We start from the raw sequence: 54556 nt of genomic DNA, 5'->3' as shown, positions 1-54556 counted from the left end.
CTTCAACCTGCTGACGCTGTTCTTGAGCGCGATCACCGTGATCGGCGGCCGGGTCTGGCTGCACAATTCGGAGACGCTGGTGTTTGCGGTCGGCGATGCCAACGGAGCGGAGGCCAAGTTCGCCGCCCGCCTCGCCACCGTGCTGAAGAACAATTCGTCGCGGCTGCGGCTGAAGATCGCGCCGAACCCCGACAACGCCAAGGCGCTGGCGCAGTTCGATCGCCGCGCCGCGACGCTTGCGATCCTGCGCACCGATGCGAGGGTGCCGCCGCGCGCCCGCGCCATCGCGATCCTCGAGCATGACGTGGTGCTGGTGCTGAGCCCCGGTGGCAAGAAAATCAAGTCGCTGACCGAACTGAAGAGGAAGAAGATCGCGGTCGTCGGCGACGGCGAGAACAGCGTCAATTTCGTCCGCAGCGCGCTGGAGATTTCCGACAGCCCGGATGCGGCGCAGCGGGTACAGCAGGCGTCGCCCAACACACCGCTCGACAGGCTGTTCGCCTCAGGCTTCGGCGCCGTGGTCGCGATCGAGCATGCCTCGAAGATCATCAAGGACAAGACCTACGAGGAATATGCCAAGCGCTCCGGCGGCTTCACCTTGAACGCGATCGACGAGGCCAAGGCGCTGGCGCGCAAATATCCGGCGATCTCGGAGGAGACGGTCTCGACCGGCATGCTGTCGTCCTCGCCGGCGATCCCCGACGACGACGTCGACACCATCGGGCTGGAATGGCTGCTGGTCGCGCAATCCTCGATGTCGACGACGACGGCGGCCGAGCTCGCGCGCCTCGTCTACGAGAACAAGTCCGAGCTCGCACTCGACGATGGATTCGCCTCCAGGATCGAGCCGGCGGCGACCGACAAGGACGCCTTCATCGTCGCCCATCAGGGCGCGGCCGAATACATCAATGACGACACCAAGTCGTTCATGGATCGCTACAGCGACGTGATGTATCTCGGCGCCGCCGCGCTCAGCATCATCGGCTCGATCTTCGCTGCGATTTACACCAAGATCAGCCGCGTCGCGCCGGAGAAGGCCAGCGAACTGGCGAGCCGGATCCTCGACATCGGCGAGCGTGTCGAGCACACCACCTGCGCCGAACATCTCGACGAATTGCAGGACGAGCTCGAGGCGATCCTGCACGGCGCGGTAATCGGTCTGCGCGACGGCACCGTTTCCAGCGACGGCCTCGACACCTTCAAGCTCGGCTACGAACTAGTCCGCGACGAGATCGCCCTGCGCCGCGACCATCTCAAGCGCCACCCGCCGGCAGTCGATGACAACCTTGTGGTAGTGAAGACCGCGAACGGGTGAGAGGCGGTTGCTTCGCATCCACGACTGTCGTCCTGACGAAAGCGTCACCTACACCACTGTCGTCCTGGCTTTCCGCCAGGACGACATCGTGTTTTTGAACGACCTGTCAGACATCGAGCCGCATTCCCGCGACATGCCACGCGTGCGTCCCGTCAACCCGCCGCAGCGTCCGGTGGCGTCGTAACGGCATCCAGCTGCCGTCCCTCGTGATCCATATGCAAATAGTTCGGATTGAACAGCCCTGCCCGCTTCAGGCGGTCGAGATTGGGGACCGCCAGGGTCTTGCCCTTGAGCACGATCAGGCCGTCGGCGCGCAGCTCCTGCAGGGTCCGGTTGACGTGGACCTTGGAAAGCCCGGTGGCGTCGGCGAGATCGCCCTGGGTCAGCGGGAAATCGCAGCTGTCGCCCTGGATCAGGCCGGCGAGACGCAGCCGGAGCCAGATCTCGCAGAGCAGATGGGCCATCCGCTCCAGCGCCGTGCGTTGGCCGAGGCTCATGGTCCATTCGCGCTGGATCGCCGCATTGACCAGGGTTTCCCACCAGAACGCGGTGACGATGCGCGGATGTTCGGCTGCGACCCTGTCGAAGAATTCGCGCGAGAGGTCGGCGACCGACACCGCGGTGATGGTGCCGATGGAGTGATCCATCTCGCGCAGGATGAAGACGTTCACGTCGCAGATATCGCCGGGCAGAAAGAACGACACCACTTGGCGCCGGCCGTCCTCGAGCTGCTTGTAGCGGTAGGCCCAGCCAGACAGGATCAGGTGAACGTCCCTCGGCTTCTCGCCTTCCCGGACGATGTCGACGCGCGGACCAAAATGCCGGATGCGCTCGGTCGACGCGCGATTGAGAATGGCGTGATCAACCGGCGAAAGCCGTACGAACTGCTCCAATTTCCGGACTAGCGACGCCAACGACATAGGTCTCCCCGCATACTTAATCGGGTCCCCGCCGGGCTGATTTCAATAACGTATGTTACATTGCACAGCTATTGCCATATGTTCACTAGTGTACAGACGCCAGAAGACGTAACGGCTACGACCTCAGGCGCCATGCAACTCAGCTACGAAGACAACCGCGATACCCTCCGGGGTTCGCCGCCGCTCAGACGAACGGCACCCCGTAGTAATCATTCACGGCGCGGGTGGTGCCGATATCGGCCCAATCCCAGTCACGCTCGCTGCCGTATTTCGGTGCGCTGCGCAGTTGGCTCTCGGTCACGCCCGTGACGTAACCGCCGAGCCTCGTGTCATATTTGAGCGATTGCCAGGGCAGCGGATAATGGTCATTGCCAAGACCGAGGATGCCGCCGAATCCGAGCACGGCGTAGGATACCCGTCCGCTCTTCTTGTCGATCATCACGCGCTCGATCGAGCCGATCTTGCGCTCGTCCGATCCATAAACCGCGGTGCCCTCGACCTTGTCACTGCCGATCAGGTTTCCGAGTTCATTTTCGTCCATCGCCATGTCAATTCTCCATTGATCTCCCAGGGCCAACGAAGGAGCGGGATCGTCGTTCCTGCCGCATTGCGCGCGGTGGTGCACAGCGAAACGTTGGTCAACCTGTCGGGGGATCGCCGCGATCGCCCGATGTCATGCCTGAGCCTGGCGTCCTGTCGGGGTCGGTCAGCTTCGGATCACGCGTCGCTTCGCGCGCCGGTGGCTTTCGGGTGTCCGTCTTGTGGGCGGTCCGCGCGCGCTCCTTGTCGGCCGGCTGTTCCTGACCCTTGTCGTCCTTCACGATGCCCTGGTTGGAATGTGCCATTGTCCATCTCCTCAAAAGACATGCGGGCCCCGGCGATGAAATTCACCGAGGCCCGTCACCGTGGTGGTCCACCGCCTTTCGGGGAGCAAGGCAGCAAACACGTGAGTGTTACGCATGACGCCGACGATCGTTCCTGCGCTACTGACGACGATTTCGTTCGACTGATGTCATGGGTTAACGACGGCATTCGGGGAACATGCCTAGAATTTGCTGGTTCCAGCGCGGAGGCGGCATGATCAAGAAGAAACGTAACAGGTCGCGGCCTTCCGGGTCCTTCGAGGACCGCCTGCAAAAATTCGCCGAGGATTCGCGCATTGCAGCACGCAAGCTGCCGCCGGGACGGGAACGCGAAACGCTGATGAAGAAAGCTAGACAGACCGAGACCGTGATAGAAGTCAGCGAGTGGCTGATGCCCAACAAATAGCCGAGAGCCCCCAAAAAGGTGGGCCGCGACGGGAGAGAGCTGCGATGATCGAGGAACGCTTTGATTCACATACGCTCGCGGCCATGAACTTTGCGCTCGACCATGTCTGCGCCGGCGCCCTTCATGGCGAGGAACATGACACCCGCAGGCGAGTTGCCCGATACATCATCAAATGCGCCAAGAGCGGCAGGACGACGCTCGCCGAGCTCACCGAAGCCGGACAGCAAGCGTTGGCCAAGGTCAGCGCCGCGGCGGGATAATCCGCGCAACCTGCCTTGCTCTCGGCCTTCAGCAAAGGCAGATACCTATGCGCATTGCAATCAGCATCGGCCTGCTCGCACTTCTGGTCGCCGTCGGCGCCTACGCTTATGAGGGCTTGGTCATGCCGGACGCCCCGGTCCCGGCCCACGGCATTGTCACGTTCACGATCGGAATTGTGCTCTTGGCTACGGTCTGCGCCGGCCTGATGGGCCTGCTGTTCTATTCCAGCCGCCGCGGCTACGACGAGCCGCCGCACATCAAACGGTAGGCTTCGCGGAAAGCCACCGTCGCAGGCGTGCCCCGTCACCCTGAGGAGCGCGTCTCCGCGCGTCTCGAAGGGTCGACGGCCACCAGTCGGCCGCGCATCTTTCGAGGCTCGCAAGTGCTCGCAGCTCAGGATGACGGTGACGGATTTGCCGGCACGCGCGCGCGGATTTCTGCGATCTTGCGTTTCAGCGATGCCTGGCGCGGATCAGGCATGATGGCGGCGCGGGCCTCGGTGATGGCGGCGGCAAGATCGGGAAGCGCGAGCATGCCGTCGAAGGTCGGCTTGACCAGTCCATCGATGATCACGTGCCAGTCCGCGATGCCCTGGCGATAGGGATCGCCGTAGCCCTGGATCATGGTCGCGGTCTGCACCACCGCCGGGGCCGCGCTCGGCTGCTTGGTCAGGCTGCGGTCGATCATGTGCAGCCAACGCTCGACCCAGACACGCTCCTTGGCGTAACGCCCCGAGAACAGCCGCCAGCGCTTCAGGCCGGCCTCGATCCTGAGCCGACGAACGCTGAAGCGGGTGTTGGCGCTGAAGCGGATCGAGACCCGGCGGCGGCGCCAGCCGAACTGGTCGAGCACGGCAAGCACCGGATCGGCGACCATCTCCGGCAGGGCGTCGATCAACTCGTCGAGGCGGAGCTTCTTGACGTCGTCGGCCGAGCGCGCCGCAAGGCCGCCCGCCGCATCGACTTCGTCGAGCCTGAGCTGGGCGATGCGGATCGCGTCCTCATAGGCCATGCGCTGCGCCATCAGCCGCGCGATCTCGGCAAGCAGGGCGTCGTCGACGCCGCGGCGGCCGACGAAGCGCTTGAGCCGGTCGATATAGAGCTGCGCGTAGCTCGTGCTCTGATAGGCGATCAAGAGATGGATGGCGTCGGTGACCGCCGGCCTGAGATGGTCCGGGCAAGCTTCCGGCAGCACCGGCGGACCCTCGTCCTCGTCGCCGATGATATCGGCAAACAGGTAACGAAGCGAAGCCAGCAGACTGTCGTCATCCGGCACTGCGGCGCCTCCAGAACTCGTCGCGGGACTCATGCAGGTTTGGGCTCCGCGACCTGTGGTGGGGTGGCGTGCTGCGCGAGCCGCTGCTCGAGCGTCGCGATATTCTCGAACAGGCGGGCGCTGAACAGACGCAGGAGGTAGAAGCCGAACGCCGGGTTCTGAACGTAGAGCTGCTCGACCTGGTCATAGGTCACCGACAGCACCATGCCGGTTTCGACGCACTCCAGCGTCTGGGTGCGCGTGTTCGACGGCGACAGCATGCCGAACTCGCCGACCAGGGCGCCGACCGGCAGCTCGATGCCGGATTCGACCAGGCGGAAGCGGCCGCTGACGATGTAGAACATGCTGTCGGCCTTCTCGTCCTTGTAGAACAGGACTTCGCCCGCGGCGCATTTGCGCTCCGTCGTGAACGGCCTCAGCCAATCCATCGACAGATCGCTGTTCACCGATTTCTTCACGCTGCGGACCAGTTGCAGCATCTGGTGCAGCCGATAGGTGTTCACCGGCAGCAGCACGGCATGCAGGATCAGCGTCGCGTAATTATGGGTCGGGACGGCGGTCGCGATCAGGATGAAGTTGGTCAGGATGGCGAAGACGCGCAACGGGATCATGGTCCGCATCGACAGCGTGGCGACCACGAAGATCGATGCGAAGAAACTGCCGGCGGCGCCGGCGTGCTCCGCGAGATGTGAGGTATCCATCGGAAACCAACCAATTTCTCAAGAAGTGAACAAGATCGCCTTATTAGTCGCTTCATTCCGGCCGAGGTCGCATCGGTGACCAGCATCCCTGATATACGGTGAAAAAGCGACGATTTGTCTGATTTCTCACATTCGCGGACGCAAAAACGGGCCAACATGGTTAGGCCATTCGTCCAGCATGTCGGACTTCCGAGCGACCATCCCGCCGCAGCCCGCGCGTTGACGGCCTCAACCGGGGAAGGCACGTTGTGGCACAGGCTCTGCCGTTCGCAGGGCCTCGATTCCAGCAGTTCAGCGACAGGCAAGCACCGTTCCGATGTCCAAGCCGCTCGTCCTTCCGGCCTTGACGCGCTTCGTTTCCGCCACCGCTGGCCGCAACATGACCACGGCGGCCTATGTCGCGGTCAGTGTCGGTGTCGCCATGATGACGCTGCTGACGGTCGCGCCGGCCTATGACGCGGTCCCGCACTGGGTCGATGCGCTGCTATGGGCCTGCCTTGGCTATTTCGTGTTCGAATGGCTGGTGCGGCTGCGCCACATGCGGCGGCAGGGCAAGTTCTGGTTCTACGCGCTGTCCAGCGCCGGCATCGTCGATGCGATCGGCGCGCTGGCGGTGCCGCTGGCGCTGCTCGCCGGCATCGAGCCGAAGACCGCATGGCTGCTCGGCGTGCTCTGGGTGCTCAAGGTGGTGCCGGGCATTCCCGGCCTGCGCCAGCTCCGGCGCGTGCTCGTCGTCGAATCCGGCCCGCTGCTCAGCGTGCTGGTGATCTTCCTGATGGTGGTGTTGCTGGCCTCGGTCGCCGAATACTTCCTGGAGCGGGACGTCCAGCCGCAGACCTTCGGCAGCGTGCCGGCGGCGCTTTGGTGGGCGGTGGTGACGCTGACCACGACAGGCTATGGCGACGTGGTGCCGATCACCCCGCTCGGCCGCATCGTCGCCGCCATGGTGATGATCTCGGGCCTTGGCGTGTTCGGGCTGTGGACCGGTATTCTGGCGACCGGCTTTGCCGCGGAAACCCGCCGCGACAATTTCCTGAGAACCTGGGAGACCGTCAGCAAGGTGCCGTTCTTCGCGCATCTCGGCCCGGCCGCGATCGCCGACGTCACCCAGGTGCTGCGGACCATGGACCTGCCGCCGCGCACCACGATCATCCGCAAGGACACCAATGGCGACTGCATGTATTTCGTCGCCGCCGGCGAGGTCGAGGTCGAGCTGCCCGGACGCAAGGTAAAGCTCGGCGAAGGCGCGTTCTTCGGCGAGATGGCGCTGCTCGGCAACGCCAAGCGGGGCGCCAGCGTCTCGACCAGCAAGGTGACCCGGCTGTTGGTGCTTGACCTCGTCGATTTCCGCCTGTTGATGGCAAGGCATCCCGACCTCGCCGAGACCATCGACGCCGAGGCGAAGCGGCGCGAACGTGAGAACCAATGATGGAGACCAAGATGGCTGACGCGGCCGACACCGCCAGCGGACCCGTGCTCGAAATCGCCGGCGCCCGCGCAACGATCCGCCTCAACCGGCCGAAGCATCTCAACCGCCTGCAGGCCGAGGATCTCGGCGAGCTCGTCAGGCTGTTCGACCGGATCGAGGCCGATCCTGCGATCCGCGTGCTGGTGCTGACCGGAACCGGACGCGCGTTCTCCGCCGGCTACGACCTCAACTCGGTGGCCGAGCGCGCGGTGAGTGCCGATGAACAGCAGAGCGCGGGCTCGGCATTCGAGGTCGTGGTCAACCGGCTCGAGGATCTCTGCGTGCCGACGATCTGCCGGCTCAATGGTGGCGTCTATGGCGGCTCGACCGACCTGGCGCTCGCTTGCGACTTCCGCATCGGCGTCGATACCGCGGAGATGTTCATGCCGGCGGCGCGGCTCGGGCTGCATTATTACAGAAGCGGCATCCAGCGCTACGTCACGCGGCTCGGCGTCGACAACGCCAAGATGCTGTTCCTGACCGCGCAGAAGATCACGGCGCCGGAGATGCTGCGGATCGGTTACCTCACCGCGATGGTGTCGCTCGACCTGCTCGACGAGGAGGTCGACAAGCTTGCCTCGATCCTGGCCGGCAACGCGCCGAAGGCGATGGCCGGCATGAAGCGCGCCATCAACGAATTCGCCCGCGGCGCGCTCGATGAGGCCGCCGCCGACCAGCGCCACCGCGACAGCATGCGCGGCGACGAGATCAGGGAAGGCATCAAGGCCTTCGCCGAGAAGCGCGCGCCGCGGTTTTAACGATCACGGCATGCGCCTTCACCCTCCCTGGAGGAGCACCCCCGGGGAGGCGCGTTGCCAAAATATCGAAAACAACCGCATGCAAAGTAGCCGGCGGCGGCCAGCGTTCGACCAGGCCACTTGACACGTCGGGCAACTCACGGATATTTTCCAATATTCCGAAATCTTGCCGCCGCACGCTCGCCCCCCGGGGCATAAGCGACGTTTCCACGCCGTCACGCCCGCTTGCTCCGCATCGCGCGCGTCTGCGCGATCTCCGGGTCGCGGGCGAGCGCCTGGTAGCGCTTGCTGTCGACGGCGTAGAGCGCGATGCGGCCTTCGGCGTCGGCGTGGACGCCCCAGCCAAAGCGTTTTCCGAGCGGCGAGGCGCGCATGCAGGCCTGTCCGCGCGAGAAGAACGTCTCGCGGGCAAGGCTGCGTTCCTTCTTCCCGGCCTTGGCATCGAGCGCGCGGCCGGCTGACGACGTCGCAAACACCACGTCGTCGGACGTGTATTTGTAGGGCGCGCCCGCAAGCATCCGGAATTGCAGCACGGCGACCGTCGGCCGGCCGCCGCGCGGCTGCGGCTCCTCGCCGCTCCGCGCAGGGCAGTCCTCCGCGACGCGGATCAGGGTGTTGAAGCAGTTGGTGCTGTGCAGCGCTTTCGCCATCGGCACGATCCCTATCACACTCCGGCGGCTGCCGCATGCTGCGCCGCCATCTCGTCGTCGGCCTTCGAGATCCGGACGAAAGCCGGGCGTGCGGTGATGCGCTCGGCATAGCGGACGAACACGTCCCTCTTGGGCACGATGCCGAACATCATGGTCCAGGAGAGCGCGATGCCCCAGAGGATGTCCGCCGCCGTGATCTGTTCACCGAAGAGATAGGGCCCCGTCGCGAGCTGCGCCTCGAGCGCACCCAGCATGGTGTCGTAATCGGCATAGGGCGACTGAGTGACCGGCGCCGGTTCGCGCTTCATGAAATGGTCGATCACGGCCGGCTCGAACGAGGAGCCGTAGTAGGCGATCCAGCGCAGATACGGGCCGCGGCGCGGGTCGTCCAGCGCGGGGGTGAGGCCGGCCTGCGGGAACAGATCGGCGAGATAGATGAAGATCGCGACCTGTTCGGTCACCAGCCCGCCGCGATGGCGGATCGCCGGCACCTTGCCGAGCGGATTGATGGCGAGATAGGCGTCCTTGCGCTGCTCGGCCGCCTTCAAATTGAGGACGTGCAGATCGTAGGGTGCGCCGAGTTCCTCCAGCAGCACGCGGGTGCCGGTGGCGCGGCTCTGCGGCGAGTAATACAGCGTGAGGCGGTCGGTGGTGGCAGCGGTGGTCATGAGCAGGTCTCCTTGCGCCGTCAGGGCGCATGGCCTTCTTATGTTCGCCTATACCTGACATCCTGTGTCAGGTATGATTACGCGATGCGCGCGAGCCGGCTGTTTTCCATCCTCACCACCCTGCAGGCGCGAGGGCAAGTCACCGCGCCCGAGCTGGCCAAGGCCTGCGAGGTCTCGGTGCGTACGATCGATCGCGACATCGATGCGCTGGCTGCTGCCGGCGTTCCCGTCTACGCCGACCGCGGCGCCGAGGGCGGCTACCGCCTGCTCGACGGCTACCGGGTGCGGCTGAACGGGCTGTCGCAGGGCGAGGCCGAGGCGCTGTTCATGGCCGGCCTGCCCGGCCCTGCCGCCGCGCTCGGCCTCGATGCCGCGATGGCGGCGGCGCAGACCAAGCTGATGGCGGCGCTGCCGGAGAATCTGCGCCCCAACGCGCGGGGCATGCAGCAGCGCTTCCATCTCGACGCGCCGGGTTGGTTCGGCGAGACCGAGGAGCCGAAGCACCTGCGCGCGATTGCAGCCTCGGTGCTGCGCGAGACCCTGATCGATATCCGCTACCAGAGCTGGAAGGCCGAGAAGCGGCGGCGCGTGGCGCCGCTCGGCCTCGTGCTGAAGGGCGGCAGCTGGTATCTCGCCGGCCTCGTCGACGGCAATGTGCGCACCTACCGCGTCGCGCGGGTGCTGGATTGCACCGCGCTGGAGACGCCGTTCACGCGGCCGGCGGAGTTCGAGCTCGCCACTTATTGGCGCGCCTCGATCGAGCGGCTCGAGGCCGAGCTGCATCCGAACGAGGCCACGGTGCGGCTGTCGCCGCTCGGGCTGCAGCTGTTTGATGCGCTGGCGCATCCTTACGTGAAGGCGCGGATGCGGCTTGCTGACAGCGTCGAGCCCGATGGCTGGCGCGTCGCCACCATGCCGGTCGGCAAAACAGTGTGGCATGCGGCGAGCGAGCTATTGCGGCTCGGCGCCGAGGCCGAAGTGATCGCGCCGCAAGAGCTGCGCGCGAAGATGGCCGAGCTGGCGGGCGCGATGGCCGCGCGCTATGCGGACACCCCGGCGCGCCGCGCGGCCCGCCGCTAATAGCGGCTGTCGGAGCTGATCACGAAGCGGTCGAGGAAATTGATCGGCAGGATTTCAAACTTGTTCAGCGTCAGGGTAATCCCGGTCACGAAGTCGATGCCCTTGATCGTGCCTTCGAGATCGATCCGCCGGCCGCGGCGCAGGCCGCGTGTTTCCGGATGTTGCTCGATGTCGATATAGGCATAGATCGGGTTGTCGAGCCGCGAATGGCGGTGCCAACCGCGTTGCAGAAAGCTGAATTGCAGCACGGAGCCCGCGCCCCAGTCGATCGCGTCGAAGAATCGGGTCTTCCAGGCAACAGGCTGTCCGAGGTAATGCGCAGCGATGAACGCGTCGCGCTCAAGCGCAGGCAGACGGTGCAGTTGCCAGCTGATCTCCGCCGGCGTCAGGGAGGCGTTATTCGCCATTGTTGTTCTTGTGGTTCTTTATCGCGTCTTCTTGTCCTCGGCGAGAACGTGACGTCCCGCCTTGAGGAAACTATACATCTACAAATGTGACAGTATCCGCCACAGTTGCGCGCGACGTGCGGTAGCTGTTCACCTTGTGCGCATGATCCGCATAGCCGAACGAGATACCGCAGACAACCCGGCGATCGTCGGCCAGGTTGAAATGACGGCGGATCAGGCCGGAATGGCGCGCGATCGCCGCCTGCGGAATGGTGCCGAGCCCGAGCGCCTGCGCGGCCAGCATGAAGTTCGAGACATAGCCGCCGCAATCGATCGCGCCATAGATGCCGAGCGGCTCGTTGGTGTGGATCACGGCAATGTGCGGCGCGCCGAAGAAATTGTAATTCTCCAGCGCCTGTTTTGCGTAGGCCGCCCTGTCGCCGCGCGCGATGCCGAGCGTGTTGTAGAGCTGGAAGCCGCTTTCGCGACGGCGCTCCAGATAGACCCCGACATATTCGCGCGGCGGCGTGAAGTCGTAGTCCTCGCCGAGGCCGCGCGACGCCTCGGCATAGATCGCCTTGCGAAACCGCTCCTTGGCCTCACCGGACACGATCAGGACCTGCCAGGGCTGACTGTTGCACCAGGACGCGGTGCGCTGCGCGGTGGTGAGAATGTGCTCGATGACGTCGCGCGGCACCTCGCGCGGCTGGAACGCGCGTACCGAGTAGCGCTCGTTGAGCAGCTCCTCGAGCGCGCCGATGCGATCTTCGGACGCATAACGCGGCTTGGTGGTGGCATCCATGCTCAGCGGCCCTTGGTCGGGATCTTGTTGTAGGGCACGTCCTTGTCGACGCGGATATCGCCCGGCAGGCCAAGCACGCGCTCGGCAATGATGTTGCGCAGGATCTCGTCGGTGCCGCCGGCGATGCGCATCGAGGGTGACGACAAGAGCATCTGCTGGAACTGGCCGTTGGCCTGCTCCTCGTCGGTGCCGGTGAGGCTGCCTGCGGCGCCCTCGAGGTCCATCGCATAGGTCGCGATGTCCTGCAGCATCAGGCCGGAGACGAGCTTGCCGATGGAATTTTCCGGACCGGGCCGCTCGCCCTTCGACAGCGCCGAGATGGCGCGGTAGCTGGTGTATTTCAGCCCGCTCGCCTTCACCGCCCAGCTCGCAAGCTTCGAGCGCACCGCCGGATCGTCGATCGCAAGACCATCTTCCAGCATCAGGTTAGAGCAGAACTCGAACATCTCGGGCACGCCGGTGGCAAGCCGCGCGCCGATCGACATGCGCTCGTTCATCAGCGTGGTCAGCGACACGCTCCAGCCCTCGCCGACCGCACCCAGCCGCTGGCTGTCCGGAATCACGACGTCGGTGAAATAGACCTCGTTGAACTCCTGCATGCCGTTGGCCTGCTTGATCGGCCTGACCTCGACGCCGGGGCTCTTCATGTCGAGGAAGAACATCGTGAGGCCCTTGTGCTTCGGCACATTCGGATCGGTGCGCGCGATCAACAGGCCGTAGTCGGAATAATGCGCGCCTGAGGTCCAGATCTTCTGGCCGTTGATGACCCAGTTGTCGCCCTTCTTCTCGGCGCGGGTGCGAAGCCCTGCGACGTCCGAGCCTGCCGACGGCTCGGAGAACAGCTGGCACCAGATCTCCTCGCCGGAGGCGAGCTTCGGCAGATAGCGGCGCTTGGCTTCCTCAGAGCCCCAGGCCATCACGGTCGGTCCGCACATGCCCTCGCCGATCTGGAACGGCTGGGTCAGCTTGCCGTAGACGCCCTCCTCCTGCTGCCAGATCACGCGCTCGATCGGGGTGGCGCCGCGGCCGCCATATTCCTTCGGCCAGTGCAGGCAGGCCCAGCCGCCCTCCGCCTTCTTCTTCTGCCACGCCTTGCCGACCTCGACCATGTCGTGCTTGGCAAGCCGGATGCGGCCGAGCGAGGATTTTGACAACTCCTCCTCGAATTCCTTCGGCGCGCTGGCGGCAATCCAGTCGCGCGCGATCTTGCGGAATTCGGCTTCCTGCGGCGTGTCATCGAAATTCATGGCGAACCTCTTTGGATTTTTCGCGCGCTCAGGCGCGGCCCTTGGTCGGGATCTTGTTGAAGGGAACGTCCTTGTCGACCCGGATGTCGCCGGGCAGGCCCAGCACGCGCTCGGCGATGATGTTGCGCATGATCTCGTCGGTGCCGCCTTCGACGCGGGTGCCCGGCGCGCGCAGCAGCATCGCCTGGAATTTGCCGGCGGCTTCGGCATCCTCGGGTCCGCTCAAGGTGCCCGCGGCGCCCTGCAGATCGAGCGCGTAGGTCGCGACGTCCTGGATCATCGAACCGGCGACCAGCTTGCCGATCGAGTTCTCCGGACCCGGGCGTTCACCGCGGGACAGCGCGGAGATCGCGCGCATGCTGGTGTATTTCAGCCCGCTCGCCTTCACCGCCCAGCTCGCGAGCTTCGAGCGCACCGCGCGGTTCTCGATCGCGGGGCCATCCTCCAGCATCAGGCTGTTGCAGAAATCGAACAATTCGGGGAAACCGGTTGCGACGCCGGCGCCGATCGACATCCGCTCGTTCATCAGCGTGGTGAGCGACACGTTCCAGCCGTCATTGACGTTGCCGAGCCGCTGCGCGTCCGGGATGCGCACGTCGGTGAAATAGACCTCGTTGAAGTCGGAGGCCCCGCTGGCCTGCTTGATCGGCCTGACCTCGACGCCCGGGCTCTTCATGTCCAGGAAGAACATGGTGAGGCCCTTGTGCTTGGCGACCGTCGGATCCGTGCGGGTGAGCAGGATACCGTAATCGGAATAATGCGCACCCGAGGTCCAGATCTTCTGGCCGTTGATCACCCATTCGTCGCCTTGCTTCTCGGCGCGGGTGCGCAGGCCGGCAACGTCGGAGCCGCCGGCCGGCTCGGAGAACAGCTGGCACCAGATCTTCTCGCCGGAGGCGAGCGGCGGCAGGTATTTGCGCTTCTGCTCCTCGCCGGCGAACGCCATCATGGTCGGGCCGCACATGCCGTGGCCGATGATGAACATCGAGCTGAGGCGGCCGAACGGGCCCTCCTCCTGCTGCCAGATCACGCGCTCGATCGGCGAGGCGCCGCGGCCGCCATACTCCTTCGGCCAGTGCAGGCAGGCCCAGCCGGCATCGGCCTTCTTCTTCTGCCAGGCTTTTGCCACTTCGAGGATATTGGCGCCCTTGAGCGCAACGCGGCCGAGCGAAGCCTTGCGCAGTTCGTCCTCATATTGCTTCGGCGCATTGGCCGCGATCCAGGCTTTCGCCTCGGCGCGGAATGCGGCCTCCTGCGGGGTGTCGTCGAAATTCATGACGGTCCCCGCTTACGCCGCGTTCTTCTTGCGCATGCGATCGATCAGGGCATCTTCCCAATAGGACAGGCTGCCGAGGCCGAGCGCGACCGCATTGGCGCGGCGGTAGTACATGTGGCAGTCGAACTCCCAGGTGAAGCCCATGCCGCCATGGACCTGGATGTTGTTCTTGGCGCAGTGCTGGAACGCCTGCGTCGCGCTGATGCGCGCGGCAGCTGCCGCTTCCGGCAACTCGCCGGCATTGGTCGAGAGCGCCCAGGCGCCATAGTAGCAATTCGAGCGAGCCAGCGTCGCCGAGACATACATGTCGGCCAGCATGTGCTTGACCGCCTGGAACGAGCCGATCGGACGGCCAAAGGCAATACGATCAAGCGCATAGTCGCGGCCCATCTCCAGCGCGCGGTCGGCGCCGCCGACCTGCTCGAATGCCATCAGCACGGCGGCGCGATCCAGCACCTGGGTGATCACGCTCCAGCCCTCGCCGGCGGCGCCGAGCGGCTCGGCCTTCGTATCCTTGAAGGTGATCTCGGCCTGGCCGCGGGTGAGATCGATATTGGTCAGCGACTTGACCTCGACGCCCGAGGCCTTGAGATCGACGATGAACAGGGAGATATCGGACTCGCGTCCGCTCGAACCGGTGCGCGCGGCGACCACCGCGAAATCGGCGATCGCGCCATCCGCGACCGGCTTCTTGACGCCGTTGAGCACGCCTCCATTAGCCGTGAGCTTGACTGCTTTCGGCGACGGATTGCCCTTGCCCTCGAACAGCGCCAGCGTGCCGATGGCATCGCCGGAGGCGATCTTCGGCAGCCACTTCTGCTTCTGCGCATCGCTGCCCGCGATCAGCAGCGCTTCGGCGGCGAGATAAACGGTCGAGGAGAACGGCACCGGCGCCAGCGCGCGGCCCATTTCCTCGGCGATCACGCAGAGCTCGAGATGGCCGGCACCGGCGCCGCCGAACTGTTCCGGGATCGCGATGCCGAGGAAGCCCATCTCGGCAAGGCCCTTCCACAGCGCCTTGTCGTAGGGCGCCTTGCCGTCGAGCACCTCGCGCGCGGCCTTCGGCGGGCACTGTTCGCTGAGGAATTTCCGCGCCTCGTCGCGCATCTGCTTCTGTTCGTCCGAGAAATCGAAATTCATGGCGCTTACCTTCTGGGTTCTTGTCGTTTCAATTGGCCGTCATTTCCGCGGCGCGCGAAGCGCGAGCCCGGAATGACGAGTGGAAACAGTCCGGCCATCACAGCACGATCACCTCGTCGCAGGGCTTGTCGGCGTACAATTTCTCGACCAGGGCGGCGCGGCGTTCGAGGCCGGCGCGCTGGTTGATGTAGCCCTTGTCGGTGAGCTCGTTGCCGTCGATCGACGGCGGCTCGACCATCAGCATCGCGCGTGCGATCCGCATGCTGCTGCCGGTGGTGGACGCGTTGTGGGCCTGCAAGCCTTTTTCGACGCAGGCGATCACGGCCGGGTGCCGGATCACCTCCTCGTAGCTCGCATCGGCATTGCCGACGAGCTGGCGGCAGGCATGCAGGTTCGGCCAGCACAACAGGCCGATGAACTCGCGATCCTGCCCCGCAACCAGCGCGTCATGCACGACCGGCGTCGCGGCTGATATCGCATCGGTGCGCAGCGAGCCGACGTGAACGAACGTGCCCGTGGTCAACTTGAAGTCCTCGACCACGCGGCCGGCGAAGATGATGCCCTGCAGCGGATCTTCGGGATCGACGAACACACCGGCATCGCCGATGCAGTAGAAGCCTTCCTCGTCGAACATCTTGGCCGTGAGGTCCGGCTGGCCGAAATAGCCCGGCGTGACGTTGACGCCGCGCAGCCGCAATTCGTATTTCGAACCGCACGGCACCATCTTCAGCTCGACACCGGGGAACGGCAGGCCGATCAGGCCGACGCGCTCGGTGTCCCAATAGGTTCCGGTCGAGGTCGGTGCGGTCTCGGTCGAGCCCCAGCCGGTGTAGAACACGATGCGCTCGCCGGTGGTCTTCACCGCCAGCGCCTGCATTCGGTCATAGAGATCGTCGGGCAGCCGGGCGCCGCCATAAGCCATGATCGAGAGGTTCTTGAAGAAGCTCGCGCACAGCGCCTCGTCCTTCTCCATCGCGGCCGCGAGCGCCGCATAGCCGGCCGGCACGTTGGCGTAATAGGTCGGCGACACCTCGCGCAGGTTCCTGATGGTCTCCTCGAACTGGCCCGGCATCGGCCGGCCGTCGTCGATATAGAGCGTGCCGCCATCGACCAGCACCGGGTTGAACGCGGCGTTGCCACCCATGGTGTGATTCCAGGGCATCCAGTCGAGCACGGTCGGGATCGGGCCGGCTGTTTCCCGCGGCCGCACCTGCATCATCATCGCGGCGTTGGCGCACATCATCTGCTGGGTGTTGATGACGGCCTTGGGCATGCCGGTCGAGCCCGAGGTGAACAGCAGCTTGCCGACGGTGTCGGACGTGATCTTCGCGATCGACGCGGCGACATCGGCGGTCACCTTCGTCGCCGCGAGCTCGGCGAAGGCCACGCTCTCGATGCCCTCGCAGGGACGCAGGACATGGACCACCGTGATGCCGGTGAGATCGATCGCCTTCAGGGCCTTCTCGAAGGCAGGTCCGTCCTGCACCATCACGACGGCCGGCTTGATCAGGTTGAAGAGGTATTTGAGCTTGAGGTGATCCTGGCTCATCAGCGAATAGGCCGGCGATACCGGCGCCGCCGGCAGCCGCGCCTGCATTGCGGCTTGCGTCATCAGCGCGTGCTCGATCGAATTGCCTGACAGGATCGCGACGGGTCGGCCGTCCGCAATACGGAGATTGAGCAGACCTTGCGTTAGCGCATCGACGGTGCGCTTGGCTTCGCCATAGGACACCTTGCGCCACTGCCGGTCGGGACCGCCGCGTTGCGCGAGCCAGATGCGCTCCGGCGCATGCGCCGCCCATTTGGCGAGATAGGCCGGGATATGCGTCTCGTAGGCCTGCAGCGGGATCCGCGACTTCAGGACGACGGTACCGTCGGCGCGCCGGTCGACCGCGATGTCGCGTGCGAGCCAATCGACTTTGCGAAAGGCAGGCTTCGTCAGCATCGCCGCGTCTCCATCCATTTTGCGTCTCCCGGAATTCTTGTCCTTTTGAGGATCTGTTCTCAGCGCCTGATATAGACAGGCTTTCGTTTCTCGAGAAAGGCCCTGATGCCCTCCTGGAAATCTTCCGAGCGACTGCACAGCACCTGGTTGCGATCCTCCATCGCAATCACGGCCTCGATCGAGCCGGCATCGACGCTCATGTTGATGCATTCCTTCGAGAGGCGGAGGCCGACCGGCGAGGCCGTCATCATCGCGTCGACGTAGGGATTGGCAGCGGTATCGAGATCGGCGGCCTCGACCACTTCGGACACAAGGCCGACGGCAAGCGCGCGATCGGCGTTGATGAAGCGCCCGGTGAGGATCAATTCTGAGGCGACCGACACGCCGACGAGGCGCGGCAGGAAGTAACTGGTGCCGATGTCGCAGCCGCCGAGACCGAGCTTGATGAAGGCGCAGTTCATCCGCGCGTTTGTCGCCGCGATGCGGATGTCGGCGGCGAGCGCCAGCGCAAAGCCGCCGCCGGCGGCCGCACCCTGCACCAGCGCGATGATCGGCTGCGGAGCGCGCCGCATCAGCATCACGATGTCGGCAATGCGGCGCTGCGAATCCAGCGACTCGGTGACGCCGGGCGGTTCAGCCTGGCCGCCGCGGCGCGCCATCGCATGCTTGAGGTCGAGCCCGGCGCAGAAATTAGCGCCGGCGCCCTTCAGCACCACGACGCGGGTGTCGCGATTGCGCTGCAGGCCCTGAAAATAGACATTGAGCGCATCGATCAGCGAGGGATCGAGCGCGTTGAGGCTTTCGGGACGATTGAGCGTGATCCAATCGACCCCGTCATGATGTTCGATCAGCAGCGGTTGAGACACGCGTTACACTCCTGCATCTGCAAATGCGGCGGCAATTGATGCGCCCTCTCCCCTTGTGGGAGAGGGCATGCGCGTGGGTGCAGCGTGTTCGCGTGGGTGAGGGGTCTGTCTCCGCGGAGAGAAACCCCTCATCCGGCGCTGCGCGCCACCTTCTCCCACAAGGGGAGAAGGTACTAGCGCGGAGCCATGCGGATGGCGCCGTCGAGGCGGATGGTTTCGCCGTTGAGCATCGGGTTCTCGACGATGTGGACCGCGAGGTTGCCGTACTCCGAGGCATCGCCGAGGCGGGCCGGATGCGGCACCTGGGCGCCCAGGCTCTTGCGGGCCTCCTCGCTGAGCCCCATCAGCAGCGGCGTCAGGAACAGGCCGGGTGCGATGGTGTTGACGCGGATCTTCAGGCTGGCGAGGTCACGCGCGGCCGGCAGCGTGAGACCGACGACGCCGCCCTTCGAGGCGGAATATGCGATCTGACCGATCTGGCCTTCATAGGCCGCAACCGACGCGGTGTTGATCGCGACGCCGCGCTCCTCGCCGATCGGGGCTTCGGTCGCCAGGCGCTCGGCGAACAGACGCAGCACGTTGAAGGTGCCGATCAGATTGACGTTGATGATGCGGACGAACTTCGCCAGCGGATAGACGCCGTCCTTGCCGACGATGCGCTGCGAGCCGCCGATGCCGGCGCAGTTCATCAGCACGCGCGCGATGCCGTGCGCGGCCTCGGCCTTGGCGATCGCCGCCTTGATCGCTTCCTCGTCGGTGACGTCGGCATGCAGGGCAACGCCCTTCACTTCGGCGGCGACCTTCTCGGCGTTTTCCTTGTTCTGGTCGATCACGCCGATCTTGGCGCCCTTGGCGGCCATGGCGCGCGCGGTTGCGGCACCGAGGCCGGAGCCACCGCCGGTGATGAGAACGGCAACGTCTTTCAACTGCATGGGAACAACCTTTCCTTGGGCGTTTCTTCTCTAGACTTGAACTTGTTATCCGGCAGCGGCCGCTGCCGTTTCCTTATCGGGATTGAGCACGCCGCCGAAGATCAAGGCTTCCATGTGCTTGATGTATTCGCGGCAGACCTCGTCGGTGACCGGACCGACACCGACCGCGCGCGACATCGCGTGGCGGCCGAAGAACAGGTGATCGCAGGCGCCGATCAGGCTGGTGTAGAACAGCACCGGATCGATCTTGCGGAATTCCCCGGCCTTGATGCCCTCGGCCAGCAGGCGGCGGTGGAAATCCAGCAGCGGCGCAACGAAGAATTTCGACACCTCGTTCGCGGCGGCAGTCGAGCTCTCGTGCAGGAGATAATGAATCAGCCGGTTCATGTAGGGGAATTGGTGATAGGCGCGAATGATGCCGCCGATATGCAGGCGCAGTTTCGCCGACGGCGTGATCGGCTGGCTGATGAGATATTCGAGCTGCGAGATCTCGGTGGCGGCGTCGCGCGCGAGCAGCGCCAGCAACAGCCCGTCCTTGTTGCCGAAATGATATTTCACCAGCGCGGCGTTGACGCCCGACTTCTGCGCGATGTCGGACAGCGAGACCTCGATCGAGGCGCGCTCGATCATCAGCTCGCTGGCTGCGACCAATAGCTTGTCGGCGGTGGCATTTTTGCCGGCCGGAAGTTTCGTCGGTACGCTGGTATTCAACTGCGCTCTGGTCCCGCTTGGGTTCTGGGCTCGACGGTAAATCGAGGCCGCACATAAGCCCATGGCGGGGCTGCACTCAAGAGTTAATTGATTGATTGACTAAATGCGGAGCCGCCCCTTAAATCCGGGCCAACTTCAAAACCGCCCAATCCAGAAACATCAGGGAGATCAGACATGGCCGAGGCATATATCGTTGCCGCCGCCCGCACTGCCGGCGGCCGCAAGGGAGGGCGTCTCGCCGGCTGGCATCCGGCCGATCTGGCCGCCACCGTGCTCGATGCGCTGGTCGAACGATCGGGCGCGGACCCGGCGCAGGTCGAGGACGTGATCATGGGCTGCGTGATGCAGACCGGCGAGCAATCAACCAACATCGCGCGCAACGCCGTGATGGCCTCAAAGCTGCCGGAGAGCGTGCCCGCGACCTCGATCGACCGCCAATGCGGCTCCTCGCAGCAGGCGCTGCACTTCGCGGCGCAGGCCGTGATGAGCGGCACCATGGACTGCGTGATCGCCGCCGGCGTGGAATCGATGACCCGCGTGCCGATGGGCCTCGCCTCCTCGCTGCCGGCCAAGAACGGCTTCGGCCACTACAAGAGCCCGGGCATCGAGGCGAAATATCCCAACATCGTGTTCAGCCAGTTCACCGGCGCGGAAATGATGGCCGAGAAGTACGGCCTGTCGAAGGATGAACTCGACGAATACTCCTACAACAGCCATCAGCGCGCGATCGCGGCGACGCAAGCCGGCCACTTCAAGGACGAGATCGTGCCGGTGACGATCACCCGTGCCGACGGCTCGACCGACACCCACCACATCGACGAAGGCATCCGCTTCGACGTCAGCCTCGACGGCATCAAGGGCGTCAAGCTGATCGCCGAGAACGGCAAGCTGACCGCGGCCAGCGCCAGCCAGATCTGCGACGGCGCCTCCGGCGTGATGGTCGTCAACGAGAAGGGCCTGAAGGCGCTCGGCGCGAAGCCGATGGCGCGCATCCATCACCTCACCATGATGGGCGGCGATCCCGTGATCATGCTGGAAGCGCCGCTGCCGGCAACCCAGCGTGCGCTGCAGAAGGCCGGCATGACAATCGACGACATCGACCTGTTCGAGGTCAACGAGGCCTTCGCCTCGGTGCCGACCGCGTGGCTGAAGACCACCGGTGCCGATCCGGCCCGGCTCAACGTCAATGGCGGCGCGATCGCGCTCGGCCATCCGCTCGGCGGCAGCGGCACCAAGCTGATGACGACGCTGCTGCCTGCGCTGAAGCAGCGCAACAAGCGCTACGGCCTGCAGACCATGTGCGAAGGCGGCGGCATGGCCAACGTGACGATCGTCGAGCGGCTGTAAGAGCGCCGACCTCTAGAAGCGTTGAGAGGCCGCAAGAGTCTCCATACAAAAGGTGTCGTCCCGGCCTTGAGCCGGGACCCATAACCACAGGTCGATGTGGTTATGGCGAGCCGAAGCACAGCTCATTTCAACAAAAAAGATCGGTGGTTGGGTCCGGGCTTTCGCCGGGACCACCACCTTGTTTGAGGAAACGTCTTTGACCCATCCGTCGATCCACGCACGCAATACGCCCGACAAGATCGCCTACCAGATGGCGGGGTCCGGCAAGGCGATCACCTATCGCGAGCTCGACGAGCTCTCGAACCAGGGCGCGCATCTGTTCCGCTCGCTCGGACTGAAGCCCGGCGACCACATCGCGCTGCTGATGGAAAACCGGCTCGCCTTCATGGAGATCTGCTGGGCCGCGCAGCGCTCGGGGCTGTATTACACGGCGATCAGCCGCTACCTGACCGAGGAGGAGATCGCCTACATCATCAGGGATTGCGGCGCGAAGGTGTTCATCACCACGCCGCAGTGCGCCGACAAGGTGAAGGGCCTGATCAAGGGCGAACCCGGCGAACCGCTGTTCTACATGATGGACGAGCCGGCCCCGGGCTTCCGCTCCTACGACAAGGAGGCCGGCGCGCAGCCGACCACGCCGATCGCCGACGAGGTCGCCGGCTACGACATGCTGTATTCCTCCGGCACCACCGGCCGGCCAAAGGGCATCAAGAAGGAGTTCGAGGGCAACCGGATCGACGTGCCGAACCCGTTCCTGCGGATTCTCACCGCAGACATGTGCGGCATGAATGCCGACTCGATTTATCTGTCGCCGGCGCCGCTCTATCACGCGGCTCCCTTGCGCTTCAACATGATGGCGACCGTGCTCGGGGGCACCTCCGTCATCATGGAGCATTTCGACGCCGAGGAATTCCTGAGGCAAGTCGAGAAGCACAAGGTGACGCAGTCGCAGCTGGTGCCGACGATGTTCGTGCGCATGCTGAAGCTGCCCGAAGAGGTCCGCGCCCGCTACAAGGTGTCATCGCTGAAAGGTGCGATCCACGCCGCGGCACCCTGCCCGGTCGACGTCAAGGCCAAGATGATCGAATGGTGGGGGCCGATCCTGATCGAGTATTACGCCGGCTCGGAAGGCAACGGCGTCACGGTCTCGACCTCGCAGCAATGGCTGACCCATCGCGGCACGGTCGGGCGCGCCGTGGTCGGCAAGGTCAAGATTCTCGACGAGAACGACGAGGAGGCGCCGACGGGGCAGATCGGCCAGGTCTATTTCGCCGACGCGCCCGTTTTCTCCTATCACAACGATCCCGAGAAGACGAAGAAGGCCTACAACGCCAGGGGCTGGTCGACGCTCGGCGACGTCGGCTACCTCGACGAGGAGGGCTTCCTGTATCTCACCGACCGCAAGAGCTACATGATCATCTCGGGCGGCGTAAACATCTATCCGCAGGAGACCGAGGACGTGCTGATCACGCATCCGGCGGTCTCCGACGTCGCGGTGTTCGGCGTGCCGAACGAGGAGATGGGCGAAGAGGTCAAGGCCGTGGTGCAGCCGCACGACATCGCCAAGGCCGGCAAGGAGCTCGAGGCCGAGCTGATCGCCTTCTGTCGCCAGCATCTGTCGCCGATCAAATGCCCGAAGAGCATCGACTTCGAGACGGAGCTGCCGCGCACGCCGACCGGCAAACTGGTGAAGCGCCATCTGCGCGACCGGTATTGGCCGAAGGCAACCGGGAAAGTGTGATTCGTCCTGTCTTCCACTGGAGGGGGAGGATGGACAACGCTTGCGGCGTTATGCAGCGCTACAAGTCCTGCGCCGGTTCGCACGCCACCTTTGCCGAGGCACGCAGATGCAGTTGGCCATGCTTGCCTGATTCGGTGGAGGTCCACTGCGCGTCGATCTGCTGAAAATCCTCCGACAGCTTGCCGCGATGGCTGCCGTCGGTTTCGAACGCTGCGTCGCCGTCGGGCGAGCGTTCGAAGATCTCGACTTCGAGATCGGACAGCCGGATGAACATCTGCACGTCGATCTTGGTCATGTGGCGGCCGGCCTCGTACGAACCGCAGCCGCGGGCTTCCGCGTTCTGCTCGTTCAGCGCCTTGACCTTGTCGAAGGTGATGACGACGTTCTGCACCGTGCTGTCGCCATCCCACAGGAATTCACCGATATAGGCGCGCGGCAATTTCTCGGTGAGCTGCTTGATGTCGGCCGCACGGGCCGCGCACGTCAGCACCAGGCCAGCGGCCACGATCATCACGCCGAAACGCGACTTCCAGCCGGGCAGCTCTGCAATCCTCGTGTGGCGCATGCGGTATGCATCCCGTCGGCAAAGTTGCTATCGTGAATCAATGGCCGCCAGCATACAGCAAAATGCGCTGCTTCTGCGGCGATGCCCAACAGGTGATCCCAGATGGAAACGCTCCCCGACGTCCCGCTCCCCTCCACCATCCGCTCGCGTTATGTCGACGGGATCAACGGCCTCACCATGCATGTGCTCGAGGCGGGCTTCGAAACGTCAGGCCGCCCCTGCCTGTTGCTACTGCACGGCTTTCCGGAGCTGGCGTTTTCCTGGCGCAAGGTGATGCCGAAGCTCGCCGCGGCCGGCTATCACGTGATCGCGCCGGACCAGCGCGGCTACGGCCGCACGTCAGGCTGGAGCGCGGAATATGACGGCGAGCTCGCGTCGTTCCGCCTGCCCAATCTCGTGCGCGATGCGCTCGGGCTGGTCGCGGCGTTCGGCTACCGGCATGTCGATGCCGTGATCGGGCACGATTTCGGCTCGTCGGTCGCGGCGTGGTGCGCGCTGATCCGCCCCGATGTGTTCCGCGCGGTCGTGATGATGAGCGCACCATTCGCTGGACCGCCGTCGCTGCCGTTCAACACCGCCAATGAACCGGGCAAGCCCGCGGGCGAAGACCCGGTGCATCGCGAGCTGGCGGCACTGCCGCGCCCGCGCAAGCATTATCAATGGTACTATTCGACGTATCAGGCCAACGACGACATGCATCGCGCACCGCAAGGCGTGCACGATTTCCTGCGCGCCTACTACCATCACAAGAGCGCCGACTGGAAGGACAACAAGCCGTATCAGCTGCAATCCTGGTCGGCTGGCGAACTCGCAAAGCTGCCGACCTATTATGTGATGGATCTCGCCAAGGATATGGCCGCGACGGTCGCCGAGGAGATGCCGTCGCGCGAAGTGATCGCCGCCAACAGCTGGCTGCCGGACCGCGACCTCGCCTATTACAGCGCCGAGTATCAGCGCACGGGATTCCAGGGCGGGCTGCAATGGTACCGCTGCGGCACATCGGGCGCGTTCACCGCGGAACTGCAGACCTGGAGCGGCCGCACGATCGACCAGCCGTCCGCGTTCATCTCGGGCAAGCAGGATTGGGGCACCTATCAGCGGCCCGGCGTGTTCGAGACGATGCAGACCAAGGCCTGTACCAAAATGATCGGCTGCCATCTGGTCGACGGCGCCGGTCACTGGGTGCAGCAGGAGCAGCCGGACGAAGTGAGCCGGCTGCTGCTTCAGTTCCTCGCGCGTGCAAGGTAGAGCCGCTTCGGTTCTGATCGAATCAGTCGCTCCAGATCCTTGTTTCGGCAGGCTTTCCTCGCACGAACCGGCATCCGTCCCGCGTCAGATGCGGATGTCTGCCGCCGCGATCCCCTCACAGGGCGTTAATGCGCGGTTCACGAAACATTAGGCAATGATTGGCGTTGCTAGAAACCGGCGGTCGGTCCGGCGACTTTTTGAGGAGAGAGCAAAGATGGATAGGAAAATCGCTGGACTTCTGGGAGCGGTGGCCGCGTTCGGCGCGGTTGGTGCCGCCGAAGCTGCGCCTGGGCCTAACCCGGCCGACGTCCTGCAGGCGAACTCATATGCGGACCTGCTGGAGCCGATCTCGGACGCCTCCGCAAAGCTGCAGGCGCTCGACGAGGCTGCGCCCGCCCCGGTCCGAGAGAACGTGCAGCTCGCACAGTACTACTACCATCATCACCACCACCACCACCATCATCACGGCTACTATCGCCGCGGCTACTACGATCGCCCGGTCATCGTGGTGCCGCGCTATCGGCGCTACCACCATCATCATCACCACCATCATCATCATCACAGCTTCTACCGTCGCGATTACTGAGCGATGGCACTTTGGTGATGCGACAACGGGGCCCACGGGTCCCGTTGTATTTTTCGACCATGATGCGGCGCCGTTTTAGTCCTGACGCGCCTTCTCCTTCGCGGCGCGGTGCAGATGGCGATACGTGCCGTCGAACACCGTGTCCGATGACGACGTCCATTCCGTTCCGGCGGCCAGTTTGGGCCGATTGTTGTAGATGCGGCGCGCCTGCAATTCGCGTTCGGCGGCCTCCTCCTCGCCCATCTGCTCGAGCTGAAAGTTCGCTTCCTCGGGAATCACGATGATCTGGGCGAATGGTTCGTTCGGCCGGAAAATGTGGGTCCGCCCTTCCGCCGGCGCCTTGAACACTGTGAAGAACATCATCGGCCACCAATTGCGCACGAGCGCCGGAACGGCGATCGGAACGGTGTCGGTGCGATCGGTGTAGAAGCGCGGATGCGGTTCGGTACGGATCGCCATGCCCTTCTCGACCTTGAGATCGAGCAATATCTGGTAGGTGTAGAACACGTCGCCGAAATTCCGGAACGGCGGCCACTGCACGCCGCTGTCCGGCGGCTCACCCCAATTGGCGTCGAGTTGTAACCTTCCGTCCTTCGTGGTGACGTGCAGCTCGAAATCATAGGGATAGAACAGCTCGATCCCATATTGCGCGCCTTCCGAGAACGGCACGCAATGCCAGACCTGCTCGCGCGAGCCGTCGGTGCGCGGCTCACGGTTGCCGGCCCAGCCCGGAATCTCGAGTTTCGTCCGCCGCGGCGCCAGTCGCGCGTCGTTCAGGCGGTATTTGACGGTGTCCATGGCATCCTCTCGTGAACAGCAGGAACTCGAACGGACGTAGCACAGCCTGGTTCCGCTGATCGTGATCACGAACTGGCAGAGGAGCTGCCGGCCAGGATTGACCTCGGGCTGACGGAATAATATTAGAATTATTCTAATTCTAAATTCGGGTGAAGAAAGCGTCGCCGTGAAGAATTTCGCCGATTTGACCGAGCGCGAGGTGCTGGCAGTCGCGATTGCCTCCGAGGAGGAGGACAGTCGCATTTACATGTCCTTCGCGGAGGATCTCGCCGGCCGCTATCCCGATACCGCAAAGATCTTCGAGGAGATGGCGGAGGAAGAGCGCGGCCATCGCCACCGGCTGCTCGAAACCTATGAGCAGCGCTTCGGCCCGCATCTGCCGCCGATCCGGCGCGAGGACGTCAAAGGCTTTCTGCGCCGCCGCCCGATCTGGCTGACCAAGAACCTGCCGCTCGACACCATTCGCAAGGAAGTCGAGACCATGGAGCTGGAGGCTGAGCGCTTCTATGCCAAGGCCGCCGAGAAGGCCGAGGATACCGGCGTGCGCCGGCTGCTCGGCGATCTCGCCGAGGAGGAGAAGGGCCACGAAAAACTCGCGGTCAAGCTCACCGGTGATATCCTCAAGCCCGATGTGCGCGCGGAGGAAGACCGCACGCGGCGGCGGATGTTCGTGCTGCAATATGTGCAGCCGGGCCTCGCCGGACTGATGGACGGCTCGGTCTCGACCCTGGCGCCGCTGTTCGCCGCCGCCTTCGCCACCCATCACAACTGGCAGACGTTTCTGGTCGGCCTCGCCGCCTCGATCGGCGCCGGCATCAGCATGGGCTTTGCGGAAGCGCTGTCCGACGACGGCTCGCTGACCGGCCGCGGCTCGCCCTGGCTGCGCGGCACGACTTGCGGACTGATGACGACGCTCGGCGGCCTCGGCCATACCATTCCCTATCTGGTGCCCGACGCCTGGCCGAACGCATTCTGGATCGCGACGGCGATCGCCGGAATCGTGGTGTTCTTCGAGTTGTGGGCGATCGCCTTCATCCGCGCGCGCTACATGGACACGCCGTTCCTGCAGGCCGTGTTCCAGATCGTGCTCGGCGGCGCGATCGTGCTCGCGGTCGGCATATTGATCGGCGCGGCTTAACGGATCGAGGCAAAGATGCGACAGCCGCGCCAGCTTGCCAACATAGCACTTCTTGCAGCGCTGCCGGTGCTCGGGTGGGCCGGACGTGCGCAGGCGACCGACGAGATCCAGGTCTACAATGCCGGCATCGCGGAGGTGGGTCAGCTCACCATCCAGCAACACCTCAACTACGTCGGCATCGGTCAGAAGGAGCCGCCCTTCCCCGGTGGCTTCCCTTCCAATCACAGCCTCAACGGCACGCCGGAATTCGCTTATGGCATGACGGACTGGTGGGAACTCGGGCTGTATCTGCCGTTTGCAGTGCAGGACCGGCAATTTCTGTCCGACGGCTTCAAGCTGCGCACGCTGTTCGTGTCGCCGAACGCCGACAAACGCAATCTGTTCTATGGCATCAATTTCGAGTTCAGTTACGAAACGCCGAAATTCGCGCAGACCCGATTCGGCATGGAGATCCGCCCGATCATCGGCGTGCGTAACGCGGACTATGAGTTCATCGTCAATCCGATCGTCGATATCGGCTTCGGCAGATATGGCGAAGCGGATTTCGCGCCCGCGGCGCGCGTGGCGCGCAGACTGAAGGACGATCTGTATGTCGGCCTGGAATACTACGCCGATTTCGGCAAGATCGGCGCCTTCAGCCCGCTCGCCGAGCAGCAGCATACGCTGTTCGCGGTGACCGACTTCAAGCTCGGCGAGTTCGATGTCAATTTCGGTGTCGGCTATGGCCTCACGCCGGGGTCCGACCGGCTGGTCGTCAAGACCATCATCGGATATGCCTTCCCGGTATCGGGCGCCAAGGGAACCGCATCGGAGCGGGCAAGCGCGAACGGCGGTATCAATCCGTTGGCGCATTTGTCCGCACGTGGCACACCCTTCTAGCTAGAACCGATGACCTCAATCCGGGTTGAAAGTCCATGACCGACCGTCTGCGCTATGGCAGCACCGCCAAGGGGCTGCATTGGGCAATCGTCGCCCTGCTGGCCGTGCAATACCCGGTCGGGTGGCTGATGCCGGACATTCACCGCGGCCAGGCGCCGGGTGCCGCCATGACGTTTCACATTTCGTTCGGCATCGTCATCCTAGCTTTGATTGTGGTGAGATTCGTCTGGCGATTGACGCACCCGGTTGCGCCGGAGAGCTCGCTCCCGGCGTGGCAACGGCTGAGTTCGGAAGCCGTGCACTGGATGCTCTATGTGCTCGTGCTGGCGACGACGGTCAGCGGCTGGCTGTTTGCATCGTTTCGCGGCTGGGCCGTGTCCTTCTTCTACATGGTGCCGCTGCCCATGCTGGCTTCCGACAATGCCGCGGCAGGCAAGGCGATCGATGGCCTGCATCAGGCCGCGGAATGGTCGTTGCTGGTGCTGATCGGAATCCATGTGGCGACCGCGCTAGTGCACCTGCTGATCTACCGCGACCGTATCATGCAGCGCATGCTTCCGAGCTGATCCTCAGCGCAATTGCGATCAAGCCACTCTTGCCCGCCCGCTCCATTCTGCGCATGATCGCCGCCAAAATCAGGGAGCACGCCGTGGCCAAATCGCAATACAGTTTCAAGACCGCCGTCGAACTGTCGGGAGCCCTGCGCGATAAGCAGGTCTCCGCCGTCGAGCTCGCCGAAGACGCGATCGGCCGCATCGAGCGTCACGACGGCAAGATCAACGCGGTCTGCGTGCGCGACTTCGAGCGCGGCCTCGCTGCGGCCCGTGCTGCAGATGCCGCGATCGCACGCGGCGAGCACAAGCCGCTGCTCGGCATTCCCATGACGGTGAAGGAATCCTTCAACGTCGCGGGATTGCCGACCACCTGGGGCTTCCCGCCGCACAAGGATTTTGTGCCGACTGAGGACGCGCTCTCGATCCAACGGGTGAAGGACGCCGGCGGCGTCATCCTCGGCAAGACCAACGTGCCGGTCGGTCTCGCCGACTGGCAGAGCTATAACGAGATCTACGGCACCACCAACAACCCCTACGACCTCGGCCGCACGCCGGGCGGCTCGTCCGGCGGATCGTCGGCGGCGCTCGCCGCGGGCTACGGCGCATTGTCGCTCGGCTCCGACATCGGCGGCTCGCTGCGCGTGCCGGGATTCCACTGCGGCATCTATGCGCACAAGCCGACCTTTGCGCTGCTGCCGTCGCGCGGCCACACCCCGCCGCCGCTGCCGCCGCTGCCGTTCGATCGCGATCTGTCTGTGATCGGTCCGATGGCGCGCGGTGCCTCCGACCTGTCGCTGCTGCTCGACGTGATGGCCGGCCCCGATCCGCTCGAAGCCGGCAAAGCCTACCGGCTGGACCTGCCGGCGGCGCGCCACACCGCCTTGAAGGATTTTCGCATCCTCGTGATCGACAGTGATCCGGTGATGCCGACCGACAAGGTGATCCGCGGAAGCATCGACAAGCTCGCCAGCAATCTCGACAAATCAGGCGCGAAGGTGTCGCGCTCGAGCCCGTTGTTGCCGGACTTCGCCGCGTCCTCGCGGCTTTACATGCGGATCCTGCTGTCGTTCCTCGCGGCGACCTTCCCGCCGGAGGTCTATGCCGGCGCCTGCGCGGCAGCCGCCGCGCTGCCGGCCGGCGACACCAGCCTGCAAGCCGAACGGCTCCGAGGGATCGCGCTCAGCCATCGCGACTGGGTGATCGCCGATGGCGGCCGCGCACGGCTGCGCGCGCAATGGCGCGAGCTGTTCAAATCGTTCGACGCGGTGATCTGCCCGATCATGCCGACGCCGGCCTATCCGCACGATCATTCGCCGGACCAGGAGCAGCGCAAAATCCTGATCGACGGTGAGCCGCACGTCTACACCGACCAGCTCGCCTGGCCCGGCATCGCAACGCTGCCCGGCCTGCCCTCGACCGCGATCCCGACCGGCTTTGCGCCCGACGGATTGCCGATCGGCGTGCAGATCGTCGGTCCCATGCTGGAAGACCGCACGCCGCTGAAACTCGCTGAGTTGATCGAGCACGAATTCGGCGGCTTCGTGCCGCCGAAGATGTTCGACGATTGAGTGCGACAACTGTAGAAGCCGTCATTGCGAGCGAAGCGAAGCAATCCATATGGCAACGTGCGCGGAACGATGGATTGCTTCGTCGCTTCGCTCCTCGCAATGACGAAGTGAGAGACCGGAGGAAACCAATGAGCAACGACCTCGACGAGCTGACAAAGCTCAACAAGGACTACGTCGACTCGGTCCAGAACTGCGACGTCAAGCGCTTCGACGAAATCCTGGCTGAGGATTTCTACTGCACCAATCCCGACAAGAGCCTGGTCGACCGCGCCGCCTTCCTGAAGCAGACGGCAATTCCCGTGAAGATCAAGGGATTGAAGGCCGAGGACGTCAAGATCCGCATTCTCGGCGACTTCGCCATCATCCACGCGAAGACCAGCTACACCAACGCCGACGGCCAGCCCGCGCACGGCCGCTACACCGATTGCTGGGCAAGGCAGAACGGAACATGGCTCGCAGTGTCGGCGCACGTCGCGCGGTAAGGGCAACGTTCGCAGCGTCACCCTCCGCTGTCATGCCCCGCTTCAAGCGGGGCATCCAGTACGCCGCGGTTGCTCGGCTCAAGCCCAACCGCCTCTGCAATACTTGGGTCGCCCGGTCAAGCCGGGCGACGACCACCAGGGTTAGCTGTCGAACATGATCACGCTGCGCAGGGTCTTGCCGGCCTTCATGTTGGCAAAACCCTCGTTGATCTCGGAGAGCTTCAGCTTGGCCGAGATCCAGTCCTCGAGATGCAGCTTGCCGCGCATGTAGAAATCGACGAGGCGCGGCATGTCGACACGGAAATGGTTCGACCCCATCGACGAACCCTGAATGCGGCGCTCGCGCAGGAAGTCGAAGCCGTGCAGCTCGATCTTCTGGCCGAACGGAATCATCCCGACGATGGTCGCGGTGCCGCCCGCCGCCAGCATGGCGAAGGCCTGCTCGGCGGTCTCCTTGCGGCCGAGCACCTCGAAAGAGTGCTGCACACCGCCGCCGGTGAGCTCGCGCACCTGCTGCACGACGTCGCCGCGCGCGGGATCGACGATGTCGGTGGCCCCAAGCTTGGTCGCAAGCTGCAGCTTCGCCGGATTGGTGTCGATCGCGATGATGCGGCCGGCGCCGGCGATCTGCGCGCCGTTAATCGCGGCCATGCCGACGCCACCGCAGCCGATCACAGCCACGGTCTCGCCGGCGGTCACCTTCGCGGTGTTCACCACGGCGCCGTAGCCGGTGATGACGCCGCAGCCGATCAGCGCGGCGAGATCGAGCGGCATTTCCTTCTTGATCTTCACGATCGCGTTCTCGTGCACCAGCATCTGCTCGGCAAAGGAAGACAGATTGAGGAACTGGTTGAGCTTCTCCTTCCGACCCCAGGACAGGCGGTTGGACGCGCCGGGCAGCATCTTCACCGTGGTGTCGGTGCACAGCACGGTGCGGCCGGTGGTGCAATTGTCGCAGGTGCCGCAGAACACCGACAGGCAGGTGACGACGTGATCGCCCGGCTTCACGTAGTTGACGTCGGAGCCAACCTTCTCGACCACGCCGGCCGATTCATGGCCGAGCACCGCCGGCAGCGGATGCGGATAGAGGCCTTCCATGAAATGCAGGTCGGAGTGACAGAGCCCCGCGACCGCGGTGCGGATCAGGACCTCGCGCGGCCCCGGATTGGGCACGCTGACGTCTTCGATCACCAGCGGCTGATTGACTTCGTGCAGGACGGCGGCCTTCATCGGGATCTCCCTCTGTGTTCTTGTTTGTTTGAAAAGTGCGCTCGCGCGGCAGACTACGCTGCGACGAGCAGTTCGCCAACCTCGGCCATGCCGACCGCGCGATCGCCGAGCAGGTGCTCGGTCATCCTGCGCTGAACGGTATTTTCCGCAAGCCGGAACGGATCGCCGGGCATCACGCGGTGATCGATCACCATCCGCGACAGCAGCAGCCGGCGCGCATCGCCGCGCATCTCGTGGATGCGTCCGCCCTCCCACGCCAGCGCCACCGCGCTTGCGACGTGATAGAGCAGGCTGGTGGCGCGCCGCGCATCGCCCTCGTTGTCGATCCGGCTCGCGACTTCGCGCGCAAAGGTGATCGCACGATCGCTGAGATCGCGCAGCCGGTTGCGCCAGGCCTCGGGCACGTTCGGGCTGTCATCGAGCCGCGCATGCAGATCGGCGGCGAGCGCGTTGTCGGCGCCATGGCGCCCGACCGCACGCTTCAGCGCATCGATCGCGACGATGTTGCCGGTGCCTTCCCAGATCGAGCCGAGATGCGCATCGCGCAGCAGCCGCGGCGTGACGAATTCCTCGATGTAGCCGATGCCGCCGCGCATCTCCATCGCGTCGCCGCAGACCTTGCGGGCGTCGCGGGTGGCGCGGAATTTCAGGGTCGGCGTCAGGATGCGCAGCAGCGCCGCGGCATCCTGGCTGCCGGCCTCGGCCCGATCGAGCGCGTCGGCAGTCAAAAAACTCATCGACAGCGCCTGCTCGGTCGGCAGCATGATCTTCATCAGCTGACGCCGCGCCAGCGGCAGGTCGATGATCCGCTGACCGAACACCACGCGGCCCCGCGCCACGGTAATGGCATCGTGCCAGGCGCGGCGCATCAGCGCGGTCGACTTCACGCCGTTGGACAGACGCGACGAGTTCACCATTTCGGCCATCTGCACGAAGCCGCGGTCGAGCTTGCCGACGGCGTAGGCAATCGCACCATCGAACTTGATCTCGCCTGAGGCCATCGAACGGGTGCCGAGCTTGTCCTTCAGACGCACGATCCGATAATGGTTCTGCGACCCGTCGTCGAGGAAGCGCGGCATCAAGAACAGGCCGACGCCTTTTGTGCCGGGCCCCGCGCCCTCAGGCCGCGCCAACAACATCACCACCTTGGCATCGGCGTTGGAGCAGAACCATTTCTCGCCATAGAGCCGCCAGTGGTCGCCTTCCTGCACGGCGCGCGTGGTCAGCGTGCCGACGTCGGAGCCGCCCTCCTTCTCGGTCATGAACTGCCCGCCCTGGGTCAGCTTGCTCATGTCGGTCTGAGTCAGGCCGTCGAGATATTTCGCCTTCAGAGTCTCACTGCCGAAATTCGCCAGCAGCTTGGCGCAGCCGTCGGTGACGTTGATCGGGCAGCCCATGCCGAATTCGGTCTGGTTGAACAGGAAGGTGAAGGCGTGCTTGGCCACCACCGGATATTTGTCTGGCCAGCCCATGATGCCCTTGCGAAGCGAGAGCGCATGGATGCCGAACTCGCCGAACGCGGCCTTCTCGATCTCACGGTAGGCCGGATGATATTCGATTGTCTGCACGTCGCGGCCGAACTTGTCGCGCTGGTGCAGCACCGGCGTATGCCGGTCGGCGAGCCGCGCGCATTCATCGAGATAGCCGCCGGCCAGGCCGCCGAGCCGGTCGAGATGTGGCTCGATGTGGCGGAACAGCGCCTCGGGCAGATGCAGTTTGAGAAGATCGGTCAGCGCCGGATCGGCCCGGTAGAAGTTCATTCCCGTCGTATCGGGCGCCAACAGGCCCGGCTGGCTGGCGGACGACGTTTTCGGATCCTGCTTGTGCGGCTGCATTGAATTCCCGGCTACGGTGCTCATTTGTTTGGGCACGACTATCCTCCTCCGGCCGAGCAAAGGAAAGCCCAATGGATATTCCGAAGTACAAGATCGCCCTGATCGTCGGCGCCGGCGAGGGCCTCAGCGCCTCGCTGACGCGGCTATTTTCGCGAGAGGGAATTCGTGTGGCCTTGGGCGCGCGCAGCATCGAGAAGCTCGGCGCGCTCTGCAACGAGACCGGCGCGCGCGCCTATGCCTGCGACGCCACCAAGGCCGAGGATGTCGAGCGTCTGTTCGGCCTGGTCGAACGCGAGATCGGAACACCTGATCTCGTGGTCTACAACGCCTCCGGCCGCAGCCGCGGTCCCTTCGTTGAACTCGTGCCCGCCGAGGTCGAGCAGGCGATCGCGATCTCGGCGTTCGGCGGTTTCCTGGTGGCGCAGGAGGCGGCGAAGCGCATGCTGCCCAACAAGACGGGCGCAATCCTGTTCACCGGCGCCTCGGCCAGCGTCAAGGGCTATACGCAATCGGCACCGTTCGCGATGGGCAAGTTCGCGTTGCGCGGGCTGGCGCAGAGCATGGCGCGCGAATTGTCCCCGCAGGGCATCCATGTCGCGCATTTCGTGATCGACGGCGGCATCCGCAGCGCCGCGCGCATCGAGCCCGCCGACCGCCCGGATTCGATGCTCGATCCCGACGCGATTGCCTTGAGCTACTGGAACGTGCTGCAGCAGCCGCGCAGCGCCTGGACCTGGGAGCTGGAATTGCGGCCCTGGGTTGAGAAGTTTTGAGATGACGGAAATCATTTATAAGGCGTAGGCTGCACGCGAGCCGCAGCCAACTCCGTCATTGCGAGCGGAGCGAAGCAATCCATGCCTCGTCTCGGGGAAAGATGGATTGCTTCGTCGCTTCGCTCCTCGCAATGACAGATAAATAGGGGAAGGAAACATGACCGCTGAAATCAAGATCGAGACCGGCACCGACGAACTGCTCTGCGTGATCCGCGACCGCGTCGCCGTCATCACGCTGAACCGCCCGGATGCCCGCAACTCGCTGTCGGACACGCTAACGCCGGCGCTGCGCACGATGATCCGGAGCTGCGGCGAGAACCCCGAGGTCGGCGTGCTGCTCGTCACCGGCGCCGGCAAGGCGTTCTGCGCCGGCGGCAACGTCAAGGGCATGGGCGCCAATCGCGATCCGAAGAAGCTCGAAATGTCCTATGAGGACAAGGTCGCGGACCTGCAGGAGCGCCAGCGCCTCTTGACCGGCGCGCTCGCCTCGGTGCGCAAGCCGACCATTGCCGCGCTGCCCGGCCCCGCGGTGGGCGCGGGCCTTGCGATCGCGATGGCCTGCGACATCCGAATCGCGGCGCAATCCGCCTTCATCTCGACCGGCTATCTGCGCGTGGCGCTGAGCGGCGACTACGGCATGGCCTGGCTGTTGACACGCCTGGTCGGCACCTCGCGCGCCCGCGAATTGATGTTCACCTCCGAGAAGGTCGATGCCGCAAGATGCGAGCAGATCGGTCTCGTCAACCGCGTGGTGCCGGACGAGACGCTGCAGGACGAAGCGTTTGCGCTGGCGAAATCGATCGCCGAAGGTCCGACGCTCGCGTTGCGTTACATGAAGGACAATCTCGACGAGGCGCTGCAATTCGACTTCGCCACCGCCCGCGACCACGAGGCCGAGCGGCTGATCCGCCTGACCACAACGGCCGATCACAAGGAGGCCGTGCAGGCCTTCATCGAGAAGCGCAAGCCGGTGTTTCGGGGCAACTAGGCGCGCAGCCTCTTCTCCTTCCCCCTGCAAGGGGGAAGGTCGGGATGGGGGTCAGCCACAAGTACCGCTGCTCGGGGAGAGAGTTGATCCCCACCCCGCTTTGCTCTAGCGAGCAAAGCGACCTCCCCTTTTCAAAGGGAGGTTAGAGAAAAGGGCCCGGTTCTGGAGGGGCCAGAACCGGGCCTAGTCAGTCAAACCGCAAGCGAGGACATCACGGCCGAGCGGGAAGTGGCGGCGAGCCGCCAGCTGGCACAGGGAATGTCTTGCGGTTCGACGTGGATCTCCTTCGCAAAGCGCACCAGCTTCCAGTCGCCGGGGCTTTGGGTAAAGGCGTAATCGGACTTGCGGGCGAGGCCGATCATCGCCGTATTGGAGCGCAGCGTGTCGCCGAAGATGCGCTCGGCTCCGAAAGACGCCGCGCGGCATTCGAGGTTCTTCAACAGCGCCTTGCCAATGCCGTGGCCCTGCCACCGGTCATCGATCGACAGGCCGAACTCGACGCTCGACGTATCGGCATGGAAGGCGTAGCGGGCTTCGCCGACGATGGTCTCAAAACCATCGACCGGCATCGTCGCGACCACCGTGAACCGGTCAGCCTCGCCGACGTGAATAAAACGCTCGAGCTCCATCTTCGGCAGCTCGCTGAGTGCACCCAGAAAGCGATTGTAACGCGACCCGGCGGAGAGCGAGCGGATGTAAGCCTGCAGCTCTTCGCGGTCGCGCGGCTCGACGAAGCGCACCTTGACCTCGCTGCCGTCCTTGGCGCGCAGCACATCAGAGTATTGCTTGAGATCGTCGAGATGCAGCGCAGTCATGACACGCTCCTCGGGGGTGAAGAATTGGCCGGCGCCCCTCGATCGAGGCGGCGCCGGCGATGGCGGCCCATCAGGCCCGCCAGAACGGCTTGTCGGTCTCGAAAACGATGTCGCTGCGGGACATGCCGATGTCGTGCAGGTCGCGCTCGGTCCACTGCGACAACTCGCGGCGGCGCTCATAGCGATCCCACCAGACATGCAGGGTCTCACCGACCTGATCCAACAGGCCCGGCGTATGATGATTTGTCATCGATTCATTGGTGAAAATAGACATTTGCGGCTCCTCTCGGTAACCTGTTGGCGGTAATATCGGGGCTATTCGGTCTGTTCACAAACGACACTTTGTACCGCTTCGCATGAAATAAAGTCATGTATTGGGAGACCGTCCTGAGATGACCAGCCGCCTGCCGTCGTTGAACGGCCTGAGAGCGTTCGAGGCCGCCGCGCGGCACATGAGCTTCACGGTCGCGGCGTCCGAACTGAACGTGACGCAGACCGCGATCAGCCATCAGATCCGGCGCCTCGAGGAAGAGCTCGGCGTTCGTCTGTTCGTCCGCCAGAACCGCTCGTTGAGCCTGACGCCGGAGGCCGCCGAATACCTTCCGGGCGTCCGCGCCGCCTTCAACGACCTCAGGCTTGCGACCGACCGCCTGCTGCGCCGGGACGACGATCACGTGTTGACCGTCTCGACGCTGGCATCGCTCGCCGCCAAATGGCTGCTGCCGCGGCTGTCGGCATTCCAGGAAACGCATTCCGGCATCGACGTCCGCATCACCACCTCGACCAGCCTGGTCGACTTTCAGCGCGACAAGGTCGATGCGGCGATCCGCTATGGCCGCGGCCAATGGCCGGGCCTGCGCGCGGACTGGCTGATGGCGGACGAGCTGTTTCCGGTGTGCAGTCCGTCGCTGCTGGATGGAACCAGGCCGCTCAAATGCCCCGAAGACCTTAGGGACCACGTGCTGCTGCACACCAGCAATGCCAACAGCGACGACTGGCGGCTGTGGCTGACCGCGGCCGGATTGCCGACCGACATCTCCAAGCAGCCGGGGGTGACCTTCGACCTGCTGTTCGTAACGATCCAGGCTGCGATCGACGGCATCGGCATCGCGATGGGCCGCACCTCCTACGTGCAGGACGACATCGCCAAGGGCCGCCTCGTGGTTCCCTTCAAGATCGCGCTGCCCGCCGACGCCGGCTTCTATCTGGTCACGCCGCAGGGACGCGCCGATTCACCGAAGCTCTCCGCATTCCGCTCCTGGCTCGGCGCCACCGCGCATACCGCGCCTTGATGCGGCGCACGCCGCAACAGCGATTCCCCCCTACGGCTTTTTTCCGATAGCGGCGGCGCGATTTCGGGTTGGTCGCGCCGGACAGCCGTGCCAGATTGCCGCATATGGCAGGTAACTGCCTTGGCTGGCGAAACAATTTGCGCCGGCCGTTTGGTCACGGGGAGGAAAGGGCGTTATGTCGCAGTCGAGTTCATCACAAGTGCCGCAAATCAAGTCGCGTCTCGGCGCCATCCTGCGCGCGACCAGTGGCAATTTCCTCGAACAATTCGACTTCTTCCTGTTCGGCTTCTATGCGCAAGACATCGCGAAGGCGTTCTTTCCTGCTCAGAACGAGACGGCGGCCCTTCTCAACGCCTATGGCGTGTTCTGGCTCGGCGCGCTGATGCGCCCCGTGGGCGCGATCGTGCTCGGCTCCTACATCGACCGCATCGGCCGCCGCCAAGGCCTGATCGTGACGCTGGCGCTGATGGCGCTGGGCACCGTCGTGATCGCGTTCTGCCCGGGTTATGCGGCAATCGGCATTGCAGCGCCGATCATCGTCCTGATTGGCCGCCTGATCCAGGGTTTTTCGGCCGGCGTCGAGCTGGGCGGCGTGTCCGTCTACCTCTCCGAGATCGCAACACCCGGCAACCGCGGCTTCTACACCTCGTTCCAATCGTCCAGCCAGCAGGTTGCGATCTTCGTTGCGGCGATCATCGGCTATCTGTTGCGCGAAGTGATGCCCGGCGACACTTTCCTCGATGCGATCGGCGGCGTCGCCAAGTGGCGCATCCCGTTCTTCGTCGGCTGCATCATCATTCCCGTCATTTTCATGTTGCGGCGTTCGCTCGAGGAAACGCCGGCCTTCCTGGCCATGAAGAAGCATCCGACGCCGAGCGAAGTGTTCGCCTCGGCAATCGAGAACTGGCGCATCGTCATCCTCGGCATGATGATCGCGGTGCTGACCACCACGACGTTCTATTTCATCACCGTGTATGCGCCCGGCTTCGGCAAGGAGTTGCACCTTTCGGCGTCCGGGACGCTGCTGGTGACCCTGCTCGTCGCGGTGACGAATTTCATCTGGAATCCGGTCGGCGGCGCACTGTCCGACCGGATCGGCCGCAAGCCGGTGCTGATCGCGATCGCGAGCCTGTCGTTCGTGACCGCCTATCCGGCCCTGTCGTGGCTCGCGCATGAGCCCACGCTCGGGAAGCTGCTCGCGGTGCAAATGATGTTCTCGTTCTACTTTGGCGTCTACAGCGGCACGATGCTGGGTTGTCTAGTCGAGATCGTGCCGGCGCATGTCCGCACCACCTGCTTCTCGATCGCGTTCGCGCTGGCGGCCGGCATCTTCGGCACCTCGACGCCCTTTGTCGCAACCAAGCTGATCAGCATGACCGGTGGGGACAAGGCCTCCCCGGCCTACTGGCTGATGTTCGGCGCGGCGCTCGGCATCATCGCCGCGCTGATCGTCTATCGCGGCGGCCAGACCATCGAGCAGCGCGAGACGGTCACCGCGTGATTGGCATATGCATTCGGGGCAGACTCCTTATTTGAGCATGATCTTTCGGAAAACCGCTACACACTTTTCCGGATCATGCTCATTCGCTTGCCCCTGTTGCTTTCCATGCCGACAACGATAACAAGAGCGCATGGTTGATCTGACACGCAGGTTCGACGTGCTGGTGATCGGCGGCGGCAACGCCGCCCTCTGTGCTGCGATCAGCGCGCGGCGCGCCGGCGCCTCCGTGCTGGTGCTGGAGGGGGCCCCGAAGTTCTACCGTGGCGGCAACACCCGCCACACCCGCAACATGCGCTGCGCTCATGACGCGGCGACCGAGATCCTCACCGGTCCCTACACCGAGGAGGAGTTCTGGAAGGATTTGCTGCTGGTGACCGGCGGCCAGACCGACGAGGAACTGGCGCGCTTCATGATCCACGAGTCCAAGGACATCCTGAACTGGATCGTCGAACAAGGCGTGCGCTGGCAGCCCTCGCTCGGCGGCACGCTGAGCCTTGGCCGTACCAACTCGTTCTTCCTCGGCGGCGGCCGCGCGATGCTGAACGCGCTGTATCGCACCGCCGAGGAGCTCGGCGTCGACATCCTCTACGATGCCGAGGTGATCGACCTCGTGATCGAGGACGGCATGTTCCTGTCAGCGCAGCTGAAGCAGCCGGTCGGCGGCAAGACCGAGGTGCGCGCCTCGACGCTGGTCGCGGCGGCCGGCGGCTTCGAGGCCAACATCGAATGGCTGAAGCAATATTGGGGCGAGGCCGCCGACAATTTCCTGATCCGCGGCACACCCTATAACCGCGGCACGATCCTGAAGATGCTGCTCGCCAAGGGCGTGCAGGAGATCGGCGATCCCACGCAGTGCCACGCGGTCGCGATCGATGCCCGTGCGCCGAAATTCGACGGCGGCATCATCACTCGGCACGACTCGGTGGTGTTCGGCATCGTCGTCAACAGGCATGCCGAGCGCTTCTACGACGAAGGCGAGGACATCTGGCCGAAGCGCTATGCGATCTGGGGCCGCCTGGTCGCCGCGCAGCCGGACCAGATCGCGTACATCATTTTCGACTCGACCGTCGTGACGAGCTTCATGCCGACGCTGTTTCCGCCGATCGCGGGCGCGACGATCGCCGAGCTTGCCGGCAAGCTCGAGCTCGATGCCGCGGCACTGGAAAAGACCATCACCGAGTTCAACGCCGCGGTGCAACCCGGGACGTTCGACCACACCAACCTCGACGACTGTGCTACCCAAGGCATCACGCCGCCGAAGACGCATTGGGCGCGCAAGATCGACACGCCGCCCTACCTCGCCTATCCGGTGCGGCCCGGCATCACCTTCACCTATCTCGGTACCCGCGTGAACAGAGAGGCGCGAATGCTGATGAAGGACGGCAAGCCGTCCGCCAACATGTTCGCCGCCGGCGAGATCATGGCCGGCAACGTGCTCGGCAAGGGCTACGCCGCCGGCATCGGCATGACCATCGGCAGCGTGTTCGGCCGTGTCGCCGGCCGGGAAGCGGCGAAGAATGCGCGGAATTGAGTGCCGCGCGATCGGGGAGGAGCGATGTCACGTGTTGCGATGTTCGCCGCTGCGGCGATCCTGATGGCCTCGGCCGCCAGCCACGCCGCCGAGCCGATCGCGCTGCGCGACATGGGCTCGTTTCATGTCGGCGGCCGCCTCGTCGAGATATCAGGCAAGCCGGTGAAAGAAGTTACTTTCACGCCCGGCGGCGTGCCCGCAAAAGTCGATCCGAACGGCACCTATCAGGTCGAGCAGATGTACGTGCAGTACTTCCTGCCGCAAAACGAAAACGGCGCCTATCCGCTATTGCTGTGGCACGGCGGCGGCCTGACCGGCGTCACCTATGAGACGACGCCGGACGGACGCGAGGGCTGGCTGAACTACTTCCTGCGCAGGGGCTGGAGCGTCTACAATTCGGACGCCGTCGAGCGCGGCCGCGCCGGCTGGGCGCAATATCCCGATATCTTCAAGGGCGAGCCGGTGTTCCTCACGACTGCCAATCCGTTCGAGCGCTTCCGCATCGGCGACGGCCCCGGCTCCTACGATCCCGATCCGGCCAAGCGCCGCCTGATCCCGGGCAGCCAGTTCCCGAACGAAGGCTACGAAAATTTCGTCAAGCAGAACGTGCCGCGCTGGACCACCACCGACGACGCGACGATCGCGGCCTACATTGCCGAGATCGATCGCGTCGGCCCCTGCATCATCCTGTTCCACAGCCAGGCCGGCACGTTCGGCTTCAAGGTCGCGCAGGCGCGGCCCGACAAGGTCAAGGCGCTGATCGCCATCGAGCCGGCCGGGGTCGGCGATCCCGCCAAGGTCGACGTCCTGAAGAACATCCCGACGCTGATGGTTTATGGCGATTACATCGAGCGGGATTCGCGCTGGCCGAAGATCCGCGCCACCGGCGGCGCCTTCGCCGACGCCATCCGCGCCGCCGGCGGCAGCGTCGACGTGGTCGACCTGCCCAAGGCCGGCATCACAGGCAATTCGCACATGATGATGATGGACAAGAACAACGCCGAGGTCGCCGGCCTGATCCAGACATGGCTGGAAGGCAAAGGGCTCACCAAGAAATAGGACACCAACGCGCGATGCACGGGACGAGAATCTTGCAGGAAGCCGACCGTCTGATGACGGTGTGCAATTCCTGCCGCTATTGCGAGGGCCTGTGCGCGGTGTTTCCCGCGATGGAGATGCGTCGCGCCTTCTCCGACGGCGACCTCAACTATCTCGCCAATCTGTGCCACGCCTGCGGCGCCTGCTACACGGATTGCCAGTTCTCGCCGCCGCACGAGTTCAACGTCAATGTGCCGAAGACACTGGCGGTGGCGCGCGCAGAGTCCTACGCCGCCTATGCCTGGCCGCGTGCCTTCTCCGGCGCGTTCGCGCGCAACGGTCTCGTCATCAGCCTGATCGCAGCACTCAGCGTTGCCGCCTTCATCTTCGGCTTCGCCGCGATCAACGACCGCGGCGTGCTCACCGGCATCCACACTGGTCCCGGCGCGTTCTACAAACTGATGCCGCATAATGCGATGGCGCTGCTGTTCGGCGCCGCTTTGCTCTACGCGATCCTCGCGCTGGTGATGGGCGTGCGGGCGTTCTGGCGTGATATCGGCGAGCCGGCCGGCATGACGACCGACGCAAGATCGCTGTTGCAGGCGGTCCGCGATGCCGGCGAATTGCGCTATCTCGACGGTGGCGGCGTCGGCTGCTTCAACGAGGACGACCACCCGACCGATCGCCGCAAGCTGTATCACCACTTCACCTTCTACGGCTTCGCCCTGTGCTTCGCCGCGACCTGCGTCGGCACGCTCTACCATTACCTCTTGGCGCGCGAGGCGCCCTATGCTTGGTGGGACCTGCCCGTCGTGCTCGGTACGCTCGGCGGCATCGGCCTCGTGGTCGGCCCGATCGGGCTCCTGTCGGAGAAATGGAAGCGCGACCGCGTGCTGGTCGACGAGCAGCAGATGGGGATGGACGCCGCGTTCATCCTGATGCTGTTCCTGACTAGCGTCACCGGCCTTGCCTTGCTGCTGTGGCGCGAGAGCGCCGCGATGGGCCCGCTGCTGGCGCTGCATCTCGGCGTGGTGTTCGCGCTGTTCATCACCATGCCTTACGGAAAATTCGTGCACGGCATCTACCGTTTCGTCGCGCTGGTGCGCTACGCGCGGGAACGGCAGATGATGGGACACGGCGAATAATTGTCCGGCGTCATTCCGGGGCGATGCGCAGCATCGAGCCCGGAATCCATCGGGCGACATATCCAAGCGGAGAAATGGATTCCGGGCTCGCCGCTTGGCGGCGCCCCGGAATGACGGGCGGTCAGAGGTCCACCACCACGTAGTCGCTTTCTACCGCGACCTTGATGGTCTCGGCGACATACGGCCCCTTCACCACATTGGTGCCGGGCTCGACGCTGACCGGGTAGGCGCGCACGCGGAAGCGGCGCGGGTCGCAATAGGACTGGCCGGTGCGGATATCGAACTCCCAGCCGTGCCAGGGACAGCGCAGGATCTCGCCGAGCTTGGTGTATTCGATCTCGCCGGGGTCGGACGACGAGGCGAGCCCGATCAGCGGCCCCTCGCACAGCGCCGCGCCCTGATGCGGGCAGCGGTTCAGCAGGCCGAAGAACTCGCCCTTGACGTTGAAGATTGCGATCGGCCGTCCGTCGATCTCGAGGAATTTCCGCGACCCCGGCGGCAGTTCGTCCACCGGAGCAATCACATGACGCGCCATCTTAGGAAATACCGTACAGCTGCTTCGCATTGTCGAGATAGAACGCCTGGCGGTTGGCGTCGCTGACGCCGGCCGGCAGCACGCGCGACGGCTCGTCATAGTCCCAGTGCGGGTAGTCGGTCGCAAACAGCAGCTTGTCCCAGCCGATCCACTCGATGGTCTGGAACAGATGGTCGCGGCTCTCCGGATCCTCCATCGGCTGCGTCGTCCACCAGATGTGATCGCGGATATATTCCGACGGCTTGCGCTTCAAATGCGGCACCTCGGCGTGCAGTCGCGAAAACACCTTGTCGAGCCGCCACGCCAGCGACGGCGCCCAGCCGAAGCCCGCCTCGACCATCACCATCTTCAGTTTCGGGAAGCGCTCGAACACGCCCTCGAGCACGAGGCTCGCCAGTGCGGTCTGCTGGCACTGCGAATGCCCGACCATCTCCTCAATGTAATAGCTCGGCCAGCCCGACGCGGTGATCGGGTTGCCGCCGAAGCCGAAGGCGTGCACACCGATCGGAAGACCGGCCTCCTCGGCCGCCTCATAGATCGGCCAATAACGGCGCTGGCCGAGCGGCTCGACATTGCGGCTCAGCAGCAGCACCTGGACGAAATTACTGTCGCCTGCGCGCCGGCGGATTTCGGCCGCGGCCGACACGCCGTCCTCATTGGCGACGACGACGGAGCCCTTCAGGCGTAAATCCTTACTGGTCCATTTCTCGATCTGCCAGTCGTTGACCGCCGTGCAGATCGCACCGGCCAGATCCTGGTTGCGGATGCCCTGCCCGGTGTTGAGCGGATTGAGCACGCCGAGCGCGACGTTGTTGGGATCGAGATGTTGCTTCTGCATGAAGGACAGGGACGAGCCCTGCGGCCCGCCTTCCGGCGGATAGGCATCGCGGCGCGAGGCATTGGGCTGCGCCTTCGGATAGGGCGGGCCTTCCATCATGCCCTGATAGGCATGGACGCCGAAGGTCTCGAGATGGCTGTGCCAGCGCTTGGCCAGATAAGGATGCAGTTCGTCCTTGGTCGCGCGGGCCGGATGAATGTCGCAATCGGCGATCGCGGTCTTGATGCCAGCCGACGCAGCCGCCTCGGGACGTTCCCGAATCTGGATGTTCATCGCACCGTCTCCTTCACCTGCAAGCGCGGATAGGTCGCATGCGGATTGTCGATCATGATCTTGCGGACCAGATCCTGCGACAATCCCTTCGGCAACACCTCGTCACCGTCGAACTGCCAATGCGGATAGTCGGTGGAGAATAGGATCAATTCGTCCGACTGCATATGGTCGAACAGCCGGTTCAAGGTGTCGCCGTCCGGCGGCGCGTCGACCGGCTGCAATGAGAAACGGATGTTGCTGCGCACAATCTCCAGCGGCGCGCGGTCGACCCAGGGCGTCTCCATGCGCACGCCGCGCCAGAACTTGTGCAGCCGCCACAGGAACGGCGGCAACCAGGTGAAGCCGGACTCCAGCATCACCATCTTCAGGTTCGGATGACGCGCGAACACCCCCTCGACGATCAGGCTGGTGAGCTGGGTCTGGAACGCCTGCGCCTGCGCGACATAATCCTCGATGTGATAAGAGCCCCAGCCGACTGAGGTCGGCGGGTTGTGATAGGCGCTCCCGGCATGGATGCCGATCGGCAGGCCGAGCCGTTCGGCCGCCGCGTAGATCGGCCAATAGTGCCGCTTGCCGAGCGGCATGTCGCCCATCACGAGCATCAGCACCTGCACGAAGCGTCTGTCCTGCGCGCAGCGCTCGATCTCGGCGACAGCCTTCTCGATGCTCTGCACGGGGATCACGATCGAGCCGCGCAGCCGATCGTCCTTGTCGAGCCATTCCTTGACCAGCCAGTCGTTGAGCGCGCGGCAGAACGCATCGGCCATGTCCTCGGAGAACACCATCTGCACGCCGTAGAGCGGATTGCAGATGCCGGTGGCGGTGCCGAACCGGTCGAGCGCCTGGCGCTGCATGTCGGCGAGGCTCGAACCGGGCTTGCCCTGCGCGGGACGCCAGTCCGGCCGCGAGGCGATCGGCGAGTTGGTCGGATAGGATTGCGAGATCAGGTCGGTCATGCCGCGCGTCGTCACCTGGTCCCGCCAGTAGTCGTTCATGTACGGCAGCAGACTGGTGAGATGAGGCACGGCGGGATGCAGATCGCAATCCACGCCGCCCGCGATCGGCGACGTCATGGTGTTTCCTCCGCGCACGCTCTCGCAACAACTGTCGGGGCGGCGCTTGGTTGTTGTCCGGCATTGAAGCAGTCCATGCCGCGCTCCGCAACATCGGCAGAGGCTGACGTGGTGTGCTAGGAAGGCAGAACGCCCCACGGGATTTTCATGGCAGTTTCCTGGCAGTTTTCCTGGCAGTTTTCATGACAAACAACGAGAAAGAGCGCCGATGAACGCACTCATATCCATCGCCGAGCAGGTCGCCGCAAAGCTGATCGCGAACAAGCAAACCATTGCGGTCGCGGAATCCTCGACCGGCGGACTGATCTCGGCATCGCTGCTCGCGGTGCCCGGCGCATCGGCCTATTTCCTCGGCGGCGGCGTGATCTACACCCGCGATGCGCGGCGCGCGCTGATGGACATTCCCGACGACACCATGCGCGGCCTCCGCTCGTCGTCGGAACCCTACGCGCAACTGCTGGCGCGCCAGATCCGCGAGCGCCTCTCGGCGGATTGGGGATTGTCCGAGACCGGTGCGGCCGGCCCGACCGGCAACCGCTACGGCGATGCCGCCGGCCATAGCTGCATGGCGGTCGCAGGTCCCCGGCAGCAGGTGATCACGCTGGAGACCGCGAGCGGCGACCGGCAGGCCAACATGCAGACGTTCGCGAAGGCGGCGCTGGAGCTGTTGTTGAGGAACCTCGAGCAGTGACTTCAATTCCGTAGCCCGGATGCAGCGAAGCGCAATCCGGGGCGACTGCGTCCGCAGCACGACCGTTCCCGGATTTCGCTACGCTGCATCCGGGCTACGACGATTTCGCGCGTCCTCATTTCTCGCGGAACGAGCGCATGAACTGGTCGCTCAGCGGCTTCATCAGATACGACAGCATGGTGCGGTCGCCGGTCTGGACGAAGGCTTCCACCGGCATGCCGGGGATGATCTTCACCTCGCTGCCGAGGCGCGCGACCTCTTCCGGCGGCATCGAGACGCGGATCGTGTAGTAGCTCTGCCCGGTGCGCTGGTCGGTGTTGACGTCCGCGGAGACGCGGGTAACGACACCGTTCAGCTCCGGCGTGGTGCGCTGGTTGAAGGCGGAGAGCCGCAGCACGGTCTTCTGTCCGACCTGGAGCTTGTCGATGTCCTGCGGATTGACCTTGGCCTCGACCGACAGGTCATCGGCCCTCGGCACGATCATCATGATGGCGTCGCCCGCGGTAACGACGCCGCCGACGGTGTGGACGGTCGATTGCAGCACCACGCCGTCCTGCGGCGCGCGGATGTCGATGCGGCGGAGCTGGTCTTCGGCGGTCACCTTGCGCTCGACGAACTCGCCGATCTTGTCATTGGCCTCGCGCAGGTCCTTGGAGACTTCCGAAAGCATGTCCTTGTCGACCTGGATGATCTGCAGCTCGGTCTCGGTGATCTTGCCCTTGGCCTGGGCGCGTGAGGCAATGTACTGCGCGCGCTCGCCGGAGAGCCGCGCGGCGTCACGCTCCAGCGTGGTGAGGCGGGTCAGCTGCACCAGATGCTGCTCATAGAGCTGACGGACGCCGACCAGCTCCTGCTGCACCAGCGCGATCTCCTTGTCCTTGGCGGTTTCCTGCGCCTGCAGGCCGGCAATTTCCTCGTTGAGCTGGGTGACGCGTTCGCGCAACTGCGCCTTCTGGCCGGCGCGGCCGTTGACCCGCACCTCGAACAGCTTGGTTTCGCTCGCCATGATGTCGCGGACGTCGGGATCCTTGGCCTGCTCGGTGAGCTGCGGCGGAAATGCGATCTTGTCGAGGCCCTGCTGCTCGGCCTGGAGCCGGGCCGCACGCGCATAGAGACCGTTCAGCGTCTTGACCACGATCGCAAGGCTCGCCTTCACAACGGTCTCGTCGAGACGCACGACAACGTCGCCCGCCTTGACCGTGTCGCCGTCGCGCGCCAGGATTTCGCCGACGACACCGCCGGTCGGATGCTGCACTTTCTTGACGTTGGTATCGACCACCACCGAGCCCGGCGCGATCAGCGCGCCCGAGATCGGTACCGTCGCAGCCCAGCCGCCGACGCCGCCGCCCAGCACCAGGACCACGGCGAGGCCGACCACGAGGTGCTTCCTGATCGAAGCAAGTGCATTGCGCGGCTGATCGGTCATGCGGCCGCTCATGACTTGGTCGCCCCGGCATCGGCGACGATCTTGATCGGCGTCGGCACCGGCGGCGCGGCGCGCTGCAGCACCTGCGCGAGCACGGTTTCCTTCGGCCCGAAAGTCTGCATGCGACCGTCCTTGAGTACCAGCAGCTGGTCGACGCCCTCGATGCCGATCGGCCGGTGCGCGACCACGATGACAATGGCACCGCGTTCGCGGGCGCTGCGCACCGCGCGGGTCAGCGCCTCGTCGCCTTCGCTGTCAAGGTTGGAGTTCGGCTCGTCCAGCACGATCAGGAACGGATTGCCGTACAGCGCGCGCGCCAGCGCGACGCGCTGTGCCTGGCCGGCGGAAAGCGCAGTGCCCTGCTCGCCGACCTGGGTGTCGTAGCCCTCGCGCATCTTGATGATCATCTCATGCACGGCGGCCTCCTTGGCCGCCGCGATGATGCCGTCGGACTTGGCGTCGGGATCGAACCGGCAGATGTTCTGCGCGACGGTGCCGGCGAACAATTCGACGTCCTGCGGCAGATAGCCGACATGGCGGCCGAGTTGGTCCGACGACCACTGATCGAGCGCGGCGCCGTCGAGCCGTACCTTGCCGCGCACCGGCACCCAGACGCCGACTAGCGCCCGGATCAGCGACGACTTGCCGGACCCGCTCGGGCCGATCACGCCGACGCCGCTGCCGGCTTCGACGGCGAAGGTGACGTCCTGCACGATCGGGCGCTGGTCACCCGGCGCCACCATGGTCACCCCTTCGACGGAAAGCTTCTTCTGCGGCGCCTGCAGCAGCGTCTGCTCCGGTCGCGCCGGAATCTGCTGCAGCAGGCGGTTGAGGCGCTGCCAGCTCTGCCGCGCGGCGACGAAGCTCTTCCAATGCGCGATCGCGAGATCGACCGGCGCCAGCGCCCGCGCGCTCAGGATCGAACCGGCGATGATGATGCCGCCGGTGGCCTCCTGGTGGATCACGAGATAGGCACCGACCGCGAGCACGGCGGACTGCAGCATCATGCGCAGCACCTTGGCGACCGCACCGAGCCCGCCGCTCACGTCGCTGGCCCGCTGGTTGCCGGACAGATACTCCTCGTTGGCTTCGTTCCAGCGCTTGTTCATCCGCCCGGCCATGCCCATCGCCACGAGCACTTCGGCGTTGCGGCGGCTGGAGGCAGCGAGATCGTTGCGCCGCGCCGCGAGCGACATCGCCTCCCTCGCCGGCGTGCGCGACAGGTATTCGGTGATCAGCGTCAACATCACCAGGATCACGGCGCCGACCAGCGCCGTGACGCCGAGCAGCCAATGGAACGCGAAGCAGATCAGCATGTAGAACGGCAGCCAGGGCAGGTCGAAGAACGCACCGGGCCCCATGCTGCCGAGGAAGGAACGCACATTGTCGAGGTCGCGTAGCGGCTGCAGGCCCTCGCTGCGATTGCCGGCCATCAGCGGCAGCCGCACGATGGTGTCGAACACCCGCGCATTGAGCGCTTCGTCGAGCGAGGTGCCGACGCGGCCGAGAATCCGTCCACGCAGCAGATCGAGCACGCCCTGGGCCATGTAGAGGACCGCGGCGATGACGACGAGGCCGATCAGGGTCGGAACGCTGCGGCTCGGCAGCACCCGGTCGTACACCTGCAGCATGAACATCGAACCTGTCAGATAGAGCAGGTTGATCATGCAGCTGATGAGGCCGACGCCGATGAAGGCACTGCGGCATGCGCGCAGCGCCTCAGCCAGTTCGGAACGCCGGACAGCGGGCGCGACTGCCATAAAAACCGATCTCTGCAATCAAAAGAGCTACGTGATCACCGACTTGTATAGGCGTTTGCGACCACCGTCCATTTAAGTCGCGCCGACCAAAGCATGGTTGGCGGCCTATTTTTGTGATGCCACAGACAGTTGAAGGAATAATTAGCGTTAGCCGGCCGCGGAACCCGGGCCGGCCGCCGGTGCGCTTCTCGGAAAGGGCACGAGAATGACCGACATCGAGACCCGGCCGATCTCGCCATCAACATCGAGCAATACACCGCTGCCGACGCCGAGCCCGGCCTCCGGGCGCCAGCGGGCCTCGGCGCGAATGCCGATCCACGCCCCCCGCGGCGGTCTGAGCAGCTGCACCGCGAGGTTCGGATTGGGGTCGGCCACCACGTTCTGCACCGGGCGCGCGATGCCGTGGGTCCAGTCGGCCGGGCCGAGCACGCGCGCCAGCGGGCCGGCGTCCGCAACCACGCTGTGGTGCATGCGAAACCAGGCGACATCGCCGCCGGCACGGGCCTCCATCGCGTCCATGAACCAGCTGCGGCCATGGACCGCGTGCGGGCTGCGCAGCGGAAAGCGCATGGGATCCACCGGGTCGGCTGCGCTGCCGCGAAAGCCGGGGATCTCGACCGCGCGTTCGCGCGACAGCGTCACGCGCACCGTCGCGCAGGGCTGCTCCTCGCCGACCGGCCAGAGCGTGTTGTCGACGACGCTGACCCGGCCGCGCTCGGTCACGACGGCGACCTGCGTGCGCAATTCCGCCATCGGGGTCGGCCGCAGGAACCAGGCTGACGCCGATATCGCGGTGCCCCAGTTGCGCGGACCTGCCATCGCCTCGACCTCCGCGGTCAACAGGCTTGCGACCGCTCCGCCCTGCAGGCCTGCGAACGGCCCCGCCGCCAGCGCGGCCGGCTTCCAGTGATGCGGCGTAGCTGCTGGTTCGAAGATGGCCAAGGCTGATAAATCTCATGAGGTGAGCAGGAATTGAGCGCAGGGCCAATCTGATCCAAGAATAGCGGTCATGACAAACGGCCATTCATCACTTCAGGTGAACCGGATTCACCCATTGGGCGCCCCGGATCCGCGGGTTATCCCGCCGCTGCCGGCGCTGCTTGCATTCGAGCGCGCGGCCACCCAGCTCAGCTTCCGCCGCGCCGCGCGCGACCTGTCGCTGAGCCCGTCGGCGATCAGCCACCAGATCCGCGGGCTGGAACAGCAGTTCGGCACCAAGCTGTTCGTCCGCGGCGCGCGCTCGGTGCGCCTGACCGCGGACGGTGAGCGTTACCTTGCGAAAGTGTCGGCCGCGCTGGCAACGCTGCAGGAAGCAAGCCGCGACATGCTGCGGCAACGCGGCGAGGCCAGCGGCGAGCTGTGGATCAGCTCGCTGCCGTTCTTCACCAGCGCCGTGCTGCTGCCGGCGCTGCCGGAGTTCAAGCGGCGCCACCCGCAACTGACGCTGCGGATCGAGGCCACGCACCAATATGCCGACTTCAACGGCTCCCGCGTCGACGTCGCGGTCCGCTACGGGCGGGAACATGCGGCCGGGCTGAAGGTCGAGCCGCTGGTCCAGGTCAGGGCATTGCCGGTGTGCACGCCGGCGCTGGTCAAGGCGGGGCTTCGGAACCCGGCAGACCTGTCGCGCGAGGTGCTGATCCATGTCACGACGCAACCGCAGGGGTGGCCGGCCTGGCTCAAGGAGGCGGGGCTGCCACATCTCGCCCCGCGCGGGCATCTGTGGCTCGACAGCGTGCCGGCGATGCTGGAGGCCGCAGAACATGGGCTAGGCGTGGCGCTTGCAATGGCGCCGCTGATCAAGGCGCGGCCAGGCTTCGGCAAGCGGCTGGTGGCGCCGTTTGCGTTCGAGGCCGAGCCCAGCGAGACGATCTATCTGGTCTCCCGCACCGAGCAGGCGCGGGACCGGCGGATCGCGGCGGTGCGGCGCTGGATCGCCGAGGCGGTCGCGCGGGCGAACTAAACCGTCGCCGCGGCCGGCTCTGCCAGGACGCAGCGCGCCAGATGGCCGGGCGCGACCTGCACGCTCGGCGGCAGGCTCTCGCTGCAGCGCGGTTCGGCGAACTTGCAACGCGGCGCGAACGAACAGCTGGCCGGTGCCTGGTCGAGCGAGGGCGGCGTGCCCGGGATGGTCTCGAGCCGCTGTCCGCGCATCGCGCCGTGAATGGTCGAGGCCAGCAAGCCCTTCGCGTAGGGATGGACCGGCGTGCGCACGATGTCGCGCAAGGCGCCCTGCTCCACGATCTGCCCGGCATACATCACCGCGACCCGGTCGCAGATCTCGATCGCAACGCCGATGTCGTGGGTGACGAAGATGACGGACATCCCGAACTCGCGCTGCAACTCGCGCAGCAGCAGCAGGATCTGGATCTGCACGGTGGCATCGAGCGCGGTGGTCGGCTCGTCCGCGAGCAGGATCTTCGGCTTGCAGGCCAGCGCCAGCGCGATCATCGCGCGCTGGCGCATGCCGCCCGACATCTCGTGCGGATAGGAGTCCAGCCTTCGCCTCGCGGAGGGGATCCGCACCACCTCGAGCATCTCGAGCGCGCGCGCGGTAGCGTCGCGCTTGCTCTTGCCCTCGTGGCGCATCACCGTCTCCGCGATCTGGCGGCCGATCGTGTAGACCGGATCGAGCGCCAGCGCCGGCTCCTGGAAGATCATCGAGACGGTCTGGCCGCGGAATGCGGACAGCGCCTCGTCATCCATCGCCAGCACGTCCCGGCCGAGCACTTTCACGCTACCGGAGATCTGCGTGCGCTTCTTCGGCAACAGCCGCATCAGCGCGCGCAAGGTCACGCTCTTGCCCGAACCGGACTCGCCGAGCAGCCCCAACACCTCGCCCTCGCCGAGCTGCAGGCTGAGATCGTTCACGGCATGGACCGTGCGATCGCCGGTGAAGCGAATGTTGAGGTTGTTGATCTCGACGAGGTTGGTCATGCGAGCTTGGGGACCCTGGCGTGGAAGTCGGTCGCGCGCTGGAAGGCAGCGCCGATCCGGAGCAGCACCGCTTCCTCGAAGGAGCGGCCGATCAGTTGCATCCCAACCGGCAGACCCGTCTTGGTGAAGCCCGAGGGGATCGCGAGCGACGGCAGGCCGAGATAATTGACCGGGCGGGTGAACCGGGTCAGCCGCTGGATCACCGCCTCCGCGCCAGGGCCATTGCCGACGTCGCTCTCGGCGATGGTCGGCGCCGGTACCGGCGAGGACGGCGCGATCACAGCATCGATCCCGCTGACCGCCGCGTTGTGCGCGGCGAGCGCGGGCCCGCGCCAGCGCATCGCCTCGAGATAGGTGACTGCCGGAATGGTCAGGCCGTTCTGCAGCCGCATCAGGACCTGCGCGCCGTAATCCTGCGGCCGCTCGATCATCCAGCGCTTGTGGAAGGCGGCGGCCTCGACCGCGAGAACCAGTTGCGACGCCGAGCCGAGCTGGCGCTGATCAGGCAGCTCGACCTTGACGATCTCGGCACCCTCCTTCTTCAGGGTCGCCACCGTCTCGTCGAGGACGCGCGCCACCTCGCCATCGAGGTCGTCGACATAGAACGCCGTCGGGACGCCGATCTTGAGACCCTTCAACGACTGCTTTGTCGCCGCCATGTAGTCCGGCACTGGCTGCGTCGACGCCGTCAGATCCTCAGGGTCGGCGCCGGCCATCAGGCCGAGCAGCAGCGCGCAGTCCTCCGCGGTCTGCGCCAGCGGGCCGACGGTGTCGAGCGATTGCGACAACGGCATTGCGCCGGCGCGGCTGATGCGGCCGACCGTCGTCTTCAGGCCGGTGACGCCGCAGAAATGCGCAGGCATCCGGATCGAACCGCCGGTGTCGGAACCAAGTGCTGCGAACGTGAGCCGTGCAGCGACCGCCGAGCCCGAGCCCGAGGACGAGCCGCCGGTGATGTGCTCGGTGTTCCAGGGATTGCGCACCGCGCCGTAATGCACGTTGTGGCCGGTCGGCCCATAGGCGAACTCGACCATCTGCAGCGAGCCGAGCCGGACCTGCCCGGCATCCTTCAGCCGCTGCAACGCGGTCGCGGTCGTCTTCGGCACGAAGTCGCGGCGGATCAGCGAGCCGCAGGTCACAACCTTGCCAGCCTCGTAATACATGTCCTTGTGCGCCAGCGGCACGCCGTGCAGTGCGCCCCGGCTGTTGCCCTTGGCGAGCGCGGCATCGGCCTCGGTGGCGGCGGCCAGCGCCTGCTCCGATTCGATCGCCATATAGGCGTTGAGGCGCGGCTGCCATTCCGCGATGCGGTGTAGTACGGCGCGCGTCACCTCATGCGAGGAGAGTTTCTTGTCGGCAATCGCCTTGGCGACCGCTGTCAGCGTCATCAGGGCAGGTTCGGTGCTCATTTCGACACCTTCTGCGCCAGCAGGAAGCTCGCGGGTTCGAGATCGAACGGCAGCGTGCCGGAGATCGGCGCGAAGCCGTCGAATGCCGGTCCGATCGAATTGGCGATGCGGTTCGCGACCTCGTCGTCAGCGGGCACGTCGGCGACATGCGCGATCACCTTGACGTCCTTGGGAGTTGGTCTGGTCATGCCGCGTTTTCTCCTTTTGCTTTTGCCGGCGCGCGGCTGTGCCCCGAGCCAGGAATGGCCATGTAGCATGCCGCTTGATGGCCCATTGTATCGAGATCGCTGAGTTTTGGCGTGACGTTTGCGCAGAGCGGCTCCGCAAACGGGCAACGGGTGTGGAATCGACAGCCGGCCGGCGGATCGATCGGATTGGGTGGATCGCCCGAGATCGGCGGCACCTCGGTGCGCCTGTCAGGATCGGACGACGGCATCGCGGCCAGCAGCGCGCGGGTATAGGGATGCGCCGGCGCGTCCCAGACCGCGTCGACCGGGCCGAGCTCGACGACTTCGCCGAGATACATCACCAGCACGCGATCGGAGATGTAGCGAACGACGTTGAGATCGTGGCTGATGAACAGATAGGTCAAGCCGAATTCGCGCTTCAGGTCGGCGAGCAGATTGAGCACCTGCGCCTCGACCGACTTGTCGAGCGCGGACACCGCCTCGTCCAGGATGACGAGCCGCGGCGACAGCGCGAGCGCGCGGGCGATGTTGACGCGCTGGCGCTGGCCGCCCGACACTTCGTGTGGATAACGGTTGGCGAAAATCTCCGGGCGCAAGCCCACCTTGCCGAGCAGCTCGCGCGCCAGCGTCCGCGCCGTGTCATCGGCCATGCCGTGCACTTTGGGTCCGAACGCGATCGACTCCTCGATGGTGAGGCGCGGA

At 65.0% G+C, this 54556-nt stretch carries 57 protein-coding genes (2 of these 57 cut by a window edge); 25 read left to right on the top strand and 32 right to left on the bottom strand.

The window, feature by feature from the left end:
* Window positions 1-1315, top strand: the 3' portion of a protein-coding gene (locus ACVISU_RS24080) for a TAXI family TRAP transporter solute-binding subunit (protein ID WP_456708531.1). It extends 98 nt beyond the left edge of the window; only the last 1315 of its 1413 coding nucleotides appear in the window; the start codon falls outside the window, past its left edge; its stop codon occupies window positions 1313-1315.
* A gap of 152 nt (window positions 1316-1467) precedes the next feature.
* Here ACVISU_RS24080 and ACVISU_RS24075 read toward each other — a convergent pair whose 3' ends face one another.
* From ACVISU_RS24075 to ACVISU_RS24065, 3 genes are all read right to left on the bottom strand, one after another.
* A complete protein-coding gene (locus ACVISU_RS24075; protein WP_050403944.1) occupies window positions 1468-2229 on the bottom strand; it encodes a Crp/Fnr family transcriptional regulator in 762 nt (253 codons plus the stop codon).
* A 190-nt stretch (window positions 2230-2419) separates the two neighbouring features.
* On the bottom strand, window positions 2420-2782 hold the full coding sequence (locus ACVISU_RS24070; RefSeq protein ID WP_456708530.1) for a PRC-barrel domain-containing protein: 363 nt from the start codon (window positions 2780-2782) through the stop codon (window positions 2420-2422).
* Between the two features lie 91 nt (window positions 2783-2873).
* Window positions 2874-3080 (bottom strand): hypothetical protein, encoded by a 207-nt coding sequence (locus tag ACVISU_RS24065; protein WP_050403910.1) that lies wholly within the window; start codon window positions 3078-3080, stop codon window positions 2874-2876.
* A gap of 232 nt (window positions 3081-3312) precedes the next feature.
* On the opposite strand from ACVISU_RS24065, the gene ACVISU_RS24060 reads away from it, so the two are divergent.
* The 3 genes from ACVISU_RS24060 to ACVISU_RS24050 are packed head-to-tail and all read left to right on the top strand — an operon-like array spanning window position 3313 to window position 4033.
* Window positions 3313-3504, top strand: a complete 192-nt coding sequence (locus ACVISU_RS24060; protein ID WP_456708529.1) for a hypothetical protein — start codon at window positions 3313-3315, stop codon at window positions 3502-3504.
* A 44-nt stretch (window positions 3505-3548) separates the two neighbouring features.
* Window positions 3549-3764: a hypothetical protein gene (locus tag ACVISU_RS24055; protein WP_456708528.1), complete on the top strand. Its 216-nt coding sequence runs from the start codon at window positions 3549-3551 to the stop codon at window positions 3762-3764.
* Window positions 3765-3811: 47 nt separating this feature from the next.
* Entirely contained in the window at window positions 3812-4033 is a 222-nt protein-coding gene (locus ACVISU_RS24050) for a hypothetical protein (RefSeq protein ID WP_456708527.1), read from the top strand.
* A 125-nt stretch (window positions 4034-4158) separates the two neighbouring features.
* Here the strand turns inward: ACVISU_RS24050 and ACVISU_RS24045 are convergent, their stop codons facing one another.
* Window positions 4159-5040 carry a DUF6537 domain-containing protein gene (locus ACVISU_RS24045; RefSeq protein ID WP_456708526.1) on the bottom strand — a complete coding sequence of 294 codons (882 nt, stop codon included), beginning with the start codon at window positions 5038-5040 and terminating at the stop codon, window positions 4159-4161.
* Window positions 5041-5069: 29 nt separating this feature from the next.
* Entirely contained in the window at window positions 5070-5741 is a 672-nt protein-coding gene (locus ACVISU_RS24040) for a Crp/Fnr family transcriptional regulator (RefSeq protein ID WP_456708525.1), read from the bottom strand.
* A 316-nt stretch (window positions 5742-6057) separates the two neighbouring features.
* On the opposite strand from ACVISU_RS24040, the gene ACVISU_RS24035 reads away from it, so the two are divergent.
* Window positions 6058-7170: a cyclic nucleotide-gated ion channel gene (locus tag ACVISU_RS24035; protein ID WP_456708524.1), complete on the top strand. Its 1113-nt coding sequence runs from the start codon at window positions 6058-6060 to the stop codon at window positions 7168-7170.
* Window positions 7171-7181: 11 nt separating this feature from the next.
* Window positions 7182-7967: an enoyl-CoA hydratase/isomerase family protein gene (locus ACVISU_RS24030; RefSeq protein ID WP_050403943.1), complete on the top strand. Its 786-nt coding sequence runs from the start codon at window positions 7182-7184 to the stop codon at window positions 7965-7967.
* Window positions 7968-8182: 215 nt separating this feature from the next.
* Here ACVISU_RS24030 and ACVISU_RS24025 read toward each other — a convergent pair whose 3' ends face one another.
* Both ACVISU_RS24025 and ACVISU_RS24020 read right to left on the bottom strand, forming a co-directional pair.
* Entirely contained in the window at window positions 8183-8617 is a 435-nt protein-coding gene (locus ACVISU_RS24025) for a DUF6157 family protein (RefSeq protein WP_050403903.1), read from the bottom strand.
* Between the two features lie 14 nt (window positions 8618-8631).
* Window positions 8632-9285: a glutathione S-transferase family protein gene (locus ACVISU_RS24020; RefSeq protein ID WP_456708523.1), complete on the bottom strand. Its 654-nt coding sequence runs from the start codon at window positions 9283-9285 to the stop codon at window positions 8632-8634.
* Window positions 9286-9369: 84 nt separating this feature from the next.
* Between ACVISU_RS24020 and ACVISU_RS24015 the strand changes: the two genes are divergently transcribed.
* Window positions 9370-10365, top strand: a complete 996-nt coding sequence (locus tag ACVISU_RS24015) for a helix-turn-helix transcriptional regulator (protein ID WP_456708522.1) — start codon at window positions 9370-9372, stop codon at window positions 10363-10365.
* Here the strand turns inward: ACVISU_RS24015 and ACVISU_RS24010 are convergent.
* From ACVISU_RS24010 to ACVISU_RS23970, 9 genes are all read right to left on the bottom strand, one after another.
* Window positions 10362-10772: a hypothetical protein gene (locus ACVISU_RS24010; protein WP_050403900.1), complete on the bottom strand. Its 411-nt coding sequence runs from the start codon at window positions 10770-10772 to the stop codon at window positions 10362-10364. The two genes, ACVISU_RS24015 and ACVISU_RS24010, sit on opposite strands and share 4 nt — an antisense overlap.
* 70 nt (window positions 10773-10842) lie before the next feature.
* Window positions 10843-11553, bottom strand: a complete 711-nt coding sequence (locus ACVISU_RS24005) for a nitroreductase (protein WP_050403899.1) — start codon at window positions 11551-11553, stop codon at window positions 10843-10845.
* 2 nt (window positions 11554-11555) lie between these two features.
* Window positions 11556-12800 carry an acyl-CoA dehydrogenase gene (locus ACVISU_RS24000; protein ID WP_456708521.1) on the bottom strand — a complete coding sequence of 415 codons (1245 nt, stop codon included), beginning with the start codon at window positions 12798-12800 and terminating at the stop codon, window positions 11556-11558.
* 28 nt (window positions 12801-12828) lie between these two features.
* Window positions 12829-14076: an acyl-CoA dehydrogenase gene (locus tag ACVISU_RS23995; protein WP_456708520.1), complete on the bottom strand. Its 1248-nt coding sequence runs from the start codon at window positions 14074-14076 to the stop codon at window positions 12829-12831.
* A gap of 12 nt (window positions 14077-14088) precedes the next feature.
* Entirely contained in the window at window positions 14089-15216 is a 1128-nt protein-coding gene (locus tag ACVISU_RS23990; RefSeq protein ID WP_456708519.1) for an acyl-CoA dehydrogenase family protein, read from the bottom strand.
* A 97-nt stretch (window positions 15217-15313) separates the two neighbouring features.
* Window positions 15314-17179 carry an AMP-binding protein gene (locus ACVISU_RS23985; protein ID WP_456708518.1) on the bottom strand — a complete coding sequence of 622 codons (1866 nt, stop codon included), beginning with the start codon at window positions 17177-17179 and terminating at the stop codon, window positions 15314-15316.
* A gap of 41 nt (window positions 17180-17220) precedes the next feature.
* Window positions 17221-18027: an enoyl-CoA hydratase/isomerase family protein gene (locus ACVISU_RS23980; protein WP_050403896.1), complete on the bottom strand. Its 807-nt coding sequence runs from the start codon at window positions 18025-18027 to the stop codon at window positions 17221-17223.
* Window positions 18028-18200: 173 nt separating this feature from the next.
* The gene (locus tag ACVISU_RS23975) at window positions 18201-18959 is read right to left on the bottom strand and encodes an SDR family NAD(P)-dependent oxidoreductase (protein WP_456708517.1); all 759 of its coding nucleotides are present in this window, start codon (window positions 18957-18959) and stop codon (window positions 18201-18203) included.
* A gap of 45 nt (window positions 18960-19004) precedes the next feature.
* Entirely contained in the window at window positions 19005-19733 is a 729-nt protein-coding gene (locus tag ACVISU_RS23970) for a TetR family transcriptional regulator (RefSeq protein ID WP_050403894.1), read from the bottom strand.
* A gap of 111 nt (window positions 19734-19844) precedes the next feature.
* On the opposite strand from ACVISU_RS23970, the gene ACVISU_RS23965 reads away from it, so the two are divergent.
* Together ACVISU_RS23965 and ACVISU_RS23960 are read left to right on the top strand one after the other, a co-directional pair.
* A complete protein-coding gene (locus tag ACVISU_RS23965) occupies window positions 19845-21017 on the top strand; it encodes an acetyl-CoA C-acetyltransferase (protein WP_456708516.1) in 1173 nt (390 codons plus the stop codon).
* 196 nt (window positions 21018-21213) lie between these two features.
* Complete coding sequence (locus ACVISU_RS23960) at window positions 21214-22758, top strand: acyl-CoA synthetase (protein ID WP_456708515.1); 1545 nt, start codon at window positions 21214-21216, stop codon at window positions 22756-22758.
* Between the two features lie 58 nt (window positions 22759-22816).
* Here the strand turns inward: ACVISU_RS23960 and ACVISU_RS23955 are convergent, their stop codons facing one another.
* Window positions 22817-23323: a hypothetical protein gene (locus ACVISU_RS23955; protein WP_456708514.1), complete on the bottom strand. Its 507-nt coding sequence runs from the start codon at window positions 23321-23323 to the stop codon at window positions 22817-22819.
* Window positions 23324-23425: 102 nt separating this feature from the next.
* On the opposite strand from ACVISU_RS23955, the gene ACVISU_RS23950 reads away from it, so the two are divergent.
* Together ACVISU_RS23950 and ACVISU_RS23945 are read left to right on the top strand one after the other, a co-directional pair.
* Window positions 23426-24571, top strand: a complete 1146-nt coding sequence (locus ACVISU_RS23950; protein WP_050403890.1) for an alpha/beta fold hydrolase — start codon at window positions 23426-23428, stop codon at window positions 24569-24571.
* Window positions 24572-24785: 214 nt separating this feature from the next.
* Window positions 24786-25157 (top strand): hypothetical protein, encoded by a 372-nt coding sequence (locus ACVISU_RS23945; protein WP_456708513.1) that lies wholly within the window; start codon window positions 24786-24788, stop codon window positions 25155-25157.
* 75 nt (window positions 25158-25232) lie between these two features.
* Here the strand turns inward: ACVISU_RS23945 and ACVISU_RS23940 are convergent, their stop codons facing one another.
* On the bottom strand, window positions 25233-25955 hold the full coding sequence (locus ACVISU_RS23940; protein ID WP_050403888.1) for a hypothetical protein: 723 nt from the start codon (window positions 25953-25955) through the stop codon (window positions 25233-25235).
* 166 nt (window positions 25956-26121) lie between these two features.
* On the opposite strand from ACVISU_RS23940, the gene mbfA reads away from it, so the two are divergent.
* The 5 genes from mbfA (at window position 26122) to ACVISU_RS23915 (ending at window position 30576) form a co-directional block, all read left to right on the top strand.
* The gene (gene mbfA, locus ACVISU_RS23935) at window positions 26122-27093 is read left to right on the top strand and encodes an iron exporter MbfA (RefSeq protein ID WP_456708512.1); all 972 of its coding nucleotides are present in this window, start codon (window positions 26122-26124) and stop codon (window positions 27091-27093) included.
* A gap of 15 nt (window positions 27094-27108) precedes the next feature.
* Window positions 27109-27972: a hypothetical protein gene (locus ACVISU_RS23930; RefSeq protein ID WP_050403886.1), complete on the top strand. Its 864-nt coding sequence runs from the start codon at window positions 27109-27111 to the stop codon at window positions 27970-27972.
* A gap of 35 nt (window positions 27973-28007) precedes the next feature.
* A complete protein-coding gene (locus ACVISU_RS23925; protein WP_050403885.1) occupies window positions 28008-28538 on the top strand; it encodes a cytochrome b in 531 nt (176 codons plus the stop codon).
* A gap of 83 nt (window positions 28539-28621) precedes the next feature.
* Complete coding sequence (locus ACVISU_RS23920) at window positions 28622-30094, top strand: amidase (RefSeq protein ID WP_456708511.1); 1473 nt, start codon at window positions 28622-28624, stop codon at window positions 30092-30094.
* Window positions 30095-30222: 128 nt separating this feature from the next.
* Complete coding sequence (locus ACVISU_RS23915) at window positions 30223-30576, top strand: nuclear transport factor 2 family protein (RefSeq protein ID WP_050403883.1); 354 nt, start codon at window positions 30223-30225, stop codon at window positions 30574-30576.
* Between the two features lie 141 nt (window positions 30577-30717).
* On the opposite strand, the gene ACVISU_RS23910 is transcribed toward ACVISU_RS23915, so the two are convergent.
* The gene (locus ACVISU_RS23910) at window positions 30718-31806 is read right to left on the bottom strand and encodes a Zn-dependent alcohol dehydrogenase (protein WP_176528693.1); all 1089 of its coding nucleotides are present in this window, start codon (window positions 31804-31806) and stop codon (window positions 30718-30720) included.
* 53 nt (window positions 31807-31859) lie between these two features.
* Window positions 31860-33641: an acyl-CoA dehydrogenase family protein gene (locus tag ACVISU_RS23905; protein ID WP_456708510.1), complete on the bottom strand. Its 1782-nt coding sequence runs from the start codon at window positions 33639-33641 to the stop codon at window positions 31860-31862.
* 71 nt (window positions 33642-33712) lie between these two features.
* Between ACVISU_RS23905 and ACVISU_RS23900 the strand changes: the two genes are divergently transcribed.
* Both ACVISU_RS23900 and ACVISU_RS23895 read left to right on the top strand, forming a co-directional pair.
* A complete protein-coding gene (locus ACVISU_RS23900) occupies window positions 33713-34414 on the top strand; it encodes an SDR family NAD(P)-dependent oxidoreductase (RefSeq protein ID WP_456708509.1) in 702 nt (233 codons plus the stop codon).
* Between the two features lie 157 nt (window positions 34415-34571).
* On the top strand, window positions 34572-35402 hold the full coding sequence (locus ACVISU_RS23895) for an enoyl-CoA hydratase (RefSeq protein ID WP_456708508.1): 831 nt from the start codon (window positions 34572-34574) through the stop codon (window positions 35400-35402).
* 191 nt (window positions 35403-35593) lie between these two features.
* Here ACVISU_RS23895 and ACVISU_RS23890 read toward each other — a convergent pair whose 3' ends face one another.
* Both ACVISU_RS23890 and ACVISU_RS23885 read right to left on the bottom strand, forming a co-directional pair.
* Window positions 35594-36217, bottom strand: coding sequence for an N-acetyltransferase family protein (locus ACVISU_RS23890; protein ID WP_456708507.1), 624 nt, complete (start codon window positions 36215-36217; stop codon window positions 35594-35596).
* 70 nt (window positions 36218-36287) lie between these two features.
* Window positions 36288-36491, bottom strand: coding sequence for a DUF1127 domain-containing protein (locus ACVISU_RS23885; protein WP_050403877.1), 204 nt, complete (start codon window positions 36489-36491; stop codon window positions 36288-36290).
* Between the two features lie 118 nt (window positions 36492-36609).
* On the opposite strand from ACVISU_RS23885, the gene ACVISU_RS23880 reads away from it, so the two are divergent.
* The 5 genes from ACVISU_RS23880 to tcuB all read left to right on the top strand — a co-directional run bounded on the left by ACVISU_RS23880 (window position 36610) and on the right by tcuB (window position 42724).
* Window positions 36610-37509 carry a transcriptional regulator GcvA gene (locus ACVISU_RS23880; RefSeq protein ID WP_050403876.1) on the top strand — a complete coding sequence of 300 codons (900 nt, stop codon included), beginning with the start codon at window positions 36610-36612 and terminating at the stop codon, window positions 37507-37509.
* 175 nt (window positions 37510-37684) lie between these two features.
* The gene (gene tcuC, locus ACVISU_RS23875; RefSeq protein WP_456708506.1) at window positions 37685-39010 is read left to right on the top strand and encodes a tricarballylate/proton symporter TcuC; all 1326 of its coding nucleotides are present in this window, start codon (window positions 37685-37687) and stop codon (window positions 39008-39010) included.
* Window positions 39011-39140: 130 nt separating this feature from the next.
* Window positions 39141-40541 (top strand): FAD-dependent tricarballylate dehydrogenase TcuA, encoded by a 1401-nt coding sequence (gene tcuA, locus ACVISU_RS23870; RefSeq protein WP_456708505.1) that lies wholly within the window; start codon window positions 39141-39143, stop codon window positions 40539-40541.
* 24 nt (window positions 40542-40565) lie between these two features.
* Window positions 40566-41600: an esterase gene (locus ACVISU_RS23865; RefSeq protein ID WP_456708504.1), complete on the top strand. Its 1035-nt coding sequence runs from the start codon at window positions 40566-40568 to the stop codon at window positions 41598-41600.
* Between the two features lie 14 nt (window positions 41601-41614).
* On the top strand, window positions 41615-42724 hold the full coding sequence (gene tcuB / locus ACVISU_RS23860) for a tricarballylate utilization 4Fe-4S protein TcuB (protein WP_456708503.1): 1110 nt from the start codon (window positions 41615-41617) through the stop codon (window positions 42722-42724).
* A gap of 121 nt (window positions 42725-42845) precedes the next feature.
* Here the strand turns inward: tcuB and ACVISU_RS23855 are convergent, their stop codons facing one another.
* The 3 genes from ACVISU_RS23855 to ACVISU_RS23845 are packed head-to-tail and all read right to left on the bottom strand — an operon-like array spanning window position 42846 to window position 45443.
* The gene (locus ACVISU_RS23855; protein ID WP_050403872.1) at window positions 42846-43259 is read right to left on the bottom strand and encodes a Rieske (2Fe-2S) protein; all 414 of its coding nucleotides are present in this window, start codon (window positions 43257-43259) and stop codon (window positions 42846-42848) included.
* Window position 43260: 1 nt separating this feature from the next.
* Complete coding sequence (locus tag ACVISU_RS23850; protein ID WP_050403871.1) at window positions 43261-44370, bottom strand: amidohydrolase family protein; 1110 nt, start codon at window positions 44368-44370, stop codon at window positions 43261-43263.
* Entirely contained in the window at window positions 44367-45443 is a 1077-nt protein-coding gene (locus ACVISU_RS23845; protein WP_050403870.1) for an amidohydrolase family protein, read from the bottom strand. Before ACVISU_RS23845 ends, ACVISU_RS23850 begins: the two co-directional genes overlap by 4 nt.
* A gap of 208 nt (window positions 45444-45651) precedes the next feature.
* Here ACVISU_RS23845 and ACVISU_RS23840 point away from each other — a divergent pair, with 208 nt between their 5' ends.
* Complete coding sequence (locus ACVISU_RS23840; RefSeq protein ID WP_456708502.1) at window positions 45652-46134, top strand: CinA family protein; 483 nt, start codon at window positions 45652-45654, stop codon at window positions 46132-46134.
* Window positions 46135-46249: 115 nt separating this feature from the next.
* Here ACVISU_RS23840 and ACVISU_RS23835 read toward each other — a convergent pair whose 3' ends face one another.
* From ACVISU_RS23835 to ACVISU_RS23825, 3 genes are all read right to left on the bottom strand, one after another.
* A complete protein-coding gene (locus ACVISU_RS23835) occupies window positions 46250-47560 on the bottom strand; it encodes an HlyD family type I secretion periplasmic adaptor subunit (RefSeq protein ID WP_172803506.1) in 1311 nt (436 codons plus the stop codon).
* An 8-nt stretch (window positions 47561-47568) separates the two neighbouring features.
* Window positions 47569-49320, bottom strand: coding sequence for a type I secretion system permease/ATPase (locus tag ACVISU_RS23830; RefSeq protein WP_456708501.1), 1752 nt, complete (start codon window positions 49318-49320; stop codon window positions 47569-47571).
* A 147-nt stretch (window positions 49321-49467) separates the two neighbouring features.
* Window positions 49468-50262: an acyl-CoA thioesterase domain-containing protein gene (locus tag ACVISU_RS23825; protein WP_456708500.1), complete on the bottom strand. Its 795-nt coding sequence runs from the start codon at window positions 50260-50262 to the stop codon at window positions 49468-49470.
* 112 nt (window positions 50263-50374) lie between these two features.
* Between ACVISU_RS23825 and ACVISU_RS23820 the strand changes: the two genes are divergently transcribed.
* Complete coding sequence (locus ACVISU_RS23820; RefSeq protein ID WP_456708499.1) at window positions 50375-51283, top strand: LysR substrate-binding domain-containing protein; 909 nt, start codon at window positions 50375-50377, stop codon at window positions 51281-51283.
* On the opposite strand, the gene ACVISU_RS23815 is transcribed toward ACVISU_RS23820, so the two are convergent.
* The 4 genes in view from ACVISU_RS23815 to ACVISU_RS23800 are tightly spaced (each overlapping or abutting the next) and all read right to left on the bottom strand, a layout consistent with a single transcriptional unit that may run on beyond the window.
* Window positions 51280-52257 (bottom strand): ABC transporter ATP-binding protein, encoded by a 978-nt coding sequence (locus tag ACVISU_RS23815; RefSeq protein ID WP_456708498.1) that lies wholly within the window; start codon window positions 52255-52257, stop codon window positions 51280-51282. The two genes, ACVISU_RS23820 and ACVISU_RS23815, sit on opposite strands and share 4 nt — an antisense overlap.
* Window positions 52254-53666 (bottom strand): Asp-tRNA(Asn)/Glu-tRNA(Gln) amidotransferase GatCAB subunit A, encoded by a 1413-nt coding sequence (locus ACVISU_RS23810; protein WP_050403863.1) that lies wholly within the window; start codon window positions 53664-53666, stop codon window positions 52254-52256. The genes ACVISU_RS23815 and ACVISU_RS23810 overlap by 4 nt, the downstream gene beginning before the upstream one ends.
* Window positions 53663-53854: a hypothetical protein gene (locus tag ACVISU_RS23805; RefSeq protein WP_050403862.1), complete on the bottom strand. Its 192-nt coding sequence runs from the start codon at window positions 53852-53854 to the stop codon at window positions 53663-53665. The genes ACVISU_RS23810 and ACVISU_RS23805 overlap by 4 nt, the downstream gene beginning before the upstream one ends.
* Window positions 53851-54556: the 3' portion of an ABC transporter ATP-binding protein gene (locus tag ACVISU_RS23800; RefSeq protein WP_456708497.1), read on the bottom strand. Its footprint extends 368 nt past the window's final position; only the last 706 of its 1074 coding nucleotides appear in the window; the start codon falls outside the window, past its right edge — the gene reads right to left on this strand; its stop codon occupies window positions 53851-53853. The genes ACVISU_RS23805 and ACVISU_RS23800 overlap by 4 nt, the downstream gene beginning before the upstream one ends.

It is taken from the genome of Bradyrhizobium sp. USDA 4452, assembly GCF_054063575.1.
Note: the sequence above shows the minus strand (reverse complement) of the source record. Positions and strands in the feature narration are given on the sequence as shown.

Bases quoted from the DNA above. Each gene is read 5' to 3' on its own strand.
- ACVISU_RS23855 (WP_050403872.1), bottom strand. From the start codon at position 43,259: ATGGCGCGTCATGTGATTGCTCCGGTGGACGAACTGCCGCCGGGGTCG.
- ACVISU_RS23835 (WP_172803506.1), bottom strand. From the start codon at position 47,560: ATGACCGATCAGCCGCGCAATGCACTTGCTTCGATCAGGAAGCACCTC.
- ACVISU_RS23895 (WP_456708508.1), top strand. From the start codon at position 34,572: ATGACCGCTGAAATCAAGATCGAGACCGGCACCGACGAACTGCTCTGC.
- ACVISU_RS23845 (WP_050403870.1), bottom strand. From the start codon at position 45,443: ATGACGTCGCCGATCGCGGGCGGCGTGGATTGCGATCTGCATCCCGCC.
- ACVISU_RS23950 (WP_050403890.1), top strand. From the start codon at position 23,426: ATGGAAACGCTCCCCGACGTCCCGCTCCCCTCCACCATCCGCTCGCGT.
- ACVISU_RS23930 (WP_050403886.1), top strand. From the start codon at position 27,109: ATGCGACAGCCGCGCCAGCTTGCCAACATAGCACTTCTTGCAGCGCTG.
- ACVISU_RS23865 (WP_456708504.1), top strand. From the start codon at position 40,566: ATGTCACGTGTTGCGATGTTCGCCGCTGCGGCGATCCTGATGGCCTCG.
- ACVISU_RS23970 (WP_050403894.1), bottom strand. From the start codon at position 19,733: ATGGGCTTATGTGCGGCCTCGATTTACCGTCGAGCCCAGAACCCAAGC.
- ACVISU_RS24010 (WP_050403900.1), bottom strand. From the start codon at position 10,772: ATGGCGAATAACGCCTCCCTGACGCCGGCGGAGATCAGCTGGCAACTG.
- ACVISU_RS23965 (WP_456708516.1), top strand. From the start codon at position 19,845: ATGGCCGAGGCATATATCGTTGCCGCCGCCCGCACTGCCGGCGGCCGC.
- ACVISU_RS23975 (WP_456708517.1), bottom strand. From the start codon at position 18,959: ATGCAGTTGAAAGACGTTGCCGTTCTCATCACCGGCGGTGGCTCCGGC.
- ACVISU_RS24040 (WP_456708525.1), bottom strand. From the start codon at position 5,741: ATGGATACCTCACATCTCGCGGAGCACGCCGGCGCCGCCGGCAGTTTC.
- ACVISU_RS23900 (WP_456708509.1), top strand. From the start codon at position 33,713: ATGGATATTCCGAAGTACAAGATCGCCCTGATCGTCGGCGCCGGCGAG.
- ACVISU_RS23990 (WP_456708519.1), bottom strand. From the start codon at position 15,216: ATGAATTTCGATTTCTCGGACGAACAGAAGCAGATGCGCGACGAGGCG.
- ACVISU_RS23905 (WP_456708510.1), bottom strand. From the start codon at position 33,641: ATGCAGCCGCACAAGCAGGATCCGAAAACGTCGTCCGCCAGCCAGCCG.
- ACVISU_RS23940 (WP_050403888.1), bottom strand. From the start codon at position 25,955: ATGGACACCGTCAAATACCGCCTGAACGACGCGCGACTGGCGCCGCGG.
- ACVISU_RS24005 (WP_050403899.1), bottom strand. From the start codon at position 11,553: ATGGATGCCACCACCAAGCCGCGTTATGCGTCCGAAGATCGCATCGGC.
- ACVISU_RS24030 (WP_050403943.1), top strand. From the start codon at position 7,182: ATGGCTGACGCGGCCGACACCGCCAGCGGACCCGTGCTCGAAATCGCC.
- ACVISU_RS23885 (WP_050403877.1), bottom strand. From the start codon at position 36,491: ATGTCTATTTTCACCAATGAATCGATGACAAATCATCATACGCCGGGC.
- ACVISU_RS24065 (WP_050403910.1), bottom strand. From the start codon at position 3,080: ATGGCACATTCCAACCAGGGCATCGTGAAGGACGACAAGGGTCAGGAA.
- ACVISU_RS24020 (WP_456708523.1), bottom strand. From the start codon at position 9,285: ATGACCACCGCTGCCACCACCGACCGCCTCACGCTGTATTACTCGCCG.
- ACVISU_RS23850 (WP_050403871.1), bottom strand. From the start codon at position 44,370: ATGAACATCCAGATTCGGGAACGTCCCGAGGCGGCTGCGTCGGCTGGC.
- ACVISU_RS23880 (WP_050403876.1), top strand. From the start codon at position 36,610: ATGACCAGCCGCCTGCCGTCGTTGAACGGCCTGAGAGCGTTCGAGGCC.
- ACVISU_RS24055 (WP_456708528.1), top strand. From the start codon at position 3,549: ATGATCGAGGAACGCTTTGATTCACATACGCTCGCGGCCATGAACTTT.
- ACVISU_RS23955 (WP_456708514.1), bottom strand. From the start codon at position 23,323: ATGCGCCACACGAGGATTGCAGAGCTGCCCGGCTGGAAGTCGCGTTTC.
- ACVISU_RS23805 (WP_050403862.1), bottom strand. From the start codon at position 53,854: ATGACCAGACCAACTCCCAAGGACGTCAAGGTGATCGCGCATGTCGCC.
- ACVISU_RS23915 (WP_050403883.1), top strand. From the start codon at position 30,223: ATGAGCAACGACCTCGACGAGCTGACAAAGCTCAACAAGGACTACGTC.
- tcuB (WP_456708503.1), top strand. From the start codon at position 41,615: ATGCACGGGACGAGAATCTTGCAGGAAGCCGACCGTCTGATGACGGTG.
- ACVISU_RS23830 (WP_456708501.1), bottom strand. From the start codon at position 49,320: ATGGCAGTCGCGCCCGCTGTCCGGCGTTCCGAACTGGCTGAGGCGCTG.
- ACVISU_RS23815 (WP_456708498.1), bottom strand. From the start codon at position 52,257: ATGACCAACCTCGTCGAGATCAACAACCTCAACATTCGCTTCACCGGC.
- ACVISU_RS23890 (WP_456708507.1), bottom strand. From the start codon at position 36,217: ATGACTGCGCTGCATCTCGACGATCTCAAGCAATACTCTGATGTGCTG.
- ACVISU_RS24025 (WP_050403903.1), bottom strand. From the start codon at position 8,617: ATGGCGAAAGCGCTGCACAGCACCAACTGCTTCAACACCCTGATCCGC.
- tcuA (WP_456708505.1), top strand. From the start codon at position 39,141: ATGGTTGATCTGACACGCAGGTTCGACGTGCTGGTGATCGGCGGCGGC.
- ACVISU_RS23910 (WP_176528693.1), bottom strand. From the start codon at position 31,806: ATGAAGGCCGCCGTCCTGCACGAAGTCAATCAGCCGCTGGTGATCGAA.
- tcuC (WP_456708506.1), top strand. From the start codon at position 37,685: ATGTCGCAGTCGAGTTCATCACAAGTGCCGCAAATCAAGTCGCGTCTC.
- ACVISU_RS24070 (WP_456708530.1), bottom strand. From the start codon at position 2,782: ATGGCGATGGACGAAAATGAACTCGGAAACCTGATCGGCAGTGACAAG.
- ACVISU_RS23840 (WP_456708502.1), top strand. From the start codon at position 45,652: ATGAACGCACTCATATCCATCGCCGAGCAGGTCGCCGCAAAGCTGATC.
- ACVISU_RS23925 (WP_050403885.1), top strand. From the start codon at position 28,008: ATGACCGACCGTCTGCGCTATGGCAGCACCGCCAAGGGGCTGCATTGG.
- ACVISU_RS23985 (WP_456708518.1), bottom strand. From the start codon at position 17,179: ATGGATGGAGACGCGGCGATGCTGACGAAGCCTGCCTTTCGCAAAGTC.
- ACVISU_RS24060 (WP_456708529.1), top strand. From the start codon at position 3,313: ATGATCAAGAAGAAACGTAACAGGTCGCGGCCTTCCGGGTCCTTCGAG.
- ACVISU_RS24000 (WP_456708521.1), bottom strand. From the start codon at position 12,800: ATGAATTTCGATGACACGCCGCAGGAAGCCGAATTCCGCAAGATCGCG.
- ACVISU_RS24035 (WP_456708524.1), top strand. From the start codon at position 6,058: ATGTCCAAGCCGCTCGTCCTTCCGGCCTTGACGCGCTTCGTTTCCGCC.
- ACVISU_RS23995 (WP_456708520.1), bottom strand. From the start codon at position 14,076: ATGAATTTCGACGACACCCCGCAGGAGGCCGCATTCCGCGCCGAGGCG.
- ACVISU_RS23810 (WP_050403863.1), bottom strand. From the start codon at position 53,666: ATGAGCACCGAACCTGCCCTGATGACGCTGACAGCGGTCGCCAAGGCG.
- ACVISU_RS24050 (WP_456708527.1), top strand. From the start codon at position 3,812: ATGCGCATTGCAATCAGCATCGGCCTGCTCGCACTTCTGGTCGCCGTC.
- ACVISU_RS23945 (WP_456708513.1), top strand. From the start codon at position 24,786: ATGGATAGGAAAATCGCTGGACTTCTGGGAGCGGTGGCCGCGTTCGGC.
- ACVISU_RS24015 (WP_456708522.1), top strand. From the start codon at position 9,370: ATGCGCGCGAGCCGGCTGTTTTCCATCCTCACCACCCTGCAGGCGCGA.